This window comes from Pseudomonas sp. 44 R 15 (assembly GCF_900004965.1).
Classification (GTDB): domain Bacteria; phylum Pseudomonadota; class Gammaproteobacteria; order Pseudomonadales; family Pseudomonadaceae; genus Aquipseudomonas; species Aquipseudomonas orientalis_A.
In genome coordinates this window covers 13,025-70,695 of sequence record NZ_CVTU01000085.1, presented here as the reverse complement: position 1 = coordinate 70,695, position 57,671 = coordinate 13,025, and the positions used below count along the sequence as shown (strand labels likewise).

Here is a 57,671-nt window from a genome sequence, read left to right as displayed (position 1 = left end):
TCAACGACCTGATCCCCAGGTGCTGCAAGACGCGATTTACCCGGTACTGCGTGCCCACTTCAAGCCCGCCTTGCTCGCCCGCATGCGTGTCGTACCGTATTACCCGATTGGGGAAAAGGTGCTGCACGAGGTGGCCGCACTCAAACTGGCGAGCCTTGGCCAGCGGCTGCAGCAACGCCAACTGGCGTTCACCTGGTCGCCGGGATTGGTTGCGCACATGACCGAGCGTTGCGCTGACGGTGACAGCGGTGCGCGGTACATCGACCAGTGGATCGAGCGGCATTTATTGCCGCAGATGGTGGATGGCCTGCTCGGCGCCATGGCCGCGGACGCACCGCTTGCCTCGGTGCATGCCCGATTGGATGGCAACGGCCAGCCCGTCTGTGAGTTCAGCCAATGACCGAAAAAAGCCTTGAGCAACTGCCTGATCCGCTTGCCCATGCCAGCGCCATGCTCGACTGGTTCACACGAATCGGCCTGGACACTGACGTCGCTTCATTGCCCGGTGTGTGCGTTTCGGCTGCGGCCCACATGAGCGGCTGTGAACTGAGCCAGTTGTACCGGCTCGATGAAGAAACCGGCCGGCTCGATCTGATCGCCCAACACCTGAGCGCGACACCCTCGCTGGTGGTTGCGGCTGCAGCTATCGATCTGCGGCAGGTGCCGTTGCTGCGCGACACCGTGAACCAGGGCGTTGCCGTCCATGTGAATGACGGGCAGGACAGCCCCTACGACACGACTTTCTTGCCAGTGCTCGCGTCACCCTGGCGCGCCCTGTTGAGTGTGCCGCTGTTCAACCGCCTCAATGCAGTCACGGCTGTGCTGCTATGCGCCGCTCAACGCCCGGCGCCGTTACAGGGGTACGCGCACTCGCTGGGCCGGTTCGGCAGCTTCGCCTTGCACCAATTGGCCCTGTTGCGCAGCCTGCGGTGGGTGCCGGCTGTTGCACCGCAAGGGCCCGAGAAGTCGCTGGTCGACACTTATGGCCTGATTGGCGGCAGCACAGCAATGGCGCAGACCTGCCAATTGATCGGCAAGGTGCTGCATACCCCTTATACCGTCCTGCTGCGGGGCGAAACCGGCACCGGCAAGGAAGTGGTGGCTCGGGCCATCCACCTGGCAGGGCCGCGCGCGGCCAAGGCATTTGTGGTGCAGAACTGCGCAGCGTTCCCGGAAGGCTTGCTGGAGAGTGAGCTGTTCGGCTACCGAAAAGGCGCGTTCACCGGTGCCGAGCGCAACTATGCCGGGCTGTTCGACGCCGCGCATGGCGGCACGTTACTGCTGGATGAAATCGGCGACATGCCGCTGTCCCTGCAAGCAAAGCTATTGCGGGTATTGCAGGAAGGCGAGGTTCGCCCATTGGGCGCCAGTGCCGCGCACAAGGTTGATGTGCGCATCATCGCGGCCACCCACCGCGATCTGGCGGCCATGGTCGCTGCAGGCAGCTTTCGCGAAGACCTTTATTACCGGCTTGCCCAGTTCCCCATCCAGTTGCCGGCCTTGCGTGAGCGGGATGGAGATGTGCTGCAACTGGCACGGCATTTCGCCGCCAAAGCGTGCGCAAGCCTGGGGAGGACGCCTGTGCAGTGGTCCAATATCGCCCTTGATCAACTGTCGAGTCATCCCTTTCCCGGCAACGTGCGTGAACTCAAGTGCCTGGTGGAGCGAGCCGTGCTGTTGTGTGACGACAACGTGATTCTGCCGGTGCACCTGTCGCTGCCCCAGGCGGTGGCGAGCGCCGTTGATGATGTAACGCTGCGCCAGCGTATGGAGCGGGTAGAGCGGGTGTTCCTGCTCGATTGCCTGCACAAGAATCGTGGCAACCGAACCCGTACCGCACGGGAACTGGGGGTTGCACGGCGCACGCTGCTGTACCGGCTTGCGCGCTTAAACATTGCCTGCGGCGATGCCGGCGTGCCTATTCACCGAGGAGAAACCTGATGCTTGATCGTCCCCGGCACCTCGTCGTGCTTGTGCTGTGTCTGCTCGGCGGTTGTAACGCCAACTATGTATTCGATGACGCCCAATACCGGCCTTTGGGTGAGCCTCAGGCGGTCATCCGTGGCCGCTGAACAGAGGAGGGAGCCTGACCATGCAACTCGTGTTTGAAGTCAGTGAGGCCGCAGGCGCCGGTTCGGCGTCCACGGTGCGCAAGGTTTTTGACGGCGTCGGCGGCGTGATTGGCCGTGGCTCCGGCTGTGACTGGGTAATCCACGATCCCAGTCGCTTGCTCTCCAGCCACCATGCTCTGGTGGGGTGCCGGGAAGGACGTTACTTTCTCACCGATATCAGCAGCAACGGTATCGGCATGCCAGGCAGTGGCGAACGACTGCGCAAGGGGCAGGCGCGCTTGATCGAGGATGGCGATGTGTTCGAACTGGGGATGTTGTTGGTACGCGCGCGGTTGATGGAACCTGCTCAACCCTTCGACGAGCAGTCGATCAGTACGGGGACACCGATTCCCGATGACGCGTTCCTGGGGCTGGACCCGTTGCAGGCGCTGGACCTCGAGCACCAGCGGCATAATGCCTCGGATGAGCTGGCGGCGTTGAGTACAGGTGTTGGCGAACTCGGCGCGTGGGCTGATCGGTATGCCGCAGACCGTGAACATGTCGCGATACCGTGCCGGGTCGAGCCCGTCAGAGAGATGCCGGCGGTTGAGCCGGTCGCGATGGCAACCTCGCCCGACGAGGTCTTCTGGATCGCGTTCGCAGCCGCGCTTGGGCTGGACCTGGGCAGGCTTGACAGCGCTGCCCGAGAAGCGCTGGCAATCAAGGTTGCGCGCTTGTTTCGGCTGGAGGTAGAACGCCTGCAAAGCAGCCTGCGCACCTGTGAGCAATTGCAGGGCGAACTGGCAACGCTGCCTGCCGACGCGTTGCGCACCGCCCACAACCCCTTGCGCAGTTGTATCGATACCGACGCAGCGTTAACCGCGATATTGGACATGGCGCAAGTGGCCCCGTTGTCTGGCGAACAGGCGATCGCCCAGGCGCACCGGGCGCTGCAAGTGCATCAGGTCGCGTTGCTGAGTGCCTGTCGAAGTGCGTTGCGTAACGCTCGGGCCGCTTTTGCTCCAGGCCATTTACTGGCATGCGCCGAATTTCAGGAAGCAGCCCCCCGATGGAGTGCCGACGGCGCGCGCTGGCGGGCATACCTGCGTCACTACCGGCGCCTGGTGGCGGATGGGCAGTTCGACGAGCGACCGCTGGGCAGCGACTTCGCCAGGGCCTATGAGGAACAGGTGCGCCTGATCTCAACCCTGCACAACGATTATCCAGGATGACGTTCATGTATCGAGCCGCGCTCACATCGTTGTCGCTCATGCTCGGCCTGTTGGCTGGCTGCAGCGCTCTATCGCCGTTCTCGACGTTGACCAAACTGGACCTGGTACTGAGCGCCAATGAGCGCGTCAACCCGGATCTTCAGGGTCGACCCTCGCCGGTCGTGCTGCAGTTGATTGAACTGCGCCATGGCGTTGCCTTTGAGAATGCCGACTTCTTCAGCCTGTATGACAACGCCGAGCAGGTTTTGCCGAAGGACTGGGTGAGCAGTGAGGAAGTTGAACTGCGCCCGGGCGATAGACAGGCACTCAAGTTGAGGGTCGAGCCAAACAGTCATTTTGTCGGCGTTCTGGCGGCCTATCGCGACTTGCCGCACGTTCAGTGGCGACTGCTCGTTCCGCTCACCGCCCGGCAATTGAACCGTGCCGAGCTGGTGCTGGACCAGGACGGAATCCGGCTTGCCGACCCGCGTTCCGACAAGGAGGTGCAGTGATATGCACGCACATAAAGTCATATGGCAGGAAGGCATGCTGTTGCGGCCACAGCACTTGCAGCACAACGACCGGCATTACCAGCAACAGCTCAACCAGACGCGTCTGCTGGGCCCTGATGCCTGGGGATTCCTCACGCTGGAGTTCGATGTGCAGTACCTCAACCTGGGCAAGCTGGTGGTCACTCAAGCCAGCGGTGTGTTGCCGGACGGCACTCTGTTCGACCACGGTACCGCCATGGAACCGCTGGTATTACAGGTGCCCGCCAATGCCGGGGAACAGGCCGTTTACCTGGCGCTGTTACTGGCGACCGACAATCAGATTGAAGCCCGTCAACCGGAGCAGGGCGATGTCCTGGCGCGCTACCTCAGCTGTGAAGTGGAGGTGGGCGACTCGAATGCCGGGACCGGCTCGCGTTGCCTGATTCATTGCGCGCGGCCTGATCTGCGTCTCCTGCTGGGTGAGCGGCAGCGGGAACAGGGTTACGTCACACTCAAGGTCGCACAGGTGCTGGAGTCTACCGACGCGGGGGGCGTGCGCCTGGACGCGGAGTTCGTGCCTACGTTCATGTTTATGCAGGACCGCGGGTATGTCGCTTCTTGTCTCAAGGAGGTGATCGGCTTGCTTGCGTCGCGAGGCGATGCCATCGCCGCGCGGATCAGGGGGGAGAGCACCGCCGCCGGCACTCAGGTGGGCGATTTTCTGATGCTGCAAGTCATCAATCGTACCGAGCTTGCGCTGCGTCACTGCTTGAGCCAGGCCCGGGTTCGCCCTGAGGCGGTGTTCAGTGCACTGCTCGCGCTGCTCGGCGAGTTATCAACGTTCGCCAGCGATAGCAGGCGCGCTGAGCTGGACGTGCATTACCGGCACGCCGACCAGGGGGCAAGCTTCCGTGGGCTGATGGAAGCAGTGCGTGGCGTGCTGTCGGTCGTGCTGGAACAACACTCTATCGAGTTGACGTTGCAACAGCGTCAGTACGGCGTACTGGTTTGCCCGGTAAGCGACTTGAAATTGCTGGGCACTGCGACGTTCATCCTGGCGGCCTCCGCGCAGTCTGATTCGGAGCAATTACGCCAACGCCTGCCAGCGCATCTGAAAATCGGTCCCGTTGAGCGCATACGCGAGCTGGTCAACCTGCATCTGGCGGGGATCAAGGTCAAGCCACTGCCCGTAGCGCCGCGCCAGATTCCGTTTCATGCCGGCAAGACGTATTTCATGCTGGACATGAGTGCCCGCGACATCGCACAGCTGCAGCAGTCGGGTGGGTTCGCCTTCCACGTGGGGGGCGAGTTCTCCGGGCTTGAGTTGACCTTCTGGGCCATCAGGAATTGAACGCTATGGACAGTGAATATTCGCAGGATGAAAAGACCGTCTTGCTCGACCGCGACGGCCTTGGGTCCGCACAAGGGCCGCTCACGCAGTTCCCTTCGCCGCCACGCTACGAACAGTTACAGGATCGGATGATCTATGCGAGCCAGGCATTGGACGCACACAGCTTCACGACAACGCTCAACCCGTTGGTGGTCGCGGCTTGGGAGGTATTGTCGCAAGTGGTCCGGCTCAAGGGCTGCTCCGGTCGTGAAAACCTCGTCACGATCAACGATCGATTGTCATCGGCGGTGACTCAATTCGAAACCCGTGCCCTGCAGGGAGGCGTTGAAAACGCTCAGGTCATGTCTGCGCGCTACGTGTTGTGCAGCCTGATTGACGAAGCCGTCGTCACCACGGCGTGGGGCGCTCGAAGCGACTGGTCGAAGATGAGTCTGTTGAGCCGCTTTCACCACGAGACATTTGGCGGCGAGAAGGTCTTCCAGTTGCTCGAACGCCTGGCGCGTGACCCGATAAAAAACGTGGCGATGCTTGAGTTGGGGTACCTGTGCCTGTCCCTGGGGTTCGAAGGAAAGTTTCGCGTGATGGAGCGGGGGATGCTGCATCTGGAGGCCGTCCGCGATGGCCTGTATCGACAGATCCGGCAGGTGCGTGGCAACCCGTCGTCGGCGCCGGTCTTGCCGACCGGGCAGAGACGCGCGCGAAGCAGGTGCATACGCGTCATCCCTGCCCGCTGGTGTGTTGCCTTCACGCTGTGCTGTTTGCTCGCGATGTACGCCGGCTTCTGCTGGGTGTTGGAGCGAGAAAGGGCGAACGCGCTGCAGCCTCTTCAACTTTCGGCGTCGGAGCTTACCCGCACGCCCTTGTAAAAAAACGCAGGGAGCAATGAATGAACGCATTTTTCAAGGGCGTGGGCGCCGTGCTGGGCAGAGTCTGGGTTTGGAGCCTGATACTGGTGCTTTGCTGCGCTGTGCTGGTGTGGTGTGTCGGGCCGCTGCTGGCTGTGGACGACCACCGGTTCTGGCAGGGCGCGACTGCCCGCCTGGTCACCATCAGCGTTTTGTTTCTGCTGTGGGGGTTGGCGATGGTCATGGCGGATGGGCGCCGCGCCGCCGCACGCGAAACGCCGGATTCGCCCGCGAGCCAACCTGCGCTGGCGGCGGTGGAGGAGGAGCGCAAGTACGTCCGTGGCCGTTTCAGGGAAGCGCTGCACCGGTTGAAAACCTCACCTCGCTATGCGGAGCGTAATGCGCGTTGGCGCCGTGACTTGCCCTGGTATTTGGTGATCGGTGAACCGCGCAGTGGCAAGACCCAGCTGTTGGAAGCAGCCGGGTTGCGGTCACCGCTCGATCAGATGGACACAGGGTCCACGGGCAGCAGCGCACAGTGTGACTGGTACTTTGCCGACGACGCTGTGCTCATCGACACGCCAGGGCGCTATCTGCTTCAACCCGACCGTTCGGTGGATGTCGCCGGCTGGACCACACTGTTGAACAGGCTGAAGTGGCGGCACCGAGTGCGTCCGCTCAACGGCGTGGTGGTGACGCTTTCGGCGGACAGCCTTCTGAGCGCTAACGAGCACGATCTGGAGCAATCGGCACGCCACGTGCGATCGCGCCTGCAGGAAATCCAGCAGGTGCTGCATGTGGATGTACCCGTCTACCTGGTGTTGACCCAGGCTGATCGACTGTCGGGGTTCACCGAGTACTTCGACTCACCCTCGGCGGACGATGTCGACGCGGTGCTGGGCCAGCCGCTGGGGGCTGAGAAGGCGGGCAATGACATGACCCAGGTTCGCCAGGCGTTCGAGCAGTTGCTGCAACGTTTGCACACTGAATTGATCGAGCGATTGCACCAGGAACGCGATGTCGAGCGTCGCAGGCAGATGCTTGAGCTTCCCCAGCAGGCGGCGCGAATGGGCGAGCAGTTGTGCCTGTTCATCGAGTGGGTGTTCGGTGCCCATCGCTACCCGCGCAGCAACGGTTTACGCGGGTTCTACCTGACCTGTGCCAGTGACAGGCGCAGCTATTTCGTGCAGGGGCTGTTCAGCCGGGTGATTTTTGCCGAGGCGGATCTGGCCGCGTTGCAGAGCCGCGAGCGACAGCGCATCTGGCGGCGCAACGGCTTGCTGGGGAGTGCCGTTGCGCTGGTTCTGGCGTGTGCCGGTGGGCTGTGGATGCACAGTTACGCGATCAACCAGCAGCGTTTGGCTCAGATCGCTGCACTCAGCGCGCCCGTTGCTCCGGGTAGCGATGAAACCTTGACGACCCTGGCGCTGCTGGACGCGCGCTGGGCGGCAACCCGCATATTTCCCCCCGCAGGCGACACTGCGCTGATTGAGCGTGCCGGCCTGTATCAAGGCGAGGTCAGCCGTCCATGGGTGACGCGCGCCTATGAGCAGGCGTTGCAGCAGCGACTGCTGGGCCGCACCGCGGCCCTGCTGGAAGAGCAGGTACGCGCCAGCCTCGGCGACAGGGAACGCCTGCTCGACAACCTGCGTGCGTACCTGATGCTCAATCTGCGCGAGCGGCGTGATACCGCGTGGCTGGCGCAGCATATGGCGAGCTTTTGGTCGCTGCGGTTTGCCGGTGATACGCCGGTACAGACGCGCCTGAATGAACATTGGGCGCGACTGCTCGAACAGCCGTTTTCAGCACCGCTCAATGACGAGTTGGTGGCCCAGGCGCGTGCCGCGCTGCGGGGAGAGTCATTGGCCGATGTGGTGTATCGAGTGCTGCGCGAACAATCGCGCGACCTGGAGCCGTTGCGCCTGGCCGAGGGCAAGGTATTTGCGGCCATCGCGCCCTCTGTTCCCGGTTTCTACACCAAAAGGTATGTGCAGTACTTCCAAACCCAGGGCCCCCGGCTGGTGAACGCCATCGCCCAGGATAATTGGGTACTGGGGGAAGGCACTGACTTGAGCGCCGAGGATTTGCAGCGTCTGATGACCGAACTGCAACAGCGCTACTTCAGCGAATACGCCCAGGCCTGGAGCGACGTCCTCGGGCGTGTCAGGCTGTTGCCAACCGACAGCCTTCGCGGGGATGCTGAACGGCTCGCGGGGCTGACCTCGGCGCAATCGCCGGTACTGCTGTTATTGCAGCAGCTTCGTGAGAACACCCGTTTACTGCCTGGCCTGGAGTTGCCGGCCACGGCGGCCCAGCCGGCAGGTGCGTTGGGCTCCATTGCCAAGGCGGCGTTGGCGCAGGGGCAGGCAAGCCTGGGCGACTCGGCGCGCCGGGCGTTGCAGCGGCGGTTTGAACCGCTGCATCAATTGCTGGACGAGCAGCAGAATCCCGGCGCCGAGCTGGCCCGGGGGTTGGGCCTGCTCGACCAATTGCACCTGCAATTGGCGGCGCTGAACCGTGAGGGTTCGCCTGAGCAGGCGGCTTTTTTACGGGCAAAGCGGCGCATGGACGGCCAGCAGGACGTGCTGGGTGACCTGCGTGAAGCGGCCGCCCGTCTGCCGCTTCCGCTGGCCGGGTGGTTCGAAGGGATTGCCGAAGAAACCTGGCGCCATGTGCTGGACCAGGCCTATGCCCACGTCAATCAGCACTACCAGAGCGAGGTGCAGGGTCTTTACGCCAGGACGATTCGCCAACGGTATCCGTTCACTGCCCACGCCACGAGTGATGTGGCCCTTGAGGATTTTCGCGAGTTTTTCAAACCCCAGGGTGTCCTGGCGCGTTTTTACGAAGCTTACCTGCGTCCTTTTGTCAGCGCCGATGGCACGCGCTACCGGTTACGCGGACTGGACGGGCAGGGTTTACCCCTCTCGCGCTCGCTGCTGGATCAATTGACGAAAGCCCAGCTTATCCGGCGTGGCTTCTTCACCGAGGAGCAGGGCGAGCTGGCCGTGCGTTTTACCCTGGCGCCCTACAGCCTGGATCAGTCGGTCAACCGCGCGACTTTGCGCTTGGGTGGACAGCAGCTGGAATACCGGCACGGCCCGATCATCCCCATGGCGTTCCGCTGGCCCATCGAAGCGGACAACGGTCGTGCCAGCCTCGTGCTGGAGCGAGGCGCCGAACTGCGGCCCCTGGGTATCGAGAAGAACACCGGCGCCTGGTCGTTGTTCCGGTTTTTCGACCTGCTGCACCGAGAGCCTGCCACCGGCGGCAACGCGCAGATCGTCAAGGCCGACCTGGCCGGGCTGCGCGCCCATTACCTGCTGGCGAGCCAGCGAACACCCAGCCCATTTGAAATGGACACGTGGCGCACCTTTCGCCTGCCGGAGCAACTGTGAGCCCCACATGGCGCAGTGCCGGGCGTACACAGCGCGGGCAATCACGGCCGCGTAATGAGGATGCCTTGCTCGATTGCCCGCAGCTGGGCTGTTGGGCCGTGGCGGACGGCATGGGCGGGCACCGGCACGGCGATGTCGCCAGCCAGTGGGTGATCGGCAGCCTGGCTGCGTTGCCCGCGCGGGGCAGTCTTGATCAGCGGGTCGATGCGGTCCGGCAGAGCTTGCAGGGTGTCAATCAGCGGCTGGCGAATGCGCGGCAGGCGCCAGGGGCATCCGGCAATGCCGTGACAGGCAGCACGGTGGTGACGCTATTGCTGGAGCACGGGCGTGCGGCGTGTGTGTGGGCGGGGGACAGCCGCTGTTATCTGTGGCGCGAGCAGACCCTGTACCAGCTGTCCCGGGATCATTCGCTGTTGCAGCGTCTTATGGACGAGCGTCGGCTGAGTGCAACCCAGGCTCGCGCTCACCCTGATGCCAGAGCCTTGACCCGTGCGGTTGGCGGGCACTCGCCCTTGCGCCTGGAGGTGCTGGAGCTCAGGACCCGCCCCGGCGATGTATTTTTACTGTGCAGCGATGGTCTCTACCAGGCCCTCAGCCATGCCCAACTGGGCCGGGCGTTGAGCGCCGGCGGGCCGCGACAGGTTGTGGACAGATTGTTCGCCAGCGCGCTGCACACTCCGGCGCGCGACGACCTGACCGCCGTGGTGGTGCAGTCATGAAGACAGGATCGACTCCGCTGTTGCTGGTCGGGCGCTACCACCTTGAGCACGTCTTGGGCCGGGGTGGAATGGGCGTGGTGTACCGCGCGCGCGATCTGTTGCAGGAGCAGTTCGGCGAACCTTGTTCAGGTGTGGCGCTCAAGCTGCTGGACGAGTCTTTATCGGCGTGCCCGGATGCCCATGTATTGCTGCACAGCGAGTTTGCGTTGTCTCGGCGCCTGCGCCACGAACATGTAGTGAGGATGTATTCGTTTGAGGTGGATACCTGCAGCCAGATCGCTTTTTTCACCATGGAGCTGCTGCATGGCATGACGCTTGACCGGTTGCTGCTGGAATGTCCCGACGGACTGCCTTGGTCCGAACTGCAACCGATTGCCCTGCAACTGCTGGATGCGTTGGCTTACGCCCATCAACACAACGTGCTGCATGGCGATATCAAACCGGCCAATGTCATCGTGGGAGAAGAGGGCGTGCGCCTGTTCGATTTCGGCCTGGGGCAGTCCATTGTGCAAACCACAGCGGACTTGCCGAGTGTGAGTCGCAGCCGGTTGAATGCCTGGACTCGCGCCTATGCAGCGCCTGAGTTACTCGCCGGTGGCGCATTGACGCCCGCGGCCGACCTGTATGGCGTGGCGTGTGTTCTGTATGAGCTGGCCCAGGGGCGTCGCCGTGACGATTACCCACCGGGCCACACACTGTCACGGCCCAGGCAGTTGCCGCGGCGTTGCTGGCCGGCACTCCATACTGCGTTGGCGCCGGACCCGCAACGGCGGACCCTGACGGTGGCCGAATTGCGCGAGGCCATCGGTTGCAAGCGGCCTCGCTGGTACGGCTGGCCGCCGCGTCAGCCGCTCAAGTCATGCAGTTGGCAGTAGTCGGCCCAGCTCATGCCGGCCATCTGTGCGACTTCCTTATGCACCTCAAGGCGCTGGGCTTCGAAGGCTTGGCTGGAGTCGGTCGTCAGCTTGAGGGTCAGCTCCCAGGCGAACAAGCCTTCGCGCTCGGCCTGCGCCTCGAATGCTTCGTATAGACGCTCGGTACGATACTGCGCCACGCTTTCCCCCCTGGCTTGGGCGGCCAGAGGGTTGAGGCTGTCCAGTTCGGCGGCCACGTCCGGGTGTTCGCGCAGGAACCGGTCCAGTGCGCGTTGATAGTTATCGCCAGGTGCTAACAACGCCAGGCCCCTCAGTGAGAGGGATGGGTGTCGACGTCGGGCGCGTGCCTGCCGACGTGACGCCGAGCGCGCTTGCGCGACCTGCGCTGGATCCAGCGCTGCACCGGCGCCAATAAAAAGAACATCAGGTAGGCGACGAGCACCAACGCCAGGTCTATCCAGGTTTCCGCGACGGGCCCGGTGAACAGTTCGATGACATTCTTGATCACAAATAACAGCACCACACTGCACAACCACAACAGGATGGTGACGAACAGAGGACGCATGGGGCTGGACTGCTTATCGTGCATGGTAAAGCTCTCTCCTTTGTGCCTGCTTGCATACAGGCCGTATTCCCTGAGTAGACACCCGGCGTTAGCCAGGTTGTAACATCCTTCGACACACGGAAAGCTGCGGATGATACCGACTCAGGCAGGGTTAGGGAGCGGCACACGTCAGAAAGTTCGATTTTTTATGTGGGTATTTTCCTATGTCTCCGAGTTTTTCGCCGAAAGCGCCAGTGGCGATGGCAAAAAGCTTTCGCTCCGAGCATAAGGGCGTGTAGCGTTGACGCGTATTCCGGCGCTGATCTCCAGAACCCGTGAATACGGGCAGAGGGAGGCTCATGGCGCAAACGCTGTTCAAACTTTTCCTTACCCAGCGCCTGGCGGCCCTGGCCAGTATCGAGTCGTTGCGTGCGATTCGCGAGGGATTGTTGTGGATCCTGCCCTGCCTGCTGGTCTCCGCCGGTTTCCTTATCCTGTCCGAATGCGCCAGGATGCTCGGGTTCAGCCCTCAGACCGCCAGCTTCCTGGCAGGTCTGCATGACCGCATCAGCGCGGTCATCCCGCTGCTGGTCGCCGCCTCCATCGGTTACATGCTAGCCATTCAGCACCGCTTGCCACAGCTGCCGATCGCCTTCTTGTGCCTTACCCATGTGGTGGTGGCCACGTTTCTGTTGCGTGAATACCCTCGAGCGTCGGCCACCTTTCTGCTGTTCATTGCCATCGCTTCGCCGCTGATCAATGTGCCCGCCGTTGCCTGGCTGCACCGTTTTCGTTGGACACGCCTGGTCCATGAAGACCTGATCGGACACAACCTCAAAGGCACGATCAACATGGTGCTGCCCGGCGCGATCAGCGTGTTGGCATGGGTGGTGGTGCTGTCGTTGCTGCTGCAGATCCCCTACGTGGCGCAGTGGCAGGGGCCGCAGGTACTCAATGCGTTACAGGCGCCCTATGGCAGCGGTTTGTTCGTGACCTTGATGAACTCGCTGTTGTGGTTTTTCGGCATTCACGGTGTGTACGCCCTGCAGCCGCTGTTCGATGTGCTGGATCAGGCCGTGACGCTCAACGCTGCGGCGCTGGCTGCGGGGGAGCCGGTGCGGTACCTGCTCAACAGTGGCCTGTTGGGCAGCTTCGCGTTTATCGGCGGGTCGGGCAGCGCATTGTGCCTGCTCCTGGCTATCCTGCTGTTTTCCAGGAGTCGGTCCATGCGGTTGCTGGCGATGGCCAGCTTGCCGCTGTCGTTATTCAATGTCAGCGAAGTGCTGTTGTTCGGTTTGCCGATCATCCTCAACCCGCGCTTGTTCATCCCGTTTCTGTTGGTGCCGGCGTTGAACGCGATGGTGGCGTTGGCAGTGGTGCAATTGGGCTGGGTGTCACCGGCAGTGGCCAGCGTGCCGTTTACCGCGCCGGTGTTGCTCAATGCCTACCTCAGTACCCATGGCGACGTCGCCGCCGTGGTGCTGCAGATTGTGCTGACGGGCTTGGGCACGCTGGTGTATGCGCCTTATGTACGGGCGATTCATCGCCAGGCCAGTGAGGGCGGCACGGTGTACCTCAAGTCACTGGACATGACCTTTCGCGGCCTTGAGGAGAAAGGCCGGTTGCTGGAGTTCGACCCGATCCTGGCTTCCCATCGCACCCTGGCCCGCCAGGCCATTGAGCTGAGCCGCATCCAGCAGATCAGCGATTACGATTTCTATCTTGAGTTCCAGCCCCAAGTCTCCACCCGTACCGGCTTGTGCACCGGCTGCGAAGCCTTGATGCGGGCCCGGGACGCCCAGGGCACGGTGCATTCGCCCTGGGAGTTCCTGCAATGGCTGGCGCAGGCGCGGTTGATGCCCGACGTGGACGTGTGGGTGGCGTCCCAGGCCGTGCGCCAACATCAAAAGTGGAAGAAGGCCGGTTTTGAATTGCCCATCACCATTAATGTGTCCAGCTTCACGCTCAAGGACGCGGCCTATGGCGATCGCCTGGTGGAGATTCTCGCCCAGGCCCACGGCTGGGTGTCGGTGGAGATCACTGAAGACGCGCTGGTCAGCGATATCCAGGCCGCCCGTCAGACCATTGGCAAACTGCAGGCGTTGGGGGCCAAGGTGTATATCGATGATTTTGGCACCGGGTTTTCGGCGTTGAGTTACCTGCACCAGTTTCCGGTCGATTTCATCAAGATCGATCGCAGCTTCGTGGTCGCCCAGCACGATCCCAAGGGCGCGCAGGTACTGACGGGCATGCTGCGTTTCTGCGAGGCATTGAACCTGGGCGTGGTGGTCGAAGGGGTCGAGACCGCCGAGCAACTGGCGTTCCTGAATACGGGAGCCGAGTTGTTTATTCAGGGATGGTATTTCAGCAGAGCGTTGCCGGGGGATGAGGTGCCGCAGTTTGTGCGCGAGCGCGCCGCGTTGGCTTGATCAGGTGGGCAAGGCGCCCCGGTTGGAATGTGGGAGCGGGTGGGCTCCCACATTTTCACGCCGTCTAGGCGGCCTCGTAGGCCCGATTGGTCTGTTCAATCTCCTCGACCAGCCCGTCGATCCCCTGCAGCCGGGCACGATTGTCATGATCCCATGGGTGAAAACCCGGTTTGAAATAGTGCAGCCATGGCCGCAGCATGCGTGGAAACACGCCCTTGGGGCCATACAGAAACTTGAGCATGCGCCAGCACCCCTTCACCAGCCCGCCCGACTTGCGGTCGGCAATCAGCAGGCGCACGTGGAAGTCGAACACCACCAGCCAAAAAAGCACCGTGGTGAACAGCATGGTGCCGGTGCGTAACAGGTAGCGCCCGGGCCCAGGCTTGATCACCTTGTTCCACACATCGAAGGCCACTGCCTTATGTTCGGTTTCTTCCAGGGCGTGCCAATACCACATCTGCCGGTAGCCCTTGAGTGAATCGCCAAACCGCGACGGGTCGCTCAGCAGGATCTCCGCGAGCATCGCGGTGTAGTGCTCAAGGGCGATGGTCACCGCCAGATTGAATGAGGGTGGCAGGTGCTTCTTCTGCAGGTCCAGGAAAAATTTCAGGCGCCGGTCGAGGCGGTGCGCAGGCAGGCCCGCTGCGTGCAGCAGCTCGTTGTAGGCCACGTGTTCACGGCTGTGCATGGCCTCCTGGCCGATAAATCCCTGGATTTCCTTCTTCAGGTCCGGATCGTCGATGCGGGTGCGGTAGTGGCGCACGCTGTCCATGAAAAACAGCTCGCCCTGGGGAAACAGCAGCGACAGGGCATTGAAAAAGTGCGTCACGAACGGGCCTTGCTCATGCCAGTTGGTGATGCGCCCGGTGGGCAGGGCAAAGCGGATATCACGGCGAATGGGCAACATGGGGCGTACTCCTGTTCAGAGGCGAGGCTCGTCGTTGGTTTCAAACACGGGCGTGCGCGGTTTGGGGGCCATGCGCTTGCTGGCAAACACCACCAGCGCTTGATAGGCCGCCGGCAGGCAACGGGCGAGCAGGTCGAGGAAATAGGCATCGCGGCCGATCAGTATGCGGCGCTTGTTTTTGCGCACGCCGTGCAGGATGACTTTGGCGGCCTGATCGGCGTCGGTGATAAACAGTTTTTCGAAATCGGCGCGCGCCTGTTGTTCGCTGTGGATCAGAAAGCCGGTCATGTTCGCGTCGATACGGCTGCTGCGGCAGATATCGGTGCGAATCCCGCCGGGATGCACGCATGTGGCCGAGACGCCGCAGCGTTGCAGGTCCAGCTCCTGGCGCAGCGCTTCGGTGAAGCCGCGCACCGCGAATTTGCTGGCGTTGTAGCCGCTCATGCCGGGCTGGGCGAACAGGCCGAATACGCTCGAGGTGTTGACGATATGCCCGTCGCCGCTGGCCTTCAGGTAAGGCAGGAACGCCTTGGTGCCGTGCACCACCCCCCAGAAATTGATGCCGACGATCCACTCAAGGTCGGCATAGTCCACGCCTTCCACGGTGCTCGACAGCGCCACGCCGGCATTGTTGAAGACCAGGTTGACCTGGCCGTGCTCGGCCGCACAGCGCGCCGCCCACTCCAGCATGGCTTGGCGGTCTGCTACATCCAGCACCTGGGTGGTGACGGTCACCGGCGACAGGGTGGAGGTCCTGATCAAGTCCAGGGTCTGCTCCAGCCCCTGGCTGTTCTTGTCGGCCAGGGCCAGGTGGCAGCCTTCCCGTGCCAGGGCCAGGGCCAATGCGCGGCCCATGCCGGAGGCCGCTCCCGTGATCGCCGCCACGCGGCCGTTGAATGACTTCATGACAGGCTGCCTTCTGTGGCGCAATGAGGGGTTGGCTGCGCACGCGGCACCGATGCCGCCGGCGCCTGGCTGACCAGGTAGTCCTTGAGCGCAAAATGCCGGGTGATCTGCTTGAAGCGCCACGTCGAGCCGGGCCACAGCGTGGTGTTCCTGCCGGTGCGCGGGTCGAGGTACCAGCTGCGGCAGCCGCCGGTGTTCCAGATAGTGCGCTTGAGCTTGCCTTGCAATTGCTCGTTGTAGGCCTGCTCCACGGCAGGTTTGACGTCCACCACGCTGATGCGCTGGCGCTGCATCTTTTGCAACGCACCAAGGATGTAAGCGACCTGGGCCTCGATCATCAGGATCATCGAATTGTGCCCCAGGCCCGTGTTGGGCCCGACGATCAGGAACAGGTTGGGATAGCCCGGCACCGTGGTGCCTTTGTAGGCGTGGGCACCGTCCTGCCAGGTGTCCATCAGGTCGACGCCGTTGCGCCCGATGATGCAGTCACGGGGCAGGGGATCGGCGGCCTGGAACCCGGTGCCGAAGATCAGGCAATCGGCGGGGTGCTTGATGCCGTCGGCGGTGATCACGCCATCGGCTTCGATGCGCAGCACGTTGTCGGTCACCACCTCGACGTTACTGCGTGACAACGCCGGGTAGTAGTCGTTGGAGATCAGCACACGCTTGCAGCCGATAGTGTAGTCCGGCGTCAGGACTTTGCGCAGGGAAGGGCGGGCCACCTGGTTGCGCAGGTGGCGCAGGGCGATTTTCTGCACCATCTTCATCAAGCGCGGGTGCAGGGCAAAGCCCACCACGCGGCCTTCCAGTGCCCAATAAAAGGCGCCGCGCACCAGCCGTTGGGTAAACGGCAGATGCTTGAACAGCCAGCGTTCGGTACGGGTGATCGGCCGGTCGGGCTTGGGCATGATCCAGGGCGGTGTGCGCTGGAACAGGTCCAGGTGCGCCACGTGCGGTGCAATCTGCGGCACGAACTGAATGGCGCTGGCGCCGGTGCCGATCACCGCGACGCGTTTGCCCTTCAGGCTGTAGTCATGGTCCCACTGCTGCGAATGGAAACGCTTGCCCTTGAAACTGTCCAGCCCGGGAATGTCCGGCAGTGCCGGACGCGACAGCCCGCCCATGCCCGACACCAGCACGCGCGCACTGGCCTGACGGCCGTCGCTGAACGTCAGTTGCCAGCGCTGTTGCTGCTCATCGAACACCGCCCGCTGCAACCCCATGCCGAAGCGCAGGTACGGCGCCAGCTCGAAACGCTGCGCGCAGTGCTCCAGGTAAGCGCGAATCTCCGCCTGCGGAGCAAATTGGCGCGTCCAGTCGGGGTTGGGCGCAAAGGAAAACGAATAGACGTGGGACTGCACATCACAGGCACAGCCGGGGTAGTGATTGTCACGCCATGTGCCGCCCAGGCTGTCGGCCTGCTCGGCGACAAAGAAATCGGTGAAACCGGCTTCCTTGAGTTTGATCGCCATGCACAGGCCGGCGAAGCCTGAGCCGATGATCGCGATGTCGACGTTGTCACTGTGGGCATTCATAGGTTGTCCTTTGTGAGCATCGGATGTGCTCCCGTTTTTGTTGTGTGTTTTAGATAGAACACCATTGCAAAGAAAAATTGAATTAATTATTTTAAAAAAAGATTTTAAATAATCTACCTGAAAATTTCGCCGCCGCCAGGGTCTTGTTCGATACATGCGACTTGTCCGACAGACGCGCATAGAGGTTGGCCCCAAGGTAAGCGCGAACGTTGAGGCCTCGATCAATCCCGGTCAGGTCGCCAGCAGCAGGGAAGCAGAGGACCGAGCTATGGCTGTCGAGTGGGTTGTCGTTGCGGGTGTGGTCATAGGCGCAAGCGCTGCGTTGTGGGCGTTCAGTGCGTGGATGACACGGCGCATCGAAACGGCTGTTCCGATCAATGGGCGCTTTGTCGAAGTGGATGGCGAGCGCTTTCACTATGTAGAAGAAGGCGCAGGCCCGGCACTGGTGATGATCCACGGGCTGATGGGCAGCAGCCGCAACCTGACCTATGCGTTATCCGGTCAGTTGCGCGAGCATTTTCGCGTTATCAGCGTAGACCGGCCAGGCTCGGGCTACTCCACCCGGCAGCAGGGCACGGCGGCGGATCTGCCGGCCCAGGCGCGCCAGATGGCCGCCTTCATCAACACCCTCAAGCTGGACAAGCCGCTGGTGCTTGGGCATTCCCTGGGCGGGGCGATTGCCCTGGCCTTGGCCCTCGATCATCCCCACGCGGTATCGGGCTTGATTCTGGTGGCGCCCTTGACCCATCCCCAACGCATGTTGCCGTTGGTATTCCTGTCATTGGCGGTGCGCCCCGCCTGGCTGTGTCGCTGGATGTCGCGCACCTTGACCATGCCTGTCGGCCTGCTGACCCAGGGATCGGTGGTCAAGGGCGTGTTCGCTCCCGATGCCGCCCCGACGGACTTCGCCACGCGCGGCGGTGGCCTGCTGGGGATGCGTCCCGACAACTTCTACGCGGCGTCCACCGAGATCAACCGCGTCAATGACCACTTGCCGGACATGGTCACGCGTTACCCGCAGCTGACGCTGCCCATCGGCCTCATCTACGGCACGCGTGACAAGGTGCTCGACTTTCAAAAGCATGGCCAGGGCCTGGCCAGCAGGGTGCCTGGGCTGAAGCTGCAGGTCGTGGAAGACCGTGGGCACATGCTGCCGATTACCGCCACCGAGCGTGTGGTGGCGCTGGTCGAGCAGGTCGCCAAGCGGGTTAGACCGGTACAAACCGCCACCGTGTTGCATCCTTCGTTCGCCGTGGCGAGCAAATAATCGTGCCATTTCATTCGCGGTTCCAGCGCGCCAACGCTTGCCCTAGACACCTGGCCGACGGTCTGAAAAAACGACTGTACGGTCACGGAAAAAAGGTCTGGATAAACTAGTTGACGACCTAACGATTCCGCGCTATTTATTTAAAAAAATTATTTCAATGTCTAATTTGAAACAGTTTTTGAAATGCCTAAGAGCGAATAAAATAATGAAAAGAACGCCTTTTATCGCATGGTTGATGTCTCGCAGCGGTCAGCGCTGCGCCACTGCCTTTTCTGCCTTCGGATGCCCTCGGAGGTTGCCATGAACCCTGCTCTGAGTGTTCCAGGCGTGTGGGCCGACGGCAAGCGCTACCTCTGGTGGCTCGGTATCATGCCGCTGGCAACACCATTGCTCTCGGGTGCCCTGGCGATCGGCACCGGCATCCAGCAACTGTGGTGGGTCGGTGTGCTGGTCATCTTCGGCGTGATCCCGTTGATCGACGGCCTGCTGGGCGAGGATGTCAGCAACCCGCCCGAATCCGCCGTCAGCCACCTCGAATCCCAAACCTATTACCGTTGGATCGTCTACACCGGCGTGCTGTTTGTGATCGCCTCGGTGGTCATCACCGGTTGGCTCGCCGCCGGCGGCATTGACTGGATCATCGGCGGCGGTTTGCTGCGGGCCACCGCGATGCTCGACCCGTCCAGCGGTTGGGCGAGAGCCGCAGCGTTCATCACCTCTCGCACCGAGTTGCACGGCCAGGTCAGTGGCTTCACTTATCTGGGCATGGCGATGTCTACCGGGGCGGCCACCGGTATCGCGATCAACACCGCCCATGAGCTGGGCCACAAGCCCAAGCCACTGGAAGTGTTCCTGGCCAAGGTAACCCTGGCGCCGACCTTCTACGGCCACTTCTACACCGAACACAACCGCGGCCACCACGTGCGCGTCGCTACCCCGGAGGACCCTGCCAGCTCGCGCCTGGGTGAAAGTTTCTGGGCTTTCCTGCCGCGTTCGGTGTGGTTCAGCGCGCGCTCGGCGTGGAACCTGGAGCGCGAACGCCTGCGCAAACTCGGGCTGCCGGCCTGGCACTGGAAGAACGCCGTGCTCAGCGCCTGGATGTACAGCGTGCTGCTCTGGGGCGCAATGATTGCCTGGCTGGGCACGGCAGTGATCCCGTTTCTGATTATCCAGGGCGTCTACGGTTTCTCGCTGCTTGAAGTGGTCAATTACGTCGAGCACTACGGCCTCAAACGGCAAAAATTGCCCAACGGTCGTTATGAGCGCTGTTCGCCGCGTCACTCCTGGAACAGCAACCGGATTGTGACCAATATCTTTTTGTTCCAGTTACAACGGCATTCCGATCACCATGCCAATCCAACCCGTAGTTATCAGTCGCTGCGCCACTTTGATGAATCACCGCAACTTCCGTACGGCTACGCAAGCATGATTGTCTGGGCGTACGTGCCTTATTTGTGGCGCCGACGGATGGACCACCGGGTATTGAATCATTATGCCGGCGATATAACCTTGACCAATCTTCAGCCGTCAAAGCGTTTGAAGTATCTGGAGAAGTACAGCGGCGAAGCCAAGCCGTTTTAATTTGAAATAAAAGCGCATTTTCAAAGGATATTTCGATAAGGATTTCTACGTCTATGGTTTGTTAGTTTAGTTGCAAGGCGGTTGTTTACCCGAACGAAAAATAATTTCAAGGGAAGGGCGTAAACATGCAAGTAACTCCTATAACTATAAAGTTCACCATTAACTTCGTATTGGCTGCGCTGGGCCTGATCGGCTGTCACCAGGCACAGGCCGCCCGTATCGAACCTGCCGGTAGTGCGTTTACAGCCCAGGGCCCGATCAGCTTTTCCAAAGGCGCGTTGATCAGTGCCGACTGCACCATCAAGGTGGCCGGCAAGGTGGCGGCCGATGGGACATCCGTCAATATCGACAAGGTGGCGTTCGATGGCGGGCTCAAGTGCAGCCGGGTCGAAGCTATTAACTTGCCCTGGATCTTGATTGCAAAGGATACAAAAAGCGGCTCGATGTCGAAGATCAGCGTGGATGTGCATGCCTTCGGTCTGGGCGGCAAGTGCGGTCCTTCTACCGCCGTCGGTACGTGGGATAACGCCACGGGCAAGTTGCAGGCTGCCAATGTACCGATTGGTGATGACTGCATCATTAAAACGGTGTCAATCAAGATGCCGCCTGATTTCAAAGTCGTTGAATAAGGTTGTCGGATTTAACTGAATTTGGCTGGAATACGAAGCTCTGCAGTTTTACCCGTGGCTTCGTGTTCATGGTCATTACCCCAGGCGAATAATTCGCCATTACATGTGAGGCAAAATAATGAAAAGCTTGAAAACCCTCGTTTGTGCAACTTCGTTCGCCCTGAGCCTTGGTGCAGTGTCGATGGCCAACGCTGCCACTATCGCGCCTGCCGGCACGGCGTTCTCCACATCGGGCTCGATTACCGTTACTTCGCCCGCGTCCCTGAACCTGCCGGTGACCTGCAACATCGCCTTCACCGGTTCCGTCGCGGCTGATGGCTCGAGCGCTTCGATCACCGGCGCAACGGTCAACGGTTCCAACTCGCTGTGTGGCGTACCCAAGTTGTTGGGCCTGCCGTGGACATTGAACGTGGCAAGCGGTGGCCCTGATGCCTTCAACGGTACGGTGTCGGGCGTGAATTTCCAGATTCTCAACAACTGCTCCGCTTCGCCGGTGACCATCAATGTCGGCTTCAATAACTCCACCAACCAGCTGAAGGTGCCAAGCACACAAACCGTTGGCAACTGCAAAATTACCGCTCTGACCGCTACACCAAGCCCGGCCTTTACCGTTACCCCATAAAGGTCGTGAGCGTTTGACGTGATGATCACACGTTGAAATACGCCAGTGCCTCGCAAGGGGCACTGGCTGCGGGAGGCCAGGTCGGGACAACCGATCTCGGAGGATAAAAACAATAAGGAGTGGAGCATGAATAATAAAAAGCAACAGGCACGTACGTTGTTGAGCCTGGCAATTCTCGGCGGCCTTATCACGGCAACGGGACCCGCACACGCCGGCGGTTTCACCACGCCGACCTTCGGTGCTCCCGGGTGGGGGCGCGCCTTCGGGGGTGGCTCACTGTTCCAGAACGATCCTTCCGCGGCCTACAACAACCCGGCCGGCATGGCGTTCATCGACCATACGATTTCTCAATTTACCGTTGATTACGCGCGCATCAACGTTAAATACAAGGGCACGGCCACGGACTACGCCGGCAACGCACCTGCGGCGGTCGACCCTACGGATTTGAGTTCCACGCCGCGCACCGGCGATGGTGGGCAAGGCGGGTTTACCGCCTGGTTGCCGACCGGCTTCATGGTGATACCGATCAACGACCGTTTTGCGTTCGGGCTCAGTCAGGTGGTGCCGATGGGTGCGCGCACCACGTGGGATCAAGACTGGATCGGTCGCGACTTTGCCGTCGATACGCGTATTGAAACGGTGGGTGTCACAGGCTCCCTGTCGTTCAAGGTCAATGACCAGTTCTCGGTGGGTGGCGGTGCCATCGTCCAGCACACCAAAGGTTTTGTAAGCCAGAATCTGGACCTGTATTCCGCAGCAGCCCTGTCGCCGGCGATCGGTCTCCCGTTCCCTTCCGGAGTCGGCTCCTCGCTGATGCGGGTCAAGGTGGACAACACCTCGGTCGGCTGGTTTGCCGGTGTGGTCTGGAAGCCTACCCAATTCGATACCCTGGGTCTGAATTACCACGCGAAAATCAAGAATAAACTCGAAGGCAAGTACAGCCTGTATGCCGACGAGGCGAACAAGTCACTGATCGAAGGCGGCCTGCCGGCGCTGGCTTATCCGGGGCTCGACCTCAACGTCAACGGCGCCAAGGCTTCGACGCAACTGGACGTGCCCGCCAACGCCTCCATCGACTGGGTGCACCAGTTCAATGATCGCCTCACCCTGGGCGCCAGCGTCACGTGGACCCAATGGTCGTCGTTCAAGGCGCTGACATTGAAGTCCGAGGGCACGCAACTCGTGTCGATTCCCTATAACTACAAGGATGCCTGGATGGTGTCGCTGGGTGGCGATTACAAGTTTACCGACGACTTCACCTTCCGCGCCGGTGTCGCCACCGACCAGACGCCCACCCGCAACTCTACGCGTGACCCGCGTATCCCCGACGGAGACCGGATATTCGCCTCCCTGGGCTTTGGCTACAACATCCGCGCGATTCCCGGTTTGAGCATCGACGGCGCCTACTCGCGGCAATTCGTCGAAAAGGCCAAGCTCAGGACGCACAACCAGGATCGCCTGGGCGGTGCAACCCTTGACGGTAAAGCCGACGCCAAGGGTGAGGTGGTCAGCCTTTCAGCGACCTACGCGTTTTGATCGGTTGATGGCGCGCGACCTGTGCTGGACAGGTCGCGCAGGCAGTGCTGATACAACCCGTTGATGACCTGACAGGCTGACCCGCTCAGCCCGTTATTTCTTCGCCAAAGCGTTAAATAAAAATTTCAAAACAAAATTTGAATTTGTCTTTCCAAGTTTGTAGTGTGGACCTGAGCCGTCGCTCAATCCGAGCGGCCGCAGGTGTCACGCCCTGGATCAAGTAGAGGTATCCCATGGTTATCTGGTTATTGGTGGGTTTCGCCGCAGCGATTGCCCTGGCGTATCGACAAGCCGCCGCCACCCTGTGGCTGGGCGCTGGCCTGGTATGGCTGGCGGCCGGTTATCTGTTTAACGCAGTAGCCGCATTCGGTATCACCGTCGCGGCGGTGCTGGTGCTGCTCCCGGCCTTGGTGCTGGCGGTCAAACCCCTGCGCCGTGTGCTGTTGACCAACAAGGCCCTGGGGCTGTTTCGTACGATCATGCCGGCGATGTCCGATACCGAACGTGCGGCCATCGAATCCGGCACTGTGTGGTGGGACGCCGAGCTGTTCAGCGGCAAGCCTGACTGGCAGCGCCTGTTGCAAGCCGCACCGGCCAGCCTGAGTGCCGAAGAGCAGGCGTTCCTCGACAACGAAGTGGAAACCCTGTGCGACATCGCCAATGACTGGGAAACCACGCAAGTGTGGCAGGACATGTCCCCCGAGGGCTGGCAGTACACCAAGGACGCTGGCTTTCTCGGCATGATCATTCCCAAGCAGTACGGCGGCAAGGGCTTCTCCCACTATGCGCACTCCCAGGTGGTGATGAAGTTGTCGACCCGCTGCTCGGCGGCGGCCATTTCGGTGATGGTGCCCAACTCCCTGGGCCCCGCCGAACTATTGCTGCATTACGGCACCGACGCCCAGCGCAACTACTACCTGCCGCGTCTGGCGCGGGGCGAGGACATCCCGTGCTTTGCGCTGACCAGCCCGTATGCCGGCTCCGACGCCGGCGCAATTCCCGACGTGGGCATCGTGTGCAAAGGCCTGCACGAAGGTGAGCAGGTGCTGGGGTTCAAGGTGACCTGGGACAAGCGCTACATCACCCTCGGCCCGATTGCCACGGTGCTGGGCCTGGCGTTCCGTGCCGAAGACCCGGACGGGCTGCTCGGTGCCGCCGGTTCCCTGGGGATTACCTGCGCGTTGATTCCCACCTCCCATCCGGGCGTGAACAGCGGTCGGCGCCATTGGCCGTTGAACGCGGTGTTCCAGAACGGCCCGACCACCGGCAAGGATGTGTTCATTCCGTTGGAGTGGGTGATCGGCGGCCGTGAACAAGTCGGCAACGGCTGGCGCATGCTGATGGAATGCCTGGCGGCGGGCAGGGCGATTTCGCTGCCGTCGGCCAACGTCGGCCTGGGCAAAGTCGCGGTACGTGGCACCACTGCCTACGCGGCGATGCGCAAGCAGTTCGGCCTGCCCATCGGCAAGTTCGAAGGGGTGCAGGCGCCCCTGGCGCGCATGGCCGGGCACCTGTATGCCTGTGACGCGGTGCGCAAGGTGTCGGTGGCGTCCCTGGATGCCGGTGAGAAACCTTCGGTGATCTCGGCCATTGCCAAATACCACGTCACCGAGCGCGCCCGCATGATCGTCAACGATGGCATGGACATCGTCGCCGGCAAGGGCATATGCATGGGGCCCAACAATTTCCTGGCCCGTGCCTATCAGCAAAGCCCCATCGCCATCACGGTGGAAGGCGCGAACATCATGACCCGCTGCCTGATCATCTACGGCCAGGGCCTGATCCGCTGCCATCCCTATGTGTTCCGCGAGATGGAAGCGGCGCGCCAGCCGGATCGGCGCAAGGCACTGGAGGCGTTCGACAGTGCGATGTTCGGCCATGTGAGCTTTGTATTGGCCAACACCGTGCGTGCGGCGGTGCATGCATTGACCGGTGGCCGGTTGCTGTCTGCCCCGGCCAAGACCGACCCGGCGCTGGCGTCCTACTATCGTCAGGCCAATCGCCTGTCGGTGGTGCTGGCGCTGGTCTCGGACATTTCCATGGGCGTGCTGGGCGGTGCCCTCAAGCGCAAGGAAAGCATCACCGGGCGCCTGGGCGATATTCTTTCGCAGCTCTACATCCTGTCCTGCGTGCTCAAGCGCTTCGAGGATGACGGTCGGCCCCAGGCGGACCTGCCGCTGGTGCATTGGGCGGCTCAGGATGCCTTGCTGCGCGCCCATGAAGCCCTGGCTGAAGTGCTCGACAATTACCCCTCGAAAGTCGCTGCCGGGGTGCTGCGCGGTTTGAGCTTTCCGTTCGGCATTCCCTTGCATAAACCGTCGGATCGCCTGTTGGCCCAGGTCGCCGATGTGGTGCAGGTCCCCGGCGAGACCCGCGACCGGCTGCTGGCCAATTCCTACATCCCCCGGCCGGAAATCGACAAGCTGGCCTATGGCGAGCTGGGACTGCGCCTGTTGCCCCAGGTTGAGCTGATCGAGGCACGGCTCAAGCCCGCCATCAAGCAAGGCCTGCTTGAGCCGATGCCGATTTCCGCCGTGGCCTTTACCGACTGGCGCGTCAAGGCGCGGGCGCTGGATTTGATCAGCGACGACGAAGAGGCCTTGCTCGCACGCTATGTGGAATACGCCGACCACGCTATCCAGGTCGACGACTTCCCGCAGGACTTCGGTTTGCTGGAGGCCCTGCAACAGCGCAAGCAAGCATTGGAGCCCGCCGCCAAGCGTCGCGCCAGCCAAAGCGAAAATGCGTCGGTCAATTAATCCAAATGCGGTCCAAATGTGGGAGGGGGCTTGCCCCCGATGGCGGTCTGACAGGTGCATCTGTGTGAGCAGACACACCGCTATCGGGGGCAAGCCCCCTCCCACAGGTGACCGGGTTTCCACGGCAGGATTGTGTTGTGAATGGATCTATCTATGAGTGACAGCTACCTTTCTTTCGTCAATTCCCCCTGGGGCCGTCGTCTGGCCCAGGCCGTCGGCTTGCCGCAACCTCTGCCCCTGCAACGCCACCGCAGTGGCCAGCAGGGCCTGGCCAACCCGGTGATCCTCGCCGGGGCAGGGCGCCTGGCGGAGCAGGTGCAACGCATCTTCATCAGCACCGATACCGTCGCCGCCAGCCCGGCCACTCTCAGGGCGCCGTCCACGGTGAAGGTGCAGGGCGCGGTTTTCGATGCCACCGGCGTGACCGACCCGCAGCACCTGGACGAGCTCTACCGGTTCTTTCACGCCAATGCCAAGCGCCTGGGCCAACACGCGCGCGTGGTGGTACTCGGCACTGCGCCGGAACACTGCCAGGACTTGCCCCAGGCCGTCGCCCAGCGCGCGCTCGAAGGGTTGGCACGCTCGCTGGCCAAGGAGCTGCGCCGGGCAATTACCGTGCAATTGATCTACGTGGCGCCCGGCGCCGAAGACGCGCTGGACAGCAGCCTGCGCTTCTTTCTGTCGCGTCGTTCGGCCTATGTGTCGGGGCAAGTGGTACGCCTGGAAAAACCGCTGGACGACGCGCTGAGTGTTAATTGGGACAAGCCGTTCGCCGGCCGGCGCGCCCTGGTCACCGGTGCCTCGCGGGGCATCGGCCTGGCCATTGCCCAGGTGTTGGCGCGCGACGGTGCCCATGTGGTGTGTGTCGACGTGCCCCAGGCCCACCTGGCGCTGCAACAGGCCGCCGACAGCGTGAACGGCTCGGCGCTGCCCCTGGACATTACCGCTGCGGATGCCGCTGCGTTATTGCAGGCGCATGTCGGCCAGTACGGCGCCTTCGATGTGGTGGTGCACAACGCCGGGATTACCCGCGACAAGACCATCGCCAAAATGACCGAAGTTGCCTGGCGCAGTGTGCTGGCGGTCAACCTTGAAGCGCCGTTGCAGCTCAGCCAGGCGCTGCTGGATAACCAGGGCCTGAATCCTGGCGGGCGCATCCTGTGCGTGTCGTCGATTTCCGGGATTGCCGGCAACCTCGGGCAGAGCAACTACGCCACCTCCAAGGCCGGTGTGATCGGCCTGGTGCAGGGCCTGGCCCCGCAGGCGGCGGCGCGCCAGGTAACGGTGAATGCGGTGGCGCCAGGCTTTATCGAAACGCAGATGACCGCGAAAATTCCGCTGATGATCCGTGAAGCCGGGCGGCGCATGAATTCCCTGTCCCAGGGCGGGCAACCGATCGACGTGGCCGAGACCATCGCCTGGCTGGCCCATCCCGCCTCGGGTGGAATCACTGGCCAGGTAGTGCGGGTGTGCGGCCAAAGCCTGCTGGGAGCCTGAGCCATGGACTATGTAACGCAGATTATCGACCCGCCGCCCTCGCGCACCCAACTGTTGCTCGACGGCGTGCGCGGCTTGCGCAAGCCCAAGTCCGACGCCGCGCCGCCATTGCCCAGGGAGCGCCTGGTGCGGCCGGCGGTGGAACTGTCGGGCGCCGCCATCACCGCCTATGGCCGCGCCTGTGGCTTTCGCCGCGAGCAGGGCGTGCCGCTGTCCTATCCCCATGTGCTGGCGTTCCCGCTGCACTTGATGCTGCTGACCCGCCCCAGCTTCCCGTACCCGGCCAGCGGCATGGTGCACCTGGCCAATCGCATTCGCCAGCATCAACGCTTGCACGAAGGTCAGGCGCTGCGCCTGGAAGTGTTTTGCGAGCGTTGGGTCGCTCATCCCAAGGGGCAGGCGTTGAGCATCGCCACCCGTGCCTACGCTGAAGAAGCCCTGGTGTGGGAAAGCGACAGCCTGTACCTGCGCCGCGAGGTGAAAAATCCCGTCGGGGAGCTGTGGGCGGATGCACTGCCGTTGCAGGAAGAGGGTTTGCTGCGCACCCAGCGCTGGGTCCTGCCCGCCGACCTGGGGCGCCGCTTTGCCAAGGTCTCGGGAGACTTCAATCCGATCCATACATCGGTCATGGGCGCGAAGATTTTCGGCTTTCGCCGCGCCATCGCCCACGGCATGTGGACCTTGGGTCGGGCGCTGGCCGCCCAGCAGCCACCGGGTGGCCTGGACCGCGCCGAAGCCCATTGCGATTTCAAGTTGCCGATCTTCCTGCCCGGCCAGGTGGCCCTGTGGAGTCACCCTGTGACCGGCCCGCTGCGCGAGTTCGAAGTGCGCAGTGTCGCCGGCGACAAACCGCATATGCGCGGGTTGTTTATGTGGGATCAATCGCCTGGAATGAGAGCCTTGCATGAGTGAATACAGCTTCAATCCGCCCCCGAGCCGACGCGTGGCGATCATCGGCGGTAATCGCCTGCCGTTTGCCCGTTCCAACACCGTCTATGCCCATGAGACCAATCAGGACTTGCTGGTGGCCGCACTGCAGGGCCTGGTCGACCGCTACAACCTGCACGGCCAGTGCCTGGGTGAGTTCGCCGCCGGCGCGGTGATCAAGCATTCGCGCGATTTCAACCTGGCCCGTGAGTCACTGCTGTCGACCACATTGTCCGCGCAGACGCCCGCCTACGATGTGCAGCAAGCCTGCGGCACGGGCCTGGAAGCCGCGTTGCTGGTGGCCAATAAAATCGCCCTCGGCCAGATCGAAGTGGGCATCGCCGGGGGCGCCGATACCACCTCCGACGCGCCCATCGGCATCAATGAATCCCTGCGCCACACCTTGCTCCAGGCCAATCGGGCCAAGGGCCTGGGCGATAAACTCAAGACGCTGTTGAAGGTGCGCCCGTCGATGTTGTTCAAGCCGTTGCTGCCGCGCAATGGCGAGCCACGCACCGGCCTGTCCATGGGCGAGCACTGCGAAGAAATGGCCAAGCGTTGGCAGATCAAGCGCCTGGCCCAGGATGAGTTGACCCTTGCCAGTCATCAACGCCTCGACGCGGCCTATCAGCGCGGTTTCTTCGACGACCTGATCAGCCCCCATCGGGGCCTCGCACGGGACAACAACCTGCGTGCCGACATCAGCCTGGAAAAACTCGCCGGCCTGGCACCGGCCTTCGACCGCCACAACGGCACGCTCACCGCCGGCAACTCGACGCCCCTGACCGACGGTGCCTCGGTGGTGCTGCTCGCCAGTGAAGACTGGGCCGCGGCCAATGGCTGGCCGGTGCTGGCCTACCTGCGCACCGGCGAAACGGCGGCGGTGAATTTCGTCGACGGCACCGAAGGCCTGTTGATGGCCCCGGCCTACGCCGTACCGCGCATGCTCAAACGCGAAGGCCTGGGCTTTGCCGACTTTGATTTCTTCGAGATCCACGAAGCCTTCGCCGCCCAGGTGCTGTGCACGCTCAAGGCCTGGGAAGACCCGGACTACTGCCGCGAGCGTCTGGGCCTGGACACGCCGCTGGGCGCTATCGACCGCAGCAAAATGAACGTCAACGGCGGCTCGCTGGGTTGCGGCCATCCGTTTGCCGCCACCGGTGGCCGGCAACTGGCGGCGCTGGCCAAGGCCATTCATGAGCGCGGTGGCGGTCGCGGGTTGATCTCGATCTGTGCGGCGGGCGGGTTGGGTATCACCGCCATCGTCGAAAAGTAGCCTCATCCACAACAACAATAAGGACACTGCCATGAACGCCATCAGCCTGGAACAGACCGAACGCATCTGGTTGAACGCCTACCTGCCCGGCGTGCCGGCGGACATCGATGCGGCCATCGAGGATTACCCCTCATTGCGCGAAGTGTTCCTGGAGCACCTGGAAAAATTCCGCGAGCGCGTGGCCTATGTCAGCATCGGCACGCCAATGACCTATGCCGATTGGAACACCCAAGGCCACGCCTTCGCCGCCTGGCTGCAGGGTCAGGGGGTGAAGAAGGGCGACCGTGTCGCGCTGATGATGCCCAATTGCTTGCAGTACCCGATCTGCCTGCTGGGCACGATCCTGGCCGGCGCGGTGGTGGTCAACGTCAATCCGTTGTACACCGCCCATGAACTCAAGCACCTGCTCAAGGACAGCGGCGCCGAGACCGTGGTGATCTTCGAAAACTTCGCCCACACCCTGGAAAAAGTCGTGTCCGGCAGCAGCGTCAAGCGCGTGGTGGTGGCGGCCATCGGCGACCTGCTCGGTACCTTCAAGGGCGCGGCGATGAACTTCATCCTGCGCAGCGTGCAAAAGCAGGTGCCTGCTTTCAGGTTGCAAGGTTCTGTGCGTTTCAACCAAGTGCTCAAGCAGGGGCGGGCGCTGACGTACCTGCCGGTCAGTCTGGACCGCGATGAGCTGGCCTTCCTGCAATACACCGGCGGCACCACCGGCGATGCCAAGGGCGTGATGCTCAGCCATCGCAATATCATCGCCAACCTGTTGCAAGCCAAGGCCTGGGTCGGCGACCAACTGGACCAGGACAAGCAGGAAACCAACGTGACCCTGCTGCCGCTGTACCACATCTTTTCCCTGACGGTGAACTGCCTGATGTTCATGTGCCTGGGTGGGCGCAATATCCTCATCGCCAATCCCCGGGACGTGAAACGGGTGCAGATGATCCTGCGCAAGGAGCGCTTCAACGGGATTGCCGGGGTCAACACGCTGTTTAACGGTTTGCTGGAGAACAAGGAATTCTGTGCGCGGGACTTTTCCGACCTGCGCCTGGTGATCGCCGGAGGCATGGCCACCCACACGGCGGTGGCCAAGCGTTGGAAAGAAGTCACCGGGCTGCCGATCGTTGAAGGCTATGGGCTGACCGAGTGTTCACCGGTGGTGAGCATCAGCCCCATCGACATTCATCGTATGCGCGAAATGGCGTTTACCGGCAGCATCGGCGTGCCGTTGCCGTCGACCTGGGTGCGCTTCATGCGTGAAGACGGTGAACTGGCCGAAATCGGCGAGCCGGGCGAATTGCAGGTGCGCGGGCCGCAAGTGATGCAGGGCTACTGGAAGCGCCCGAAGGAAACCGCCGAAGTGCTGGACGCCGACGGCTGGTTGTCCACCGGTGATATCGGGGTGATGGATGAACGCGGTTACATTCGCCTGGTGGACCGCAAGAAAGACATGATCCTGGTCTCGGGCTTCAACGTGTACCCCAATGAAATCGAAGATGTGGTGGCGATGCACCCAGGGGTGGCGGAAGTAGCGGCGATTGGCGTGGAAGATGGCGTGACCGGCGAGCGGGTCAAGATCATCGTGGTACGCAAGGACCCCAAGCTGACCCAGGAGCAGATCCTCGCCCACTGCCGGGAATACCTGACCGGGTACAAAGTGCCCAGGTATGTGGAGTTTCGCACCACGGAGTTACCCAAAACCACCGTCGGCAAGGTGCTACGCCGAGCCCTGCGCTGATAGTGAAGGTAACGCAGACCAAATGTGGGAGGGGGCTTGCCCTGATGTCTGTAGGAGCGAGCTTGCTCGCGAAAAACATCAACGATAACGCGTGCTTTCTGAATGAACGCGGTGCCTGTGAGTTTTTCGCGAGCAAGCTCGCTCCTACAGTATTAGGGCAAGCCCCCTCCCACATTTAGATCGAGTTCACTTGGACCCAGCGTTCTTCTTTGGACGCCATCCGAATCGCCGTCGCCAACCGCTCCACCGCCCACGCCGCCTCAAAATCAGTGCCATCGCCGCCTTGCCCCGCCAGCGCCATGATCAGCTCCTGTACCTCCAATGTCTTAAGCTCGTTGTAACCCAACTGATGCCCCGCCGCCGGGCTGAACGCGGCATAACCGGGCAGGGTGGGGCCGGCGAGCAGACGCTGGAAACCGTCCTGGCCGACGCGGCACAGGCGCAATTCGTTCAAGCGCTCCTGATCGAACGCGAGCGTGCCCAGGGTGCCGCTGATTTCAAAACTCAGGTGGTTTTTGTAGCCGTGCTTGAGCCAACTGCTGCTGACCGTGCCGCGCGCGCCGTTGGCGAAGCGCAGCAGGGCGTGCACCTGGTCATCCACGGCGATGGATTTCAGCTCGAGGCTGCCTTTGAAGGCCGGCCGTTGCGCGTGGACGGTCTGGGTATCGGCGCACACGCTGACCACTTCGCCCACCAGATAATGGGCCATCGACAGCAAATGGCTGCCGAGGTCCGCCAGCGCGCCGCCTGCGTGTTCCACCTCACAGCGCCATGACCAGGGCGAGGCCGGATCGGCCATGAAGTCTTCGCTGAACTCGCCCTGGAAACTGATGATTTCGCCCAGCTCGCCGCTGGCAATCATCTGTCGCGCCAGTACGATCATCGGGTTGTGCTGGTAGTTGTAGCCGACGCGCGTCACCACCCCGGCCGCGCTGGCCGCGCGACGCATCGCATCGGCCTGTTCCAGGCTGACCGCCAGCGGCTTCTCGCAATACACCGCCTTGCCCGCCGCAATCGCGGCCATGGCCATGGGGTAATGCAGGTGGTTGGGCGTGGTGATGGCCACCACATCGACCCTGGGGTCGTCGATCAGCGCCTGCCAGTCGGCATGGGCCTGGGCAAACCCCCAGGCACTGGCGCAGCGTTGCGCGCGCTCGGCGTCGGCATCGGCCAGCGCCGCCAGTGTCAGCGTGACCGGCAGTTCGAAAACCGCCCGGGCGTTGTTGAACGCCAGCGCGTGGGCGCGCCCCATGAAGCCTGTGCCGATCAAGCCGATTCCGAGTTCACGCATCGCCGTGGTCCTTTGGATTATTGTTTTCAGGAAGCGTATTAATGGAATAAATATTCTCAAAACTCAATAGATGGAATAAAAATTCATTTGATGTGCAGCGCTCACCATGCGCAGGCGAATCATCATTTCAGCTGATGCAGGGATATTCAGCTTGTGGCCAAATGCCGTCAGTTAACAAAAGATAACGTAGCGCCGATTGTCAGACGATTCGAAAGCCCGATAGGATGGCCCGTGCTTGCCCCAGGCGCTCTAGATTGCAGGTTTCAGAGCCCTGCGCCAGGCGACACGACCTAACAATAATAAATGGGAGAAAGGTCTATGAGTGAGCCTGTCATGGGTTGGGTTGTTTGCCGCCCACGCGCCGCACGCAAGCTTGCGTTGCTGGCCACAGCGCTCTCGCTGTTTGGGGCCGTCGCATTGCCGACCGTCGTCCAGGCCGCCAGCGATACCACTTTTGCGATTGAATCCCCCAAGGCCGCCAAAGGCCTGATGATCGATGTCGTGCATGCCGGCCAGCGCCTGGTGGCGGTGGGTGATCGCGGGCACATCCTCTATTCCGATGACCAGGGCAGCACCTGGGCCCAGGCCAAGGTCCCCACCCGGCAACTGCTCACGGCGGTGTTTTTCGTCGATGCCAAGCACGGCTGGGCGGTTGGCCATGATGCGCAGATCCTGGCCAGCAGCGACGGTGGCGCCAGCTGGACCCAGCAATACCAGGACCTCAAGCGCGAAGCGCCGCTGCTCGACGTGTGGTTCAACGATGCCAATCACGGCCTGGCCGTAGGCGCCTACGGCGCGCTGATCGAGACGACCGATGGCGGCAAGACCTGGGAAGACGTCAGCGACCGTCTCGACAACGAAGACCAGTTCCACCTCAACGCCATTGCCTCGATCAAGGACGCCGGCCTGTTTATCGTGGGGGAGCAGGGCAGCATGTTCCGCTCCAGCGATGACGGCCAGACCTGGGAAAAACTCGAAGGCCCCTACGAGGGCTCGTTGTTTGGCGTGATCGCCACCGCTCAGCCGCGCACCCTGCTGGCCTACGGCCTGCGCGGCAACCTTTACCGTTCCACCGACTTTGGCGGCACCTGGGAGCCGGTCGAGTTGAATGCCGCCCGTGGCGCCCTCGAATTCGGGCTGTCGGGGGCAACCTTGCTCGATGACGGTTCCATTGTCGTGGTGGGCAATGGCGGCAGCGTGGTGGTCAGCCACGACGATGGCCAGACCTTCAGCGTATTCAACCGCCCGGACCGGATTTCGCTTTCAGCGGTGACGGCGGCAGGCAATGGCAACTTGATTCTGGTCGGGCAGGGCGGCGTTCGCGTCGCGACAGCTGCTGGCGCCGAACCGGCGAAACAATAAGAAAAAGGCGGGAAGCATGAGCAGTCATCACAACGATAAAGCGACCTTTCTTGAGCGCCTGATTTTCAACAATCGCCCGGCAGTGATCCTCATCTGCCTGCTGGTGAGTGTCTTCCTGTTCTGGCAGGCGACGTTGATTCGCCCCTCCACCAGCTTTGAAAAAATGATCCCCCTCAAGCACCCCTTCATCGAAAAGATGATGGAGCACCGCAATGACCTGGCCAACCTGGGCAATACCGTGCGCATTTCGGTCGAGGCCAAGGATGGCGACATCTTCACCAGGGAGTACATGGAGACCCTGCGGCAGATCAACGACGAGGTGTTCTACATCTCCGGCGTCGACCGCTCGGGCCTCAAGTCGCTGTGGAGCCCCAGCGTACGCTGGACCGAAGTGACCGAGGAAGGCTTCGCCGGCGGTGAAGTGATCCCGCAGAGCTACAACGGCTCGCCGCAAAGTCTCGATCAACTGCGCAACAACGTGCTCAAGTCAGGCCAGGTCGGGCGCCTGGTCGCTAACGATTTCAAGTCGAGCATCGTCGATATCCCGCTGCTGGAGTCCTACCCGGACCCGCAGGACCAGGGCAAGTTGCTGGCCCTGGACTATCGCAAGTTCTCCCATGAACTCGAAGACAAGATCCGCGACAAGTTCGAAGCCCAGAACCCCAACGTCAAGATCCACATTGTCGGCTTTGCGAAAAAGGTCGGCGACCTGATCGATGGCCTGGTGATGGTGGTGCTGTTCTTCGGCGTTGCGTTCGTCATCACCCTGATTCTGCTGCTGTGGTTCACCAATTGCCTGCGCAGCACCATTGCGGTGTTGAGCACGACGTTGGTGGCGGTGGTCTGGCAACTGGGGCTGATGCACTTCTTCGGTTTCGGGCTGGACCCGTACTCGATGCTGGTGCCGTTCCTGATCTTCGCCATCGGCATCTCCCATGGCGTGCAGAAGATCAACGGCATCGCCCTGCAATCCAGCGAGGCGGACAACGCCTTGACCGCAGCCCGGCGCACCTTCCGGCAACTGTTCCTGCCGGGGATGATCGCGATCCTCGCTGACGCCGTGGGCTTTATCACGCTGCTGATCATCGACATCGGCGTGATCCGCGAACTGGCCATCGGCGCGTCCATCGGCGTGGCGGTGATCGTGTTCACCAACCTGATTCTGCTGCCGGTGGCGATTTCCTATGCGGGCATCAGCAACCGCGCCATCGAACGCAGTAAAAAGGACGCACACCGCGATCATCCGTTCTGGCGCCTGCTGTCAAAATTCGCCAGCGCCAAAGTCGCACCCGTCTCGATCCTGCTGGCCCTGGTCGCCTTTGGCGGCGGCCTCTGGTACAGCCAGAACCTGAAGATCGGCGACCTCGACCAGGGTGCGCCGGAACTGCGCCCGGATTCGCGCTACAACAAAGACAACAACTTCATCATCAGCAACTACTCCACCAGCTCCGACGTGCTGGTGGTGATGGTCAAGACCAAGGCTGAAGGCTGCTCGCGCTATGAAGCCATGGCGCCCATCGACCAGTTGATGTGGAAGATGCAGAACACCGAGGGCGTGCAGTCGGCGATCTCGCTGGTGACCGTGTCCAAGCAGATGATCAAGGGCATGAACGAGGGCAACCTGAAATGGGAAACCCTGTCGCGCAACCCGGACGTGCTTAACAACTCCATCGCCCGCGCCGATGGCCTGTACAACAACAATTGCTCGCTGGCGCCGGTGCTGGTGTTCCTCAACGACCACAAGGCCGAGACCCTGGACCGTGCGGTGCATGCGGTGCAGGACTTCGCCAGGGAGAACAACAAGGACGGCCTGGAATTCATCCTCGCCGCCGGTAACGCCGGGATCGAGGCGGCCACCAACGAGGTGATCAAGGAGTCGGAGCTGATCATCCTCATCCTGGTGTACCTGTGCGTGGCGACCATGTGCATGATCACCTTCCGTTCCTGGGCGGCGACCCTGTGCATCGTGCTGCCGCTGGTACTGACCTCGGTGCTGGGCAACGCGCTGATGGCGTTCATGGGCATCGGCGTCAAGGTCGCGACCTTGCCGGTGGTGGCCCTGGGCGTCGGCATCGGCGTGGATTACGGCATCTACATCTACAGCCGCCTGGAAAGCTTCCTGCGCGCCGGCCTGCCGCTGCAAGAGGCGTATTACCAGACGCTCAAGTCCACCGGTAAAGCCGTGCTGTTCACCGGTCTGTGCCTGGCCATCGGCGTGTGCACCTGGATCTTCTCGGCGATCAAGTTCCAGGCCGACATGGGCCTGATGCTGACCTTCATGCTGCTGTGGAACATGTTCGGCGCGTTGTGGCTGCTGCCGGCACTGGCACGGTTCCTGATCAAGCCCGAGAAGCTGGCAGGGCAGAAGGGCAACTCGTTGTTTGCGCACTGAACTGTAGGAGCGAGGGGGACGCCTAGTTCTTGCTCGCGAAAAACGTCAACGATAACGCATGCATTCTGGATAAATGCGCTGTCTGTGAGTTCTTCGCGAGCAAGCTCGCTCCTACATTATTGCTTTGGGCTATCATTGCGACCTTCCTCGTAAATGATTGACTGCCATGACTGCCGACACTCTGACCACCGCCCTTGCCACCAGCGACATGCTGATCATCAACGGGCTGCACGCCTTCGACTTCACGCTGGACCGGCAGTTGCTGATCGAAAGCATGGACGGTCGGGAACTCAAGCGGTGGACCTTCAGTCCAGAACAACTGGAGGCGGCGACCTTTGATGACAGCCTGCAAAGCTGGGTGCTGTGTAACGACGACGGTGAACACCGTCTGGTCTGCCTGAGCGCCATCCAGGGCGACAACAATAACGATGAGGACGAAGCAGATGATGCGTAAATTCTGGCCCCTGTTGATGGCCGGCAGTGTCGGCGCGATGTCGGTGCAGGCCGCACCGGCCGACACCTATGAACTGCTGGTCGGCAGCTATACCGCCGGCAGCAGCGAGGGGATCTACCGCCTGCAATTCGACAGCCGTACCGGGCAGTTCAGCGGCAAGCCGGTGCTGGCGGCGAAAACCGCCAACCCGTCCTGGCTGACGCTTTCCAAAGACCAGAAGCAGCTGTTTGTTGTCAACGAAAACGGTCCGGGCCAGGACGATGTGGTCGGTCGCGTCAGCAGCTACCGTATCGATCCGCAGAATTATCAGCTCACCCTGATCAATCAGGTGCAGAGCCTGGGCAATGAGCCGACTCATTCCAGCGTGGCCGCCGACGGGCGTTATCTGTTTGTCGCCAACTATTCGGTGGTGGAAGACCCGGGCGGCAGCCTGGCGATTTTGCCGCTGGACACCGACGGCAAGCTGTCGGCCCCGGTGCAGTTGAGCGGGCACCCGGCCAGCGGTGTGAACCCTGAACGCCAGGCTTCCAACCACGTGCATTCGGTGGTGTCGTCGCCGGACGGCAAGTATGTATTCGTGCAGGACCTGGGTGCGGACAAAGTGTTTGCCTACCGCTACGACCCCAAGGCCAACCACGAACTGCCGCTGACCCCGGCAGAGCCGGCCGCCGTGCAACTGCCACCGGGCAGCGGCCCGCGCCACTTGCTGTTCAGCGCCGATGGCAAGCATGCCTGGCTGACCACCGAGATGAGCGCCCAGGTGGCGGTCTTCGACTACAACGATGGCAAGCTTGTGCAAACCCAGTTGGTGGATTTCGCCGCCGGCCAGCCGGTGTCCGATAAAGCCGGCGCTGCGCTGCATGCCTCCAGCGACGGCAAGTTCCTCTACGTCAGCAACCGTGGGACGGCCAATCAGCTTGTAGTGTTCAGCATCGACCCGGCCACCGCGCACCTCAAGGAAATCCAGCGCCGCTCGGTCGAAGGCGACCACCCGCGCGAGTTCAGCCTGGACCCGAGCGGCAAGTTCCTGCTGATCGCCAACCAGAAAAGCAATGAAATCGTGGTGGTTGAACGCGACCCCAAGACCGGCCTGCTGGGTAAAACCGTGCAGAAATTGCCGATCGATGCGCCCAGCGACCTCAAGTTCCTGGTGCGTCAATAAGCCACAGGCCCCGAACGCCGGGGCCTGACCTTCACTATTAATTTTATTGATGACGGCTACTGTTTCAAAGCATTTCTAAGCTTCAACCCTCGGGCGTAAGTTGGCTTCCAAGGCCTCCCGGCCACCAAAACCAACGCACACGAGGGTTACCGTCATGAACTTCAATATCTTCTCGATCATCGCCGCTTCCGCCGTTTCCGCGACCGTTGCTCTGCCTGCGGCAGCCAGCGTGGACGTCTCCGGCAAAAAATCCGGCACCACTGCCTATACCCAGAAGTACCTGCAACAAAGCGCCAACTTCTATGCCGCGCTGGATCACAAGACCCAGGGCTAACAAAGATCAACCTGTGGGAGGGGGCTTGCCCCCGATTGCGGTGGGTCAGCTACAGATAAGCAGACTGACACATTGCCATCGGGGGCAAGCCCCCTCCCACAGGTTGATTGATGTTGGTTTCAGGGTTTTGCCATCACCGCGATAAACAGCTGCGACTCCAGAATCCGCTGCAGCCACGCCTGAAGCCGTGGATACGGCGCCCCCGCAAACCATTCGCGATCCACATGAGCGAACTGCCGTACGAACGGCACAACGGCCGCGTCCGCCAGGCTCATGTGCCCGGCGAGCAGGTATTCATGGTCCGCCAGCAAGTCCTCCAGCCTTTGCAGGAACACCTCACCCTCGGCCCGATAATGTTCCATTGCGTGCTCAGGGTAGCGCTCGGCGTACTTGTATCGATTCAAGTGATGTCTGAACACCTGGTCATTCTCGGCGATCAACGCCAGCACCGCAGGATCGCCTTGCAGCAGCCAATCCTCGGGATCGTGCTGCGCCAGGGCCCATTTCATGATCTCCAGGCTTTCCTCGATCACCCGGCCGTCAAGGCTCAAAACCGGCACCGTGCCCTTGGGCGACAACGCCAGCATGTCGGCCGGTTTTGCCTTGAGGCTCACCTCGATGATCTCCACCGGTACGCCTGAATAGCGCAACGCCAACCGCGCGCGCATGGCATAGGGGCAGCGCCGGAACGAGTACAGCAGCGCCGCGCTCACTTGACCTCCAGGGTGCTCAAGCCATTGCCCTGGCGCTTGACCTGGATCTGCACCGGGATGCGTTCGTGCATTTCCTGCACGTGGGAGATTACCGCCACCTTGCGCCCCTGGGCCTGCAAACCGTCCAGGGCGTCCATCGCCAGTTGCAGGGATTCGGGGTCGAGGCTGCCGAAACCTTCGTCGATAAACAGCGACTCGATCTTCAAGGTACTGGACGCCATCGACGCCAGACCCAGGGCGAGCGCCAGGGAGACGAGGAAGGTTTCACCGCCCGACAGCGAGTGCACCGAGCGCAGTTCGTCGCCCATCTCGGTGTCCATCACCAGCAGGCCAAGCATGCTGCCGCCGCGTTTAAGGCGGTAGCGGCGCACCAGCTGGCGCAATTGCACGTTGGCGTGGTGCACCAGCAGGTCGAGGTTGTAGGCCTGGGCGATTTTGCGGAACGTGTCGCCGGTGGCCGAACCGATCAGCGCATTCAGGCGGGCCCAACGCTGCCATTGGTCATAGGCCTTGGCGATCTGCTCGGCCAGGGCGTGGTTGGCGTCCTGGCGCCGCTGGTCTTCGGCCTGGCGGGCGCGCAGTTCGGCGCAGTGTTTCTCGCCCTCGGCCAGTTGCTGGTTGAGCGCGGCAAGGCTGTTGTCCAGCTGCTCGGCGTCCAGGTTGCCGTTGTGCAAGGCCTGATGTTCGGCCAGGCGCTGTTCGCGCTCCTGCAGCAAGACACCGGCTTGTTCAACGGCTTTTTCGCGGGTGTGCGACTGCTGGCGCAGGTCCGTGACCTCGGCCTCGTCGAAGGCCAGCAGGCGGGTCAGGCCTTGGTCATCCAGCTCGGGATGCGCGGCGCGCCACGCAGTGATGCGCGTGTCCAAGGCTTGTTGCTCCGTCTCGAGCGCTTGCTGACGTTCAAGCAGGGCCTTGAGATCGGCGACCAGTTGCACCAGCGCGGTGTGCACCGCGTGCAGTTCCTGGCTGGCGTCGGCTTCGCTTTGGCGCGCCTGGCTGACGGCCTGGTCCAACTGCTGTTGCCACTGTTCGGCGCTCTCGTGAGTGCCGAGCAAGTCGCTGAGTTTGGCCTGGGCGTCGTGTTGCCGGGTGCAGAGCTGCGCGACCTGCAGATTCAGGGCTTCTGACTGCTGCTGGCGATGCTGCTGATGGGTCTGTTGTTTTTCGATGGCCTGCTGGCGCTCTTGCTGCTCGGCCAGTTCATCGCGCTGATGGCCCAGTTGCTCGAGACGCTGGCTGACCTGCTGGTCGAGTTGCATGAAGGTCGCCGCCGGCTCACTGCGCAAACCTTCCAGGGTGGCGGCGGGCAACAGGCTGGCGAAGCTGGCAAGCTCGGTGTCGAGGCGCTCGCGGTCACCGGCCAGGGCGCGCTGCTGGTCGAGCAACAATTGTCGGGCCTGCTGGCTCGCGTCCTGGGCGGCCTGCAATTGCTGCTGCAAACGCCCGGCGTTTTGTTGCAGGTTGAGCAGGGCGCCCTGGCGCTGTTCGTCCTGGGCGATGCTTTGCGTCAGTTGCGCCAGTTGCTGGGCCAGCCAGTCGGTGCGCTTGACCGCGTCCTGATGCAACAGCGTCGCGTACAGTGGGTGCGCTTCAAGGCTCGGCGCCAACGCCTGCTGCTGCAGCGCCAGCTGTTCCTGTTGGGCTAGAAATTCCTTTTGCTGGGCGATCAGCCCACCCACTTCGCCGCGTAGCTCGGTGAGTTTTTCCTTGAGGCGGTCGACGGCTTGCTGCGCTGTGGCCTCTTCGCTTTCATCGTGGCGACCCAGGCTCTGCAACAGCGCTTCGGGCTGGTGATAGGGATGTTCGTGGCTGCCGCAGACCGGGCAGGGCTGGCCATCCTGCAACTGTTCGCGCAGTTCCTCGACGCTGGCACTGCGGGCCAGGCGCTGGCGCTCCAGCAGTTGCTTGGTCACCGTCAGGGTTTGCTCGGCCACCGTCAGTTCGGCTTTGGTTTGCAGGCCGGTCTGGTTCAGTTGCTCGCGCTGCTGCGCCGCGTCGGCGAGTTTCTGCGCCAGGGTGCCAGCCTGGGTGTCGAGCTGCTGTTGACTGCCCCACAAGCGTGCGAGGTCTTCGAAAGCGCGTTGTTGCTTGCGATTGTCCTGCAGGAGGCTGGCGAGCAATTGAATTTGCTCGGCCACCGCGTGGGGTTCGGCGCCGGCCTCCTGGTACAGCAGGTCCAGGGCCTCGCGTTGCAGGGTAAATTGCTCGACGGCGGCGTTGACGCGCTGTTCAAGCTGCGGCAGTTCAGCCTCGCCCTGGTTCAGGCGATTGCCGATCATCATCAGTTGTTGCAGGCGGTCGCGGTAGGCCGTCCAGGCATCGCTCAGTGGCGCGAGGGTGGCGCTGCGCTCAAGTTCGGTGGCCAGGCTTTGCAGGCGCTCGGCGACCTGGGCCTGTTTGTCCTGCAAGCCTGTGAGCAAGACGTGGCCTTCGTGGCAGGCGCTTTCGTGCTGCTGCTTTTCCTCGGTGCGCTTGGCCAGCTCTTTGGTCAAGTGGGTGAGGGTGGTCTGTTCTTCGAAGGCCTGGCGCAGCAAAGGCGCGGCGCTTGCCTGGTTCTGTTGGGCTTGGGCCAGGGCCGATTGGGCGGCGGCCTGCTGTTGTTGCGCCTGTTCCTGACGGCTGTGCAGCGCGGTTTGTTGCTCAAGGTGCTGTTGAATCTGCGCGGCGAGCGGGGCCAGCAATGCGTCGAGTTCAGCGCGACGCACGAAGTGATGGCGTTGCGGCGCGAGCTGGTCCAGGCGCGTCAGGTCCTGGCGCTGCTGGCCTTGGCTGTCCCACAGTTGTTGGGCTTGCTGCAGCTGCTCGGCGGCGCTTTGCCGGCGCTCCTGCCACTCGCGCAACTCCTTGAGCCAGGTGTGCTGCAACTCCAACTGCTTGAGTTGGGCCTGGTGGGTTTTGAGTTGCTGTTGTGCCTGACTCAGTTGTTGATCCAGCTCGGCGCGGGCTTCGGCAGCCAGAGGCACCACGCCGCTGGCCTGGTCCTGCAATTGTTTGTGCACGTCCCTGGCATCCTTGGCCTTGTCGAACGCACGGCGGCCCAGTTGGGTATACAGCGCGGTGTCGGTGAGCTTTTCCAGCAGTTCGCTGCGCTCGTTGTCGTTGGCCTTGAGAAAGGCGCTGAACTCGCTTTGCGCCAGCAGCACTGCGCGGGTGAATTGTTCGAAGTTCAGGCCCAGGGCCAGTTCCAGCTGGGTCTTGTATTCGGTTTTCTGACTGGCCAGCAGTTGCTCGCTGTCCAGGTCGATCAGGCTCTGGCGGCTGTTCTGCAACTTGCCGCTGGCCTTGTCGCGCGCGCGATTGGCTTCCCAGCGCGCACGGTAGCGGCGGCCGCTGACGCCGACGAAATCCACCTCGGCATAACCACCGCCGGTGCCCCGTCTGAGCAGGGTGCGCGGGTCGCCGATGGAAATGTCGCTGTCGGCATCCGGCATCTTGGCCTGGCCGGTATCGCCCAGGCGCGGCACCGCGCCAAACAGCGCCAGGCACAGCGCATCGAGCAGGGTGCTCTTGCCGGCGCCGGTCGGCCCGGTGATGGCGAACAGACCGGCACTGGCCAGCGGCTCGGCGGTGAAGTCGATCTCGAACGGTCCGGCCAGGGACGCGAGGTTTTTCAGGCGGATGGCGAGGATCTTCATGGCTGTTCGCCCTCCTGTTGCACTTCCTGGAGCAGCACGGCGAAGTCCTTCAAGGTCTGTTCATCCACTTCGCTGCCATAGCTGTCCTGCCAGGCGCGGCTGAACAATTCCTGGGGGGTGAGTTGGTCGAGTTCGACCAGGCGCTCCTCATCATTGCCTTCGCGCGGGCCATTGCCTGCGTATTCGGCGGCGATGCGCACCAGGCGCACGGCCTTGCCTTGCAGGGCATTTTCGATCTGCTGGCGCAGGTCCGGCTGCGGTTCGTCAAGGCGTACCCGGACTTCCAGCCATGGGTGACGTTGGGTTTCGGCCAGCAAATCCACATCGGGCAAGTCGGCCAGCTGTTTGAGGATATCTGCCAGAGGCGCGGCCTCCAGGCGTTGCAGATTGACCGAGCGCGGGATCGGCAGCGGTTCGACGCTGACCAGCCTTTCGCCCTGGAACGTCACGTCGAGCACCTGGTGCTTGTAGCCGATTTCGGAAAAAGACAGCGGAATCGGCGAACCGCTGTAGCGGATACGCTCTTCGCCATTCACCTTCTGCGGCTTGTGCAAGTGGCCGAGGGCGACGTAGCCGACACTTCTATCGAAGAGGTTGGCCGGCAGCGCCTCGGCATTGCCGATGATCAGGCTGCGCTCGGAGTCTTCCGACACCGAACCCCCGGCCATGTGCGCATGGCTGATGGCAATCAGCGCCTGGCCCTTTTTGCGTTTGGCGTTGGCGGCGGCGATCAGCCATTCATGCACCTGGCCGATGCCCTGCAGGTAATCATCGCCCAACTGCGCGCCCGTGACCTCCGCCGGGCGCAGGAACGGCAGCGCCAGGCACCAGGCGGCGATCTTGCCTTTGGCATCCGGCAACGGGATCAACAGGCGTTCGGCATCCAACTGGCCATCATCGAGCCACAACACCCGGCCCAGGGCGTGGGTGCGCAGGCGGCGCATCAACGGTGCGGGCAATTCGATGCGCGACCCGGAGTCATGATTGCCGGCAATCATCACGATCGTCAGTGTCGGGTTTTGTTCGTGGGCGCTGATGATGAAGTCATACAGGCGCTCCTGTGCCTTGAGCGGCGGGTTGACCGTGTCGAAAATATCGCCGGCGATCAACAGCGCCTCCGGGCGGTGGGCCTTTAACTGGTCCAGCAGCCATTCGAGGAAACAGGCGTGTTCGAAGTCGCGTTCCTGGCCGTGCAGGTTTTGCCCAAGGTGCCAGTCGGAGGTGTGGAACAGACGCAAGGCGAACTCCGTGCAGAAGAGGAAAAGGAGGGGAGTTTACCTGTAAAAGCACACGGGGTGCCTGCGGGTAGCCCCGGACCCAGTGTGGGAGGGGGCTTGCCTCCTCCCACAGGGGATCGCGTTGTTTTATTGGGTATCCGTGCCCCAACAAAAAATGCGCCCCTGAGGGCGCATTTCTTTGTTCGGTCAGCGATCGCCTGTCAGGCAGGCGCATTCCAGGCCCGATCACCGTGCTCGTCCTTGATGCGAGTCGGCAAGCCCATCACGTCCAGCGCTTTCAGGAACGGCTCGGCCGGCAGTTCCTCGACGTTGGCCATGTGTTTCACATCCCACTCACCACGCGCTACCAGCAGCGCGGCGGCGACCGGTGGCACGCCGGCGGTGTAGGAGATGCCCTGGCTGTCGGTCTCGGCGAAGGCTTCCTCGTGGTCGGCCACGTTGTAGATGAACATCTCGCGCGGCTGGCCATCCTTGGTGCCTTTGACCAGGTCACCGATGCAGGTCTTGCCGGTGTAGCCGGGGGCGAGCGAAGACGGGTCGGGCAGGACGGCCTTGACCACTTTCAACGGCACCACTTCCAGGCCTTCGGCGGTGGTGACCGGTTTCTCGGAGAGCAGGCCGAGGTTTTTCAGCACGGTGAACACATTGATGTAGTGTTCGCCGAAGCTCATCCAGAAGCGCACGTTGGGCACGTCGAGGTTTTTCGACAGTGAGTGCACTTCATCGTGGCCGGTGAGGTAGAGGTTCTGCGAGCCGACGACCGGCAGGTCGTCGGTGCGTTTGACTTCGAACATGGTGTTGCTGGTCCACTGGCTGTTCTGCCAGCTCCACACCTGTCCGGTGAACTCGCGGAAGTTGATTTCCGGGTCGAAATTGGTGGCGAAGTATTTGCCATGGGAGCCGGCATTGACGTCGAGGATGTCGATCGAATCAATGCGGTCGAAATGCTGTTGCTGCGCCAGCGCGGCGTACGCGTTGACGACACCCGGGTCGAAGCCCACGCCCAGGATGGCGGTGATGTTCTTCTGTTTGCATTCTTCCAGGTGGTTCCATTCGTAGTTGCCGTACCACGGCGGGGTCTCGCAGACCTTGCCCGGCTCTTCGTGAATGGCGGTGTCGAGGTACGCAACGCCCGTGTCGATGCAGGCACGCAGTACCGACATGTTGAGGAACGCGGAACCCACGTTGATGACGATCTGCGATTCAGTCTCGCGGATCAGGGCCTTGGTCGCTTCCACGTCCAGGGCGTTCAGCGCGAAGGCCTGGATGTCGGCGGGAACCTTGAGGCTACCCTTGGCCTTGACGCTGTCGATGATGGCCTGGCATTTGGAGATGTTGCGCGACGCGATAGCAATACGACCGAGTTCGTCGTTGTGCTGCGCGCACTTGTGGGCCACCACCTTGGCGACACCTCCTGCACCAATGATAAGAACGTTCTTTTTCAATTGCTTTATCTCTCCTTTATCCGCCAGCTTACGAAAGGCTGGACAGGTAGTCGTCGTAACCAAATTCACGAACCACTTCGACTGTACCGTCGAGTTGTTTCACTACGATGGACGGCATTTTCAGGCCGTTGAACCAGTTTTTCTTGACCATGGTGTAGCCCGCGGTGTCGATGAACGACAGCCGATCGCCGATGGCCAGCGGACGATCAAATTGATACTCGCCGAAAATATCCCCGGCCAGGCAGGATTTGCCGCACACCATGACGGTGTGTTCGCCTTCGCTTGGCGCCAGCTTGGCGTTGAGGCGATAGATCAGCAGGTCCAGCAAGTGGGCTTCGATGGAGCTGTCGACCACGGCCAGGTTCTTGCCGTTGTAGAGCGTGTCGAGCACGGTGACTTCGAGCGACGCGCTGTTGGTGATCGCCGCTTCCCCCGGTTCCAGGTACACCTGCACGCCGTACTTCTCGGAGAATGCTTTCAAACGCGCGCAAAACGCGTCCAGCGCATAGCCTTCACCGGTGAAATGGATGCCGCCGCCGAGGCTGACCCACTGGACCTTGTGCAGCAGCGCGCCGAAGCGTTCTTCGATGGTGCCGAGCATTTTGTCGAACAGACTGAAATCGCCGTTCTCGCAGTTGTTGTGGAACATGAAACCGGAGATTTGCTCGATCACGCCTTCGATCTTCACCGGGTCCCATTCGCCCAGGCGGCTGAACGGACGCGCCGGGTCGGCCAGCAGGTAATCGGAGCTGCTCACTTGCGGGTTGACCCGCAGGCCGCGGGTCTTGCCCTCGGAGCGCTCGGCAAAGCGCTGCAGCTGGCTGATGGAGTTGAAGATGATCTTGTCGCAGTTGTCCAGCATCTCTTCGATTTCATCATCGGCCCAGGCCACGCTGTAGGCGTGCGCCTCACCTTCGAACTTCTGGCGGCCGAGCTTCAACTCATACAGCGACGACGAGGTGGTGCCGTCCATGTATTGCTGCATCAGGTCGAACACCGACCAGGTGGCAAAGCACTTGAGTGCCAGCAGAGCCTTGGCGCCGGACTGCTCGCGCACGTAGGCAATCTTCTGCATGTTGACCAGAAGCTTCTGTTTATCGATGAGGTAGTACGGCGTTTTGATCATTTTTGAGAGCCTGCGGCGGTGCCTGCCAAAAAAGGACACGCATTGTGCCCGCACTTGGAACAGATCGAAAGGTTAGTGGGCGGAATTTGCTGCGCCGGGTTTCGAGCATAGGCCCTGAGTATGACCGTCCATGGTTATACACCGACCTGATGTGGGAGGGGCGGTGCGACGATTCGACTTGCTCTCGATGGCGGCCTCTGGGCCGACCAGGATGGTGGATTGGACCGAGTACATATCCGTTTCTGCGGTAACGGCTGCTAATGGTTCCGCTTTTACAGCGGCTCACTTTTGAAAAGCGCAAAAGTAAGCAAAACGCTCTTGCCCCACCACTCGGCACCTCGCTCATGCTCGGTGTGCCCGAACGCAGGCTTGAATCCGTGGGCCGCCGCAATGGGCCATCCATGGCCCAGTGCGGCTAACCCGGCGTCCTGCCGGGTTACCCACGGATTCAAGCCTGCGTTCGGCCAGCGTGGTTTAACGGGGCGCCTGAGATCAAGATCAAAAGCGACTCGCTGCGCATCGTGGTTACGGGTGGGCGCGGCTGCGTTATGTAGGAGCGAGCTTGCTCGCGAAAAACTCACAGGCGCCGCGTTGATTCAGGAAGCACGCGTTATCGTTGACGTTTTTCGCGAGCAAGCTCGCTCCTACAGACGGCGGTGTACGCCACGATGCGAAGCGAGCCGCTCTTGCTCTTGCTTTTGATCTTAGGCGCCCCGTCAAACCACGCTGGCCGCAATTCGATATTGATGTGGGGGGTAAACCGGCAGGACGCCGGTTTAGCCGCCCCGCGCCATGGATGGCGCGTGGCGGCGGCCCCCCACATCAATGTCGGATTGCGGGCACACCGAGCATTAGCGAGGTGCCGAGTGGTGGGGCAAGAGCCCTTTTGGTTACTTTTGGGGCTCTTTTCCAAAAGTGACCCGCTGTAAAAGCGGAACCCTAAGTAGCCGTGACCGCAGCAACGGATATGTACTCAACCCAATCCACCATCCCGGCCGCCCCAGAGGCCGCCATCGGGGGCAAGCCCCCTCCCACATTGAGCGCGATATGCAGTCGGGGCACTGACATCAAACCGTCATCTTTCCACCACCTTCCTGCCACATTCCCTCGCTAATGTCCTCGCCAATGAGATCGATCTCAAGCGAGCCCCAATGACTGACCTGAAAGACGTAGCACGCCTGGCTGGCGTGTCCCGCGCCACCGCTGCACGCACTTTTGCTTCCCCGGACCAGGTGCGCCCGGTGACCCGTGAGCAGGTGTTCGCCGCCGCCCGTGAGTTGGGTTTCCGGCCGAACCTGCTGGGCCGCCAGTTGCGCCTGCAGACCACCCAACTGATCGGCGTCGTGGTGCCCAACCTGCTCAACCCGGTGTTCGCCGAGCAGTTCCAGGCCATGGAGCGCGCCGCGCGGTCTCGGGGCTACAGCCTGGTGCTGGCCACCACCGATTACAGCAGCGAGCGCGAAAGCACGGTAGTGGAAGAACTGTTGCGCCAGCGCGTCGACGGTCTGGTACTGACGGTCACCGATGCCGAAAGCAATGCCGTGCTCAGCAGCCTGAACACCGAAAAGACACCCTTCGTGCTGGCCTACCATCAGCCGAGCAACCCCAACTACAGCGCCGTGTCGGTCGACAACCGCGCGGGCATGGCCCTGGCCACGCGTTATCTGCTGGACGCCGGGCACCGCCGGATCAGCATGGTCGCCGGCCCCGCGTTGCAGTCCGACCGTGCCCGTCTGCGGCATGCGGGGTATTGCGAGGCGATGGAAGCGTACGGTCTCAAGAGCCGCCCGGTGATCGAAATGCCGGCCCACACCCAGGCCGAGTTCACGGCGATCGCGCCGTTTCTCAAGAGCCCCGACGCGCCCACGGCGTTGGTGTGTTCCAACGACTTCCTGGCGATCAGCCTGATTGCCGAACTGCGCCGCAACGCCTGGAACGTTCCCGGGCAACTGTCTGTGATGGGCTTCGATGGCATCAGCCTCGGCACCCAGATGCACCCGACCCTGTGCAGCGTGGTGCAGCCCATTGCGCTGCTGGCCAGCACCGTGATTGACCAACTGCTGGCGCAAATCGCCGGCAACGCCCCGACGTCCCATTGCCTGCCTTGCCATATCCGGCCAGGCGAAAGTACCCAGCCCCATGAGGAGACCCTTGATGCGCGCACTCAGTAAAACCCTGGCAGCCCTGCTGCTGTGCGGTGCGGCCAGCCTGGCCCAGGCCGCCGACACTGCGATTTGCTACAACTGCCCGCCGGACTGGGCCGATTGGGGCACCCAGCTCAAGGCCATCGCCGCCAGCACCGGCGTGCAGGTGCCGCTGGACAACAAAAACTCCGGCCAGTCCCTGGCGCAGTTGGTGGCGGAAAAAGCCGCGCCGGTGGCCGACGTCGTTTACTACGGCGTGACCTTCGGCCTGCAGGCGCAAAAAGCCGAGGTGGTCGACACCTACAAACCCAAGGCCTGGGAGCAGATTCCCGCCGGCCTGAAAGACCCCGCCGGCCATTGGTTCGCGATCCATTCCGGGACCCTGGGCATCATGGTCAACGTCGACGCACTCGGCGGTCTGCCGGTGCCGCAAAGCTGGGCCGACCTGCTCAAGCCTGAGTACAAAGGCATGGTCGGTTACCTCGATCCGTCCAGCGCCTTTGTCGGCTACGTGTCGGCGGTGGCGATCAACCGCGCCATGGGCGGTGACCTGGACAACTTCGCCCCGGCCATCGACTACTTTCGCAAACTGGCAAAAAACAGCCCCATCGTGCCCAAGCAGACCGCCTACGCACGGGTACTGTCCGGCGAGTTGCCGATCCTGGTCGACTACGACTTCAACGCCTACCGCGCCCGCTACAAAGACCAGGCCAATGTCGCCTTCGTGATTCCGCAGGAAGGCAGCATCAGCGTGCCCTACGTCATGAGCCTGGTCGCCAACGCGCCACACCGTGCGAACGCGGAAAAAGTCCTCGACTTCGTGCTCTCGGACGAGGGCCAGGCACTGTGGGCCAAGGCCTACCTGCGCCCGGTGCGGCCGATGAAAATGCCGGCGGACGTCGCCGCACAGTTCCTCCCGGACAGTGACTATGCCCGCGCCGGTGTCGTGGACTACGAAAAAATGGCCGCTGTGCAGGAAGCCTTCGCCGCCCGTTACCTGAACGAGGTCAAGTAAGTGGCGACATCGGCAAAACACGCCGCCTGGGCGCTGGCCCCGGCCTTCGCAGTGCTGCTCGCGTTCTGGCTGTTGCCGCTGGCGCACCTGATGGTGCTCGGCGCCGAAAGCCGCGATGGGAGCGGCAGCGGCTACTGGCAGGTGCTCAGCAGTGCGCAGTATTTGGGCAGCCTGGGGCAAACCCTGATGCTGGCAGGGGTGGTGACGCTGGTCGCGCTGGTGATCGGCGGTATCAGCGGTGTCTTCCTCGCCCGGCAACAGTTCTTCGGGCGCTCGGCGCTGGTGGCATTGCTCACGTTCCCGCTGGCGTTTCCCGGGGTGGTGGTGGGGTTCCTGGTGATCCTGCTGGCGGGGCGCCAGGGACTGTTTGCCGCCCTGGGCCTGCAACTGGCCGGTGAGCGCTGGATCTTTGCCTACTCGTTGGCGGGGCTGTTCGTGGGCTACCTGTACTTCTCGATTCCCCGGGTAATTCTGACGGTGATGGCTGCCTGCGAAAGCCTCGACCGCAGCCTGGAGGAGGCCGCGCATTCATTGGGGGCAGGGCACTGGCGCGTGGTCTGCGATGTGATCGTGCCGGGCCTGGCGCCGGCGCTGGCGTCGTGCGGTGCGATCTGTTTTGCCACGTCCATGGGCGCGTTCGGCACGGCGTTCACCCTGGGCACGCGCCTTAACGTCACGCCCGTGGCGATCTATAACGTGTTCACCAATTACGCCAACTTTGCCGTCGCCGCTGCGCTGTCGGTGGTGCTTGGCGCGGTGACCTGGGCCGTGCTGCTGCTCACGCGGCGCCTGGTGAAAAATTCGGGGACTGTGCTGTGAAGCGCTCATCGCTGTTTGTGCTGCAACTGCTGTTTACCCTGTTGGTGTGCGCCTTCATGTTGGTGCCGGTGCTGCTGTCGCTGCTGGCGGGGCTGACACGCAACTTCTTTGTCGGCGTTTCCAGCGGCTTGACCTTCGACTGGTTGATCCAGGTGTGGCAAGCCTATTCACCCACTGTGTGGCTCTCGCTGCAACTGGCCCTGGCCTGCGCGGTGTGCGTCTGCGTGATCGGTGTGCCGGCGGCCTATGCCCTGGTGCGCATGAACAACCGTTTCAGTCGCGCCTTCGAAGAACTGATGGTGTTGCCGGTGGCGATGCCAGGGTTGGCCAGTGCGTTGGCGCTGCTGCTGACGTACGGCCAGTTCGGCAGCTTTCGCAGCAGTTGGCTGTTCATCCTCGTCGGCCATGTGCTGTTCACCTTGCCGTTCCTGGTGCGCCCGGTGATGGCGGTGATGCAGCGCCAGCAACTGCCGGTATTGGAAGAAGCTGCCGCCAGCCTCGGTGCAGGTCCGATCAAGCGCTTTTTCAGCGTGGTGGTGCCCAATTGCCGGGCGGGGATTCTGGCCGGCGTACTGATGGTGGTCACCCTGAGCCTGGGTGAATTCAACCTGACCTGGATGCTCCACACGCCGATGACCAAGACCCTGCCGGTGGGCCTCGCCGACAGCTACGCCTCGGCGCGCCTGGAAATCGCCAGTGCCTACACCCTTATCTTCCTGCTGATGATCGTGCCGCTGTTGATTGCGCTGCAGGCCATCAGTGCCCGTTTGTCCCGTGGAGAGCGTCGATGACCGCTATTACTATTGGCCTGCAAGGCTGTCGCAAGGCGTTTGCCGACGGCACCGTGGCCGTGTATGACCTGGACCTGACCGTCGAAGGCGGCGAAACCCTGGCGATCCTCGGCCCGTCCGGCTGCGGCAAAACCACCACGTTGCGCTTGATCGCCGGCCTGGAACGCCCGGACGTGGGCCAGGTGTTTTTCGGTGATCAGGACGTGACTCGCCTGCCCATTGAGCGCCGCGATGTGGGCATGGTGTTTCAGAACTACGCGCTGTTTCCCAACCTGGATGTGGCCGGCAACATTGTCTACGGCTTGAAGATTCGAGGGATGGCGCCGCGAGAGCGCAACAAGCGCTGCGAAGAACTGCTTGAGTTGGTGGGCTTGCAGCAGCACGGCAAGCGCAGTATCCATGAACTCTCCGGCGGCCAGCGCCAGCGCGTCGCCCTGGCTCGCGCCCTGGCGCCACGCCCGAAAGTATTGCTGCTGGACGAACCGCTGGCGGCCCTCGACGCACAACTGCGCGAGCGCCTGCGCAGTGAGTTGAGCGAACTGCTGCGCGGCCTTGGCATCACCTCGGTGTTCGTCACCCACGACCAGGGCGAAGCCATGGCCCTGGGCGACCGTATCCTGGTGATGGAGCACGGACGCATCGCACAACTGGCCAGCCCACGGGACATTTACCAGAAACCGGCCAATGCCTTTGTCGCAGGCTTTGTCGGCAACCTCAACGCCTTCGCCGTGAGCGGGTCGTCGCCCAAGGGCTTGAAAGTCTGCGGCGGCGAACTGCCGTGGCACGGCGCCGACCAGCCCGACACCCTGTATTGCCGCCCCGAACATCTGCGGGTGATGGAAAGCGAAGGGCACTTGCACGGGCGTCTGCTGGCGCAGTTCTTCCAGGGCGCGCAGAGCCGTTTGCTGGTGGACGTGGGCGGCCCGCAACCGTTGCTGGTCGACAGCAGCGACAACCAGCTGTACGTCGTCGGCGCGCCGATTGCCCTGGCGATTGCGCCGCACATGTTGTTCACCCTGAATGCGTGAGAATCCACTGTGAATCATCCGTTTCTCGTTGCACAGATCAGCGACCTGCACCTCAAGGCCGGTCAGCGCCTCACCTATGGCGTGGTTGACACCCTGGGCGCGCTGCGCCGCGCCGTCGATCACCTGAACGCCAGCCAACCACGGCCTGACATCGTGGTGATCAGCGGCGACCTCGTGGACTTTGGCCGCGCCGATGAGTACGCCGTGCTGCACCCTGAACTCGCGCGCCTGCACATGCCGTTCTATCTGGTACCCGGCAATCACGACGCGCGCGGGCCGTTGCTCGATGCGTTCGGCGATCATGCCTACTTGCCGTTATCGGCAGAGGGCCCGCTGGACTGGGTGGTAGACACGCATCCGCTGCGCCTGATCGGCCTCGACTCCACCATTCCCGGCAGCCATGGTGGCCAGTTGCTGGACAGCCAATTGCACTGGCTCGATGAGCAACTGGCGCTGCGCCCGCAGGCGCCGACCTTGCTGATCCTGCATCACCCGCCGTTTATCAGCGGCATCGGCCATATGGACCGCGAACCCTTCATCAACGCCGCCGCCCTGGAGCGCGTGGTGGCACGCCACCCGCAGGTGGAGCGCCTGTTGTGCGGGCATCTGCATCGGCCGATGCAGCGCCGTTTCGGTGCCAGCCTCAGTTGTGTATGCCCCGGCACGTCCCACCAGATCGTGCTGGATTTGCAGGATGCGGCGCCCGCGCATTTCAACCTGGAGCCGGCGGGGTATCTGTTGCATCGCTGGGATGCGCAACAGGGTTTGATCAGCCATAACGGCGTGTTTGGGGATTATCCGGGGCCGTATCCGTTCTATGACGCGCATGGGTTGATTGACTGAGGTTTCGATTCAGCTGATGTAACAGCTCGGGTACGGCGCCGGACCTGTGGCGAGGGAGCTTGCTCCCGTGAGGGCCGGACAGCCGACGCGTTTCTACCTGACGCTCCGAGGTCCAAATGTGGGAGGGGGCTTGCCCCCGATGGCGGCCTCTGGGCCGACCAGTATCTTGGATCAGACCGAGTACATATCCGTTTCTGCGGTAACGGCTGCTAATGGTTCCGCTTTTACAGCGGCTCACTTTTGAAAAGCGCAAAAGTAAGCAAAACGCTCTTGCCCCACCACTCGGCACCTCGCCCAGGCTCGGTGTGCCCTCTCTCCGGCTTGAATCCGTGGGCCGCCGCAATGGGCCATCCATGGCCCAGTGCGGCTAACCCGGCGTCCTGCCGGGTTGCCCACGGATTCAAGCCTGCGTTCGGCCAGCGTGGTTTAACGGGGCGCCTGAGATCAAAAGCAGATCAAGATCAAGAGCGGCTCGCTTCGCATCGTGGTTACGGGTGGGCACTGCGTTGCTGTCTGTATGAATGAATTTTGTATTCATCTAAAGAAAAATGAGTTTGTCTCATTATCGCCATCTCCCGACAATGGCCGCCATAGATACCGACATTGGAGATAAAAAGTCATGGCAGTCGCTCATTCCCTCGGATTTCCGCGCATTGGACGCGATCGTGAACTGAAAAAAGCGCAGGAAGCGTTCTGGAAGGGCGAGCTCGATGAAGCCGGCCTGCGCGCCGTGGGGCGTGACTTGCGCAAGGCCCATTGGGACCTGCAGAAACAGGCCGGCATCGAGTTGCTGCCCGCCGGTGATTTCGCCTGGTATGACCAGGTGCTGACCCACTCGCTGATGTTTGGCGTGATCCCGGAGCGTTTCCGTCCGGCCGATGGCCAGGCCACGTTGCACACGTTATTCGGCATGGCCCGCGGCGTCAGCGATGCGTGCTGCGCCGGCGCTCACGCCCAGGAGATGACCAAGTGGTTCGATACCAACTATCACTACCTGGTGCCGGAGTTCAGCGTCGATCAGCAATTCCACCTCGGATGGGACCAGTTGTTCGAAGAAGTCCAGGAAGCCCGCGACCTCGGGCACGCCGTCAAGCCGGTGGTGATTGGCCCGCTGACGTACCTGTGGCTGGGCAAGGCCAAGGGCGGCGACTTTGACAAGCTTGATCTGCTCGACCGCCTGCTGCCGCTGTACGGCCAGATCTTCCAGCGCCTGGCGGAGCTGGGTGTGGAGTGGGTGCAGATCGACGAGCCGATCCTGGTGCTCGATCTGCCGCAGGAGTGGAAGAACGCCTTTGAGCGCGCCTACAACCTGATCCAGCGTGATCCGTTGAAGAAACTGGTGGCCACCTACTTTGGCGGGCTGGAAGAAAACCTCGGCCTGGCCGCCAATCTGCCGGTCGACGGGCTGCACATCGACCTGGTACGGGCGCCGGAGCAATACCCGACGATTCTTGATCGCCTGCCGGCTTATAAGGTGCTGTCCCTGGGCGTGGTCAACGGCCGTAACGTGTGGCGCTGTGACCTGGAAAAAGCCTTGGCGACGTTGCAACACGCCCAGGACAAACTTGGTGAGCGCTTGTGGGTCGCGCCGTCCTGTTCACTGCTGCACAGCCCGGTGGATCTGGCGCGTGAAGACCAGTTGGACGGCGAGTTGAAGAGCTGGCTGGCCTTCGCTTTGCAAAAGTGCGCGGAAGTCGCGGTACTGACGCAGGCCCTCGACCAGCCCGAGGCGCCGCAGGTGCTGGCCGCGCTGGCTGAGAGTCGCGCGGTACAGGCTGCGCGCGCCGCTTCGCCGCGTATTCACAAGCCCGCGGTGCAAGCGCGCGTTGCCGCGATCAGCGCCAGGGACAGCCAGCGCCAGTCGCCGTTTGCCCAGCGTATCGAGAAGCAGCGGGTCGGCCTCGACCTGCCGCTGTTTCCCACCACTACCATCGGTTCGTTTCCGCAAACCGCGTCGATTCGCTTGGCGCGCCAGTCGTACAAGGCCGGCAGGTTGAGCGAAGCCGAATACGTCGAAGCAATGCACAGCGAGATCAGGCACGCGGTCGAGGTGCAGGAGAACCTCGGGCTGGATGTGCTGGTGCACGGTGAGGCCGAACGTAACGACATGGTCGAATACTTCGCCGAGCAATTGGACGGCTACGCGTTCAGCCGTTTCGGCTGGGTGCAGAGCTACGGTTCACGCTGTGTGAAACCGGCGCTGATCTACGGCGATCTGAGCCGTCCGAAAGCCATGACGGTGGAGTGGATTCGCTATGCCCAGGGCCTCACGCGCAAGGTGCTCAAGGGCATGTTGACGGGCCCGGTGACCATGCTGATGTGGTCGTTCCCACGGGAAGACGTGAGCCGTGAAGTGCAGGCCCGGCAACTGGCCCTGGCGCTGCGTGACGAGGTGGTGGACCTGGAAGCCGCCGGTATCCGGATCGTGCAGATCGACGAGGCCGCGTTCCGCGAAGGCTTGCCGTTGCGTCAGGCGCAATGGCCGCACTACCTGGACTGGGCCACCGAAGTGTTCCGCCTGTGCGCCTGCGGCGTGCGTGACGAGACCCAGATCCACACCCACATGTGCTACAGCGAATTCAACGATGTGATCGAGTCCATCGCGGCGATGGATGCCGACGTCATCACCATTGAAACCTCGCGCTCGGACATGGCGTTGCTCGATGCGTTCGAAGCCTTCGCCTACCCCAACGACATCGGCCCCGGCGTCTACGACATCCACTCGCCACGGGTGCCGGAGGTGGCGCAGATGGTTGACTTGCTGCGCAAGGCGGCCAAGCGGGTTCCGGCTGAGCGGTTGTGGGTGAACCCCGATTGCGGCCTGAAAACCCGTGGCTGGCCGGAGACGGAAGCGGCGTTGATCCACATGGTGACGGCGGCGCGCCAGCTGCGTGCGGAACTGGGCTGAGGGCGAAGATTGCGCGGTAGACGTTTGCGTTGTACGGCATACTGCGCCAATGACTTTCGACTCGCCGCTCGCCGCTTATCAAGACGCTATCGCCCGGCAGGGCTTCGTGCCCGACGACGCTCAACGCCGGGCGGTGCAGGCCTTGCAAGCCTGTCACCAGGCGTTGCACCAGGGCGGTTCGCCAATTACCGGCGTTTACCTGTGGGGGCCGGTGGGGCGCGGCAAGACCTGGCTGATGGACCAGTTCCATCAAAGCCTGCGCGTGCCCGCGCGCCGCCAGCATTTTCATCACTTCATGGGCTGGGTGCACCAGCGCTCGTTCCAGCTCACCGGGACCCGGGACCCGCTGCAGGCGGTGGCGCGGGAACTGAGCCGGGACGTGCGCGTGCTGTGCTTCGACGAGTTGTTCGTCAATGACATCGGTGACGCAATCATTCTCGGCCGTCTGTTTCAGGTGATGTTCGAGGAGGGCGTGGTGATGGTCTGCACCTCCAATCAACCCCCTGAGCATCTGTACGCCGAAGGTTTCAACCGTGAGCGGTTCTTGCCGGGTATCGCGGCGATCAATCGGAATATGCAGGTGCTGGCCGTGGACGGCGGCGAGGATCATCGCCTGCATCCCGGCGTGGGTCTGCAGCGCTACTGGGTCAATCGGCCCGATGCACTGGCCACGCTGTTCCGGCAGATGAGCGACGGGCAAACCCTCAGCGACGAGAAGGAAGTGAACGTGGGGCATCGCACGATAGCGGCGGTGCAGGCCAGTGACGCGGTGCTGTGGTGCCGTTACGCCGAGCTCTGCGAACAACCCCTGGCGGCGATGGATTTCATGCTGCTGTGTGATCGCTTCAAAGCCATCCTGCTGGGAGAGGTGCCCAACCTCAGCGCACAGCAGCGCCCTGGTCGTATTGCCCGGGGTACCGAAGACGGCGCCGAGCGCGTGGTCGCGGGGGATCGGCAATTGCCGGAGTTGTCCAGGCATGATGACAGCGTGCGACGCTTCATCGCGCTGGTGGATGAGTGTTACGACCGCAAAGTGCCGTTGTTCATCGAGGCCCAGGTGCCGCTGGAGCGTCTCTATACCGAAGGCTACCTGGCGTTTCCTTTTCGTCGCACTTTGAGCCGCTTGCGCGAAATGCAGCTGCAGCGCTTCGGCGCCTGAGAGCCCCGCGTTCACTGCGCTTGAGGCGTTGGATACGTGCAATCTACGCGCTTTCTGTCAGACATTTGTCGTTAATCTCCTTCATCTACTGCCGACTCCATGCTTACAATCAACCTTCTCAAAGGGAATCGGTTCCCTGGTTGTCGTTATCGAGGAAGGAAATGGACACCCCAGACATCCTGGTGCTGCAAGCCAGCTACACCAACGCCGTACACGCCGATGCCATCGGTTCGCTGCTCAACCACTATGCTGAAGACCCGATGGGCGGCGGCCACAGTTTGCCGGCCGACCTGTTGCAGCAACTGCCTGCGGAGCTGGCCAAGCGCCCTCATGCGTTCAGTGTGCTGGCGTTCGTTGGGGGTGTCCCGGCCGGGCTGGTCAATTGCTTCGAAGGGTTTTCGACCTTCGCCTGTCGGCCCTTGGTCAATGTCCACGATGTGGTGGTGGCGCAACAGTTTCGGGGCTTGGGGTTGAGTCAGAAGATGCTGCAGAAGGTCGAGGAAATCGCCCGGCAGCGCGGTTGCTGCAAGATCACCCTGGAAGTGCTTGAAGGCAATGCGCTGGCCCAGTCGGCGTATCGCAAGTTCGGTTTTGACGATTCGGTATTTGATCCCGCCCATGGCCGCATGTTGTTCTGGAACAAGTCACTTTAATAAAAGCACTGCAAAAAAAGGCGCGATGATGATCGTTCCCACGCTCCGCGTGGGAACGCCGCCCCGGA

At 62.2% G+C, this 57,671-nt stretch carries 46 protein-coding genes (1 of these 46 cut by a window edge); 35 read left to right on the top strand and 11 right to left on the bottom strand.

The window, feature by feature from the left end:
* The 10 genes in view from BFP93_RS10870 to BFP93_RS10825 are tightly spaced (at most 20 nt apart) and all read left to right on the top strand, a layout consistent with a single transcriptional unit that may run on beyond the window.
* Positions 1-400, top strand: partial view of an AAA family ATPase gene (locus BFP93_RS10870; protein WP_065893076.1) — the 3' portion only. The gene continues 2,039 nt to the left of window position 1, outside the view; 400 of the gene's 2,439 nt are visible here — the last part of the coding sequence; its start codon lies off the left edge, out of view; the stop codon is at positions 398-400.
* Complete coding sequence (locus tag BFP93_RS10865; RefSeq protein ID WP_065893075.1) at positions 397-1,941, top strand: sigma-54 interaction domain-containing protein; 1,545 nt, start codon at positions 397-399, stop codon at positions 1,939-1,941. Before BFP93_RS10870 ends, BFP93_RS10865 begins: the two co-directional genes overlap by 4 nt.
* Positions 1,941-2,072, top strand: coding sequence for a type VI secretion protein (locus tag BFP93_RS10860; RefSeq protein ID WP_065893074.1), 132 nt, complete (start codon positions 1,941-1,943; stop codon positions 2,070-2,072). Before BFP93_RS10865 ends, BFP93_RS10860 begins: the two co-directional genes overlap by 1 nt.
* A gap of 20 nt (positions 2,073-2,092) precedes the next feature.
* On the top strand, positions 2,093-3,283 hold the full coding sequence (gene tagH / locus BFP93_RS10855; RefSeq protein ID WP_065893073.1) for a type VI secretion system-associated FHA domain protein TagH: 1,191 nt from the start codon (positions 2,093-2,095) through the stop codon (positions 3,281-3,283).
* 5 nt (positions 3,284-3,288) lie between these two features.
* Positions 3,289-3,774 carry a type VI secretion system lipoprotein TssJ gene (gene tssJ / locus BFP93_RS10850; RefSeq protein WP_065887439.1) on the top strand — a complete coding sequence of 162 codons (486 nt, stop codon included), beginning with the start codon at positions 3,289-3,291 and terminating at the stop codon, positions 3,772-3,774.
* 1 nt (position 3,775) lies between these two features.
* Positions 3,776-5,104: a type VI secretion system baseplate subunit TssK gene (tssK, locus tag BFP93_RS10845; RefSeq protein WP_065893072.1), complete on the top strand. Its 1,329-nt coding sequence runs from the start codon at positions 3,776-3,778 to the stop codon at positions 5,102-5,104.
* 5 nt (positions 5,105-5,109) lie between these two features.
* Positions 5,110-5,970: a type IVB secretion system protein IcmH/DotU gene (gene icmH, locus BFP93_RS10840; RefSeq protein ID WP_065893071.1), complete on the top strand. Its 861-nt coding sequence runs from the start codon at positions 5,110-5,112 to the stop codon at positions 5,968-5,970.
* Positions 5,971-5,990: 20 nt separating this feature from the next.
* The gene (tssM, locus tag BFP93_RS10835; protein WP_065893070.1) at positions 5,991-9,347 is read left to right on the top strand and encodes a type VI secretion system membrane subunit TssM; all 3,357 of its coding nucleotides are present in this window, start codon (positions 5,991-5,993) and stop codon (positions 9,345-9,347) included.
* Positions 9,344-10,066: a PP2C family protein-serine/threonine phosphatase gene (locus BFP93_RS10830; protein ID WP_065893069.1), complete on the top strand. Its 723-nt coding sequence runs from the start codon at positions 9,344-9,346 to the stop codon at positions 10,064-10,066. The genes tssM and BFP93_RS10830 overlap by 4 nt, the downstream gene beginning before the upstream one ends.
* Positions 10,063-10,941 carry a serine/threonine-protein kinase gene (locus BFP93_RS10825; protein ID WP_083205649.1) on the top strand — a complete coding sequence of 293 codons (879 nt, stop codon included), beginning with the start codon at positions 10,063-10,065 and terminating at the stop codon, positions 10,939-10,941. Before BFP93_RS10830 ends, BFP93_RS10825 begins: the two co-directional genes overlap by 4 nt.
* Here the strand turns inward: BFP93_RS10825 and BFP93_RS10820 are convergent.
* Complete coding sequence (locus BFP93_RS10820) at positions 10,911-11,240, bottom strand: DUF6388 family protein (protein WP_065893067.1); 330 nt, start codon at positions 11,238-11,240, stop codon at positions 10,911-10,913. The genes BFP93_RS10825 and BFP93_RS10820 overlap by 31 nt on opposite strands.
* Positions 11,241-11,251: 11 nt before the next feature.
* Positions 11,252-11,530, bottom strand: coding sequence for a hypothetical protein (locus tag BFP93_RS10815; protein ID WP_065893066.1), 279 nt, complete (start codon positions 11,528-11,530; stop codon positions 11,252-11,254).
* A gap of 314 nt (positions 11,531-11,844) precedes the next feature.
* Between BFP93_RS10815 and BFP93_RS10810 the strand changes: the two genes are divergently transcribed.
* Entirely contained in the window at positions 11,845-13,914 is a 2,070-nt protein-coding gene (locus tag BFP93_RS10810; protein ID WP_065893065.1) for an EAL domain-containing protein, read from the top strand.
* A 64-nt stretch (positions 13,915-13,978) separates the two neighbouring features.
* Here the strand turns inward: BFP93_RS10810 and BFP93_RS10805 are convergent, their stop codons facing one another.
* The 3 genes from BFP93_RS10805 to BFP93_RS10795 are packed head-to-tail and all read right to left on the bottom strand — an operon-like array spanning position 13,979 to position 17,262.
* Complete coding sequence (locus tag BFP93_RS10805; RefSeq protein ID WP_065893064.1) at positions 13,979-14,821, bottom strand: metal-dependent hydrolase; 843 nt, start codon at positions 14,819-14,821, stop codon at positions 13,979-13,981.
* 15 nt (positions 14,822-14,836) lie between these two features.
* The gene (locus BFP93_RS10800) at positions 14,837-15,727 is read right to left on the bottom strand and encodes an SDR family NAD(P)-dependent oxidoreductase (protein ID WP_065893063.1); all 891 of its coding nucleotides are present in this window, start codon (positions 15,725-15,727) and stop codon (positions 14,837-14,839) included.
* A complete protein-coding gene (locus BFP93_RS10795; RefSeq protein ID WP_065893062.1) occupies positions 15,724-17,262 on the bottom strand; it encodes a flavin-containing monooxygenase in 1,539 nt (512 codons plus the stop codon). The genes BFP93_RS10800 and BFP93_RS10795 overlap by 4 nt, the downstream gene beginning before the upstream one ends.
* Before the next feature lie 268 nt (positions 17,263-17,530).
* Here BFP93_RS10795 and BFP93_RS10790 point away from each other — a divergent pair, with 268 nt between their 5' ends.
* The 10 genes from BFP93_RS10790 to BFP93_RS10745 all read left to right on the top strand — a co-directional run bounded on the left by BFP93_RS10790 (position 17,531) and on the right by BFP93_RS10745 (position 31,091).
* Positions 17,531-18,529, top strand: a complete 999-nt coding sequence (locus tag BFP93_RS10790) for an alpha/beta fold hydrolase (protein ID WP_065893061.1) — start codon at positions 17,531-17,533, stop codon at positions 18,527-18,529.
* 300 nt (positions 18,530-18,829) lie between these two features.
* Complete coding sequence (locus tag BFP93_RS10785) at positions 18,830-20,110, top strand: alkane 1-monooxygenase (RefSeq protein WP_065893060.1); 1,281 nt, start codon at positions 18,830-18,832, stop codon at positions 20,108-20,110.
* A gap of 125 nt (positions 20,111-20,235) precedes the next feature.
* A complete protein-coding gene (praA, locus tag BFP93_RS10780) occupies positions 20,236-20,739 on the top strand; it encodes an alkane oxidation protein activator PraA (RefSeq protein ID WP_065893059.1) in 504 nt (167 codons plus the stop codon).
* A 118-nt stretch (positions 20,740-20,857) separates the two neighbouring features.
* On the top strand, positions 20,858-21,361 hold the full coding sequence (gene praB, locus BFP93_RS10775) for an alkane oxidation protein activator PraB (RefSeq protein WP_065893058.1): 504 nt from the start codon (positions 20,858-20,860) through the stop codon (positions 21,359-21,361).
* A gap of 126 nt (positions 21,362-21,487) precedes the next feature.
* A complete protein-coding gene (locus tag BFP93_RS10770; RefSeq protein ID WP_065893057.1) occupies positions 21,488-22,897 on the top strand; it encodes an outer membrane protein transport protein in 1,410 nt (469 codons plus the stop codon).
* 233 nt (positions 22,898-23,130) lie between these two features.
* The gene (locus BFP93_RS10765) at positions 23,131-25,656 is read left to right on the top strand and encodes an acyl-CoA dehydrogenase (RefSeq protein ID WP_065893056.1); all 2,526 of its coding nucleotides are present in this window, start codon (positions 23,131-23,133) and stop codon (positions 25,654-25,656) included.
* Positions 25,657-25,809: 153 nt separating this feature from the next.
* Positions 25,810-27,153, top strand: coding sequence for a 3-oxoacyl-ACP reductase (locus tag BFP93_RS10760; RefSeq protein ID WP_065893055.1), 1,344 nt, complete (start codon positions 25,810-25,812; stop codon positions 27,151-27,153).
* A 3-nt stretch (positions 27,154-27,156) separates the two neighbouring features.
* Positions 27,157-28,065: a MaoC/PaaZ C-terminal domain-containing protein gene (locus tag BFP93_RS10755; RefSeq protein ID WP_065893054.1), complete on the top strand. Its 909-nt coding sequence runs from the start codon at positions 27,157-27,159 to the stop codon at positions 28,063-28,065.
* Entirely contained in the window at positions 28,058-29,356 is a 1,299-nt protein-coding gene (locus tag BFP93_RS10750; protein ID WP_065893053.1) for an acetyl-CoA C-acetyltransferase, read from the top strand. Before BFP93_RS10755 ends, BFP93_RS10750 begins: the two co-directional genes overlap by 8 nt.
* A 31-nt stretch (positions 29,357-29,387) precedes the next feature.
* A complete protein-coding gene (locus tag BFP93_RS10745) occupies positions 29,388-31,091 on the top strand; it encodes an AMP-binding protein (protein ID WP_065893052.1) in 1,704 nt (567 codons plus the stop codon).
* Positions 31,092-31,266: 175 nt separating this feature from the next.
* Here the strand turns inward: BFP93_RS10745 and BFP93_RS10740 are convergent, their stop codons facing one another.
* The gene (locus tag BFP93_RS10740; RefSeq protein WP_065893051.1) at positions 31,267-32,382 is read right to left on the bottom strand and encodes a Gfo/Idh/MocA family protein; all 1,116 of its coding nucleotides are present in this window, start codon (positions 32,380-32,382) and stop codon (positions 31,267-31,269) included.
* Between the two features lie 333 nt (positions 32,383-32,715).
* Between BFP93_RS10740 and BFP93_RS10735 the strand changes: the two genes are divergently transcribed.
* The 5 genes from BFP93_RS10735 (at position 32,716) to BFP93_RS10715 (ending at position 38,086) form a co-directional block, all read left to right on the top strand.
* Complete coding sequence (locus tag BFP93_RS10735) at positions 32,716-33,744, top strand: WD40/YVTN/BNR-like repeat-containing protein (RefSeq protein WP_176717564.1); 1,029 nt, start codon at positions 32,716-32,718, stop codon at positions 33,742-33,744.
* 16 nt (positions 33,745-33,760) lie between these two features.
* Positions 33,761-36,136: an efflux RND transporter permease subunit gene (locus BFP93_RS10730; RefSeq protein ID WP_065893049.1), complete on the top strand. Its 2,376-nt coding sequence runs from the start codon at positions 33,761-33,763 to the stop codon at positions 36,134-36,136.
* A 166-nt stretch (positions 36,137-36,302) separates the two neighbouring features.
* A complete protein-coding gene (locus tag BFP93_RS10725; RefSeq protein ID WP_065893048.1) occupies positions 36,303-36,590 on the top strand; it encodes a DUF5629 family protein in 288 nt (95 codons plus the stop codon).
* Positions 36,580-37,752, top strand: coding sequence for a lactonase family protein (locus BFP93_RS10720; protein WP_065893047.1), 1,173 nt, complete (start codon positions 36,580-36,582; stop codon positions 37,750-37,752). The genes BFP93_RS10725 and BFP93_RS10720 overlap by 11 nt, the downstream gene beginning before the upstream one ends.
* Positions 37,753-37,906: 154 nt before the next feature.
* Positions 37,907-38,086 (top strand): hypothetical protein, encoded by a 180-nt coding sequence (locus BFP93_RS10715; protein WP_065893046.1) that lies wholly within the window; start codon positions 37,907-37,909, stop codon positions 38,084-38,086.
* Between the two features lie 119 nt (positions 38,087-38,205).
* Here the strand turns inward: BFP93_RS10715 and BFP93_RS10710 are convergent, their stop codons facing one another.
* From BFP93_RS10710 to BFP93_RS10690, 5 genes are all read right to left on the bottom strand, one after another.
* Positions 38,206-38,799, bottom strand: coding sequence for a glutathione S-transferase (locus BFP93_RS10710; protein WP_065893045.1), 594 nt, complete (start codon positions 38,797-38,799; stop codon positions 38,206-38,208).
* Positions 38,796-42,434: an AAA family ATPase gene (locus BFP93_RS10705; RefSeq protein WP_065893044.1), complete on the bottom strand. Its 3,639-nt coding sequence runs from the start codon at positions 42,432-42,434 to the stop codon at positions 38,796-38,798. The genes BFP93_RS10710 and BFP93_RS10705 overlap by 4 nt, the downstream gene beginning before the upstream one ends.
* On the bottom strand, positions 42,431-43,672 hold the full coding sequence (locus BFP93_RS10700; RefSeq protein ID WP_065893043.1) for an exonuclease SbcCD subunit D C-terminal domain-containing protein: 1,242 nt from the start codon (positions 43,670-43,672) through the stop codon (positions 42,431-42,433). Before BFP93_RS10700 ends, BFP93_RS10705 begins: the two co-directional genes overlap by 4 nt.
* 200 nt (positions 43,673-43,872) lie before the next feature.
* Positions 43,873-45,117, bottom strand: coding sequence for a saccharopine dehydrogenase family protein (locus BFP93_RS10695; RefSeq protein WP_065893042.1), 1,245 nt, complete (start codon positions 45,115-45,117; stop codon positions 43,873-43,875).
* Between the two features lie 28 nt (positions 45,118-45,145).
* Positions 45,146-46,243, bottom strand: a complete 1,098-nt coding sequence (locus BFP93_RS10690; RefSeq protein WP_065887408.1) for a carboxynorspermidine decarboxylase — start codon at positions 46,241-46,243, stop codon at positions 45,146-45,148.
* 1,151 nt (positions 46,244-47,394) lie between these two features.
* On the opposite strand from BFP93_RS10690, the gene BFP93_RS10685 reads away from it, so the two are divergent.
* From BFP93_RS10685 to BFP93_RS10645, 9 genes are all read left to right on the top strand, one after another.
* On the top strand, positions 47,395-48,414 hold the full coding sequence (locus BFP93_RS10685) for a LacI family DNA-binding transcriptional regulator (RefSeq protein ID WP_065887407.1): 1,020 nt from the start codon (positions 47,395-47,397) through the stop codon (positions 48,412-48,414).
* A complete protein-coding gene (locus BFP93_RS10680; protein ID WP_065887406.1) occupies positions 48,398-49,402 on the top strand; it encodes an ABC transporter substrate-binding protein in 1,005 nt (334 codons plus the stop codon). The genes BFP93_RS10685 and BFP93_RS10680 overlap by 17 nt, the downstream gene beginning before the upstream one ends.
* A complete protein-coding gene (locus BFP93_RS10675) occupies positions 49,403-50,221 on the top strand; it encodes an ABC transporter permease (protein ID WP_065893041.1) in 819 nt (272 codons plus the stop codon).
* Entirely contained in the window at positions 50,218-51,012 is a 795-nt protein-coding gene (locus tag BFP93_RS10670) for an ABC transporter permease (protein ID WP_065887404.1), read from the top strand. Before BFP93_RS10675 ends, BFP93_RS10670 begins: the two co-directional genes overlap by 4 nt.
* On the top strand, positions 51,009-52,040 hold the full coding sequence (locus BFP93_RS10665) for an ABC transporter ATP-binding protein (protein ID WP_065893040.1): 1,032 nt from the start codon (positions 51,009-51,011) through the stop codon (positions 52,038-52,040). The genes BFP93_RS10670 and BFP93_RS10665 overlap by 4 nt, the downstream gene beginning before the upstream one ends.
* Positions 52,041-52,049: 9 nt before the next feature.
* Entirely contained in the window at positions 52,050-52,883 is an 834-nt protein-coding gene (locus tag BFP93_RS10660) for a phosphodiesterase (protein ID WP_065893039.1), read from the top strand.
* A 619-nt stretch (positions 52,884-53,502) separates the two neighbouring features.
* Positions 53,503-55,791: a 5-methyltetrahydropteroyltriglutamate--homocysteine S-methyltransferase gene (metE, locus tag BFP93_RS10655; RefSeq protein WP_065893038.1), complete on the top strand. Its 2,289-nt coding sequence runs from the start codon at positions 53,503-53,505 to the stop codon at positions 55,789-55,791.
* A gap of 49 nt (positions 55,792-55,840) precedes the next feature.
* On the top strand, positions 55,841-56,950 hold the full coding sequence (gene zapE, locus BFP93_RS10650; RefSeq protein WP_065893037.1) for a cell division protein ZapE: 1,110 nt from the start codon (positions 55,841-55,843) through the stop codon (positions 56,948-56,950).
* 161 nt (positions 56,951-57,111) lie between these two features.
* Entirely contained in the window at positions 57,112-57,603 is a 492-nt protein-coding gene (locus BFP93_RS10645; RefSeq protein ID WP_065893036.1) for a GNAT family N-acetyltransferase, read from the top strand.
* The last annotated feature ends 68 nt before the right edge of the window (positions 57,604-57,671 follow it).

Bases quoted from the DNA above. Each gene is read 5' to 3' on its own strand.
- BFP93_RS10725 (WP_065893048.1), top strand. From the start codon at position 36,303: ATGACTGCCGACACTCTGACCACCGCCCTTGCCACCAGCGACATGCTG.
- BFP93_RS10685 (WP_065887407.1), top strand. From the start codon at position 47,395: ATGACTGACCTGAAAGACGTAGCACGCCTGGCTGGCGTGTCCCGCGCC.
- BFP93_RS10690 (WP_065887408.1), bottom strand. From the start codon at position 46,243: ATGATCAAAACGCCGTACTACCTCATCGATAAACAGAAGCTTCTGGTC.
- BFP93_RS10805 (WP_065893064.1), bottom strand. From the start codon at position 14,821: ATGTTGCCCATTCGCCGTGATATCCGCTTTGCCCTGCCCACCGGGCGC.
- BFP93_RS10740 (WP_065893051.1), bottom strand. From the start codon at position 32,382: ATGCGTGAACTCGGAATCGGCTTGATCGGCACAGGCTTCATGGGGCGC.
- metE (WP_065893038.1), top strand. From the start codon at position 53,503: ATGGCAGTCGCTCATTCCCTCGGATTTCCGCGCATTGGACGCGATCGT.
- tssM (WP_065893070.1), top strand. From the start codon at position 5,991: ATGAACGCATTTTTCAAGGGCGTGGGCGCCGTGCTGGGCAGAGTCTGG.
- praB (WP_065893058.1), top strand. From the start codon at position 20,858: ATGAAAAGCTTGAAAACCCTCGTTTGTGCAACTTCGTTCGCCCTGAGC.
- BFP93_RS10795 (WP_065893062.1), bottom strand. From the start codon at position 17,262: ATGAATGCCCACAGTGACAACGTCGACATCGCGATCATCGGCTCAGGC.
- BFP93_RS10825 (WP_083205649.1), top strand. From the start codon at position 10,063: ATGAAGACAGGATCGACTCCGCTGTTGCTGGTCGGGCGCTACCACCTT.
- BFP93_RS10760 (WP_065893055.1), top strand. From the start codon at position 25,810: ATGAGTGACAGCTACCTTTCTTTCGTCAATTCCCCCTGGGGCCGTCGT.
- BFP93_RS10815 (WP_065893066.1), bottom strand. From the start codon at position 11,530: ATGCACGATAAGCAGTCCAGCCCCATGCGTCCTCTGTTCGTCACCATC.
- BFP93_RS10680 (WP_065887406.1), top strand. From the start codon at position 48,398: ATGCGCGCACTCAGTAAAACCCTGGCAGCCCTGCTGCTGTGCGGTGCG.
- BFP93_RS10860 (WP_065893074.1), top strand. From the start codon at position 1,941: ATGCTTGATCGTCCCCGGCACCTCGTCGTGCTTGTGCTGTGTCTGCTC.
- BFP93_RS10770 (WP_065893057.1), top strand. From the start codon at position 21,488: ATGAATAATAAAAAGCAACAGGCACGTACGTTGTTGAGCCTGGCAATT.
- BFP93_RS10715 (WP_065893046.1), top strand. From the start codon at position 37,907: ATGAACTTCAATATCTTCTCGATCATCGCCGCTTCCGCCGTTTCCGCG.
- BFP93_RS10705 (WP_065893044.1), bottom strand. From the start codon at position 42,434: ATGAAGATCCTCGCCATCCGCCTGAAAAACCTCGCGTCCCTGGCCGGA.
- BFP93_RS10745 (WP_065893052.1), top strand. From the start codon at position 29,388: ATGAACGCCATCAGCCTGGAACAGACCGAACGCATCTGGTTGAACGCC.
- praA (WP_065893059.1), top strand. From the start codon at position 20,236: ATGCAAGTAACTCCTATAACTATAAAGTTCACCATTAACTTCGTATTG.
- BFP93_RS10800 (WP_065893063.1), bottom strand. From the start codon at position 15,727: ATGAAGTCATTCAACGGCCGCGTGGCGGCGATCACGGGAGCGGCCTCC.
- BFP93_RS10735 (WP_176717564.1), top strand. From the start codon at position 32,716: ATGGGTTGGGTTGTTTGCCGCCCACGCGCCGCACGCAAGCTTGCGTTG.
- BFP93_RS10765 (WP_065893056.1), top strand. From the start codon at position 23,131: ATGGTTATCTGGTTATTGGTGGGTTTCGCCGCAGCGATTGCCCTGGCG.
- BFP93_RS10750 (WP_065893053.1), top strand. From the start codon at position 28,058: ATGAGTGAATACAGCTTCAATCCGCCCCCGAGCCGACGCGTGGCGATC.
- tssJ (WP_065887439.1), top strand. From the start codon at position 3,289: ATGTATCGAGCCGCGCTCACATCGTTGTCGCTCATGCTCGGCCTGTTG.
- tssK (WP_065893072.1), top strand. From the start codon at position 3,776: ATGCACGCACATAAAGTCATATGGCAGGAAGGCATGCTGTTGCGGCCA.
- BFP93_RS10785 (WP_065893060.1), top strand. From the start codon at position 18,830: ATGAACCCTGCTCTGAGTGTTCCAGGCGTGTGGGCCGACGGCAAGCGC.
- BFP93_RS10790 (WP_065893061.1), top strand. From the start codon at position 17,531: ATGGCTGTCGAGTGGGTTGTCGTTGCGGGTGTGGTCATAGGCGCAAGC.
- BFP93_RS10645 (WP_065893036.1), top strand. From the start codon at position 57,112: ATGGACACCCCAGACATCCTGGTGCTGCAAGCCAGCTACACCAACGCC.
- BFP93_RS10720 (WP_065893047.1), top strand. From the start codon at position 36,580: ATGATGCGTAAATTCTGGCCCCTGTTGATGGCCGGCAGTGTCGGCGCG.
- zapE (WP_065893037.1), top strand. From the start codon at position 55,841: ATGACTTTCGACTCGCCGCTCGCCGCTTATCAAGACGCTATCGCCCGG.
- tagH (WP_065893073.1), top strand. From the start codon at position 2,093: ATGCAACTCGTGTTTGAAGTCAGTGAGGCCGCAGGCGCCGGTTCGGCG.
- BFP93_RS10730 (WP_065893049.1), top strand. From the start codon at position 33,761: ATGAGCAGTCATCACAACGATAAAGCGACCTTTCTTGAGCGCCTGATT.
- BFP93_RS10665 (WP_065893040.1), top strand. From the start codon at position 51,009: ATGACCGCTATTACTATTGGCCTGCAAGGCTGTCGCAAGGCGTTTGCC.
- BFP93_RS10865 (WP_065893075.1), top strand. From the start codon at position 397: ATGACCGAAAAAAGCCTTGAGCAACTGCCTGATCCGCTTGCCCATGCC.
- BFP93_RS10755 (WP_065893054.1), top strand. From the start codon at position 27,157: ATGGACTATGTAACGCAGATTATCGACCCGCCGCCCTCGCGCACCCAA.
- icmH (WP_065893071.1), top strand. From the start codon at position 5,110: ATGGACAGTGAATATTCGCAGGATGAAAAGACCGTCTTGCTCGACCGC.
- BFP93_RS10810 (WP_065893065.1), top strand. From the start codon at position 11,845: ATGGCGCAAACGCTGTTCAAACTTTTCCTTACCCAGCGCCTGGCGGCC.